Below are 57671 nucleotides of genomic sequence, written 5' to 3' on the forward strand. Positions count from 1 at the left end.
GACAAGCAGTCCGAGGCGTTGGCAGTGGGCATCGATTCGCTTGCCGACTTCGAGGTCGAGTGCAAGCGGATTGTTGCTTTTGCGATCGGCGACGCATTCGACGCAGGCCATCAGGCCGAGACCTCGCACCTCGCCGACCAGCGGCAGATCCTCGAGAGTCTTCAACTGGCTCTGAAAGTAAGGTGCGATTTCCTGGGCGTGTGCCAGCAAGCCCTGCTCCAGGAGGTCGAGATTGGTGAGGGCCACGGCGCAGCCGATCGGGTGGCTGCTATAGGTGAGGCCGTGGGCGAACATTGCGTCGGAGTGGTTCGATGACCGCAGCCGTTCCAAGAGCTTCGACGAGATCATCGCGCCGCCCAGAGGGAAATAGCCGGAGGTGACGCCCTTCGCGAAGGTGATGATGTCGGGCTCGATGTCGAAGACCTCCTTCGAGGCGAAAACATGACCCAGACGTCCGAAAGCGGTGACGACCTCGTCGGCGATGAACAGGATGTCGTTTTCCTGGCAGAGGGCACGCATGCGCTTCAGATAGGCTTGCGGTGGGACGATGACCCCGCCGGAGGCCATGATCGGTTCGGCGACGAAGGCGCCGATGTTTTCTGCACCGCGCGTCTCGATCACGTCGCGGAGTTCACCGATGAGAAAATCGCAGAACTCCGGCTCGGTCATGTCCGACGGGCGGCGAAACGGATTGGGGCATGTCAGCTTGACGACGAGGTCGCTGGCGCTGTCCATCCAGTCGTGGTCGCGGGGACGCCCGTTGAGGGATGCCGAAAGATAGGTCGATCCGTGATAAGCGCCTTGTCGCGCGATGATCAACTTCTTCTCAGCGCGGCCGGTGACGTTGTTCGAGAACTGCATGAAGCGCAGCGCCGTCTCGACAGCCGATGATCCGCCTGTCGTGTAGAAGACGTGCTCCAGGTCGCCGGGCGCGTGTCCGGCTAGCCGCTTCGAGAGCCGCACCGACGGTTCACTCATCGTGTACCAGGGTGAACTGTAGGAGAGAGCCATCGCCTGGTCGTAAAGCGTGCGCGCGATGGGCTCGCAGCGGTGGCCGACATTGGTGCACCACATGCCGGCCGGGCCATCGATCAGGCGTCGGCCTTCCATGTCAGTAACATAAATTCCGTCACCGTCCATGAGGCCGCTGCGGGCCTCGGCGCCGATCTGTCCGGAGGTCGGCCACGGCTGGATGAGATGGGCCTTCGCGTCGGTGACGAGGGCATCTTCGACGGTCGATATATCCATCGACAACTTGGGTTCGGCAGCCATTTCGCGGCTCCTCTCTTTTGCAGTCGCAACTCCATGAATTTCATGAGAGTAATAACACTATATTGAATGGCCGTTCAATCAGATTCGGAAATCTTTCGCTTGCAATCCTTCGGCATTTGCGTTCATCTTGGAAAACAGAAGGACGAGGGCCGTAAAGGCTCCAAGGGGAACAGGATGAGGCGATCGATAGCGTGCGATTGTCGCCGCTGGTCGGCCACGGGAGGGGTCTGATGGCCCTTGCCGCGAGCGCAGACCTTCGGCAGCGCCCCGGTGAGGTGGGCTCACGCGGGTCGTGGCGAAACAGCGAAGAGGCAACCGGCCTCGCGCTGGTGTCTCCCACCCTGATCTACGCCATCGCACTGCTCGGCGTTCCGATCCTGACCGTCGTTGCCTACAGTTTCTGGAGCCAGAACTATCTGGAAATCGATCGTACGCTGACACTGGGCAATTATCGTGCCGCGCTGACGGAGCCAATGTACCAGGATCTTCTGGTCCGTTCATTGATCATCTCGCTTGTGGTCAGCGTGGTGACTGTGGTGATCTCCTACCCCGTCGCGTGGTTCATCTCGTTTCACGGTGGCCGGCACAAGAACCTGCTGATCTTCCTGATCACGATCCCCTGCTGGACGAGTTACCTGCTCCGGGTGATGTCGTGGAAGATGATCCTCGGTTACCAGGGCGTGCTCAACACAGGCTTAATGTCCGCCGGTGTGATCGACCAGCCGATCGCCTCACTCCTCTATAATTCCAATGCCGTCGTCATCACGCTGGTCCACAGTTGGGCGGCGTTCGCCATCCTGCCGATCTTCGTCTCATTGGAAAAGATTGATCGCTCGCTGGTCGAGGCTGCACGGGATCTGGGCGACGGACCGGTGCGCAGCTTTCTGAGAGTGGTGCTGCCGCTCTCCTTGCCGGGAGTGATTTCGGCACTGCTGATCGTGATGATCCCGACAGTCGGCGATTACGTGACGCCGAAGCTCGTCGGCGGCAAGGATGGCGTGATGATCGCGACCGCCATCCAGGCGCAGTTCGGCAAGGGGGCGAACTGGCCGCTGGGTGCGGCACTCTCGGTCACGACGATGGCTGTGGTGACACTGATGGCCGCCGTCTGTGCATTGTCCCTCAAGTTCATCGTGGGGCGGATCCGATGAGGGTGGCGGGATCATCGCGCTGGCGGCTTTTGCCCGTCTTCGTCGCCATCTACATGGTGTTTCTCTACCTGCCGATCCTGCTGCTGCCGGTCTTCTCCTTCAACAATGCCGCTGCGACTCGCTTTCCGCTCGCAGGCTTCACGACCAAGTGGTACGCCTCGCTCTGGGGCAATCGCGAAATGCTGGACGCGGCGCTCAACAGCCTGATCATCGGCGTCTGCGTTTCGCTGCTGTCTACGGGTCTTGCCATCTGCGCTGCCCGTGCCGTCACGCGTTATCGCTTCCGGGGACGCCGTGCCGCGACCGGTTTGATCATGGCGCCGCTCTTCCTGCCGGAGATCATCGTGGCCGTTTCGCTGCTGATGATCATCCTGCAAATCGGGCTGGAGCTTTCGCTTGCCACCGTCATCCTCGGCCAGACGGTGTTCTGTCTTCCCTATTCCATGTCGGTGCTGACGGCGGGTTTCGATGGTTTCGACCGGTCGCTCGAAGAAGCCTCGCTCGATCTCGGCGAGACGGCATTCGGGACGTTTCGCAGGGTGACGCTGCCGGTCGTGGCGCCAGCGGTGCTGTCGAGCCTGCTGGTGTCGTTCACCATCTCGCTCGACGAGTTCCTGCTGGCTTTCTTCCTGTCGGGAACCGAGCCGACGCTTCCGGTCTACATCTGGGGGCAGTTGCGGTTTGCCGCCAAGCTGCCCGGCGTTCTGGCGCTCGGAAGCATCATGCTGCTGCTGTCGATCCTGCTCCTCGTGGCGGCGGAACTGTTGCGTCGTCGGGCGGAGCGCCAGGTTTCTTCCGGAGGAACATTGCATGCATGAGAAGCCGATGATCGCGATTTCCGGAGTGAACAAGTTCTACGGCATCTACAAGGCTCTGTCGGAGGTCTCGCTGGACATTGCAGCGGGGGAGTTTTTCTCGCTTCTCGGTCCCTCGGGTTGCGGGAAAACGACACTTCTCCGGTCCATAGCGGGCTTTGAAACACCCAGCAGCGGCGACATCCGGATCGACGGCGAAACGATGATCGGCGTGCCACCCAACCGGCGTCCGACCAATATGGTGTTCCAGAGCTATGCGATCTTTCCGCATCTCGACGTCGAGCAAAACGTCTCCTACGGGCTGAAGCGGCTGGGGCTGGAGAGCGCCGAGGAGAAGCGCCGAGTCGGCGCGGTGCTCGAGCAGGTGCGGCTGACGGGACTTGGCAAGCGCCGGGGTCACGAACTCTCGGGTGGGCAGCGGCAGCGCGTTGCGCTTGCGCGTGCGCTGGTACTGCGGCCAAAGGTGCTGCTGCTCGATGAGCCGCTGTCGGCACTCGACAAGAAGCTGCGGGAGGAGATGCAGACGGAACTTCGGTCGTTGCAGAAGGCGGTGGGCATCACGTTCGTGCTCGTTACCCATGACCAGTATGAGGCGCTAGCGCTTTCCGACCGGATCGCGGTGATGTTCGGCGGCAGGATCGCACAGGTGGCGACACCCAAGGAAATCTACCAGCATCCCCGCACCCGGCGGGTTGCCGATTTTCTGGGCGGTATCAATTTCCTTTCCGGGACAGTGGTCGATACGGCCGGCGGTTTGATTGCCGTCGACACTGAACGGTTCGGCCGTCTGAAACTTCCGGCAACACCCGGACTTATGTCCGCCGACGGCAAGATCACGCTTGGCATTCGGCCGGAACGGCTGCGGTTGCTGTGGGACGAGGAGCGGGCCGACCACGAACTTCAGGGCAGGGTGGTGGACCGTGCCTATTTCGGGGAGACGACCCATCTGTCGGTTCTGGTGGACGGTCTGGAGGCACCGCTCTCCATGATCGAGACGAACACCTACGGTGCCGACGATCTGCCGCTTGGGGCGCCGATCCGGCTTGCCTTCGATCCGGACGCCTTCGTGCCGCTGGCCGAGGACGAGCCGGAGGAGCGCATTCTCTAAGTCACCGGGTGGAGCGGCCGGCTTGAGCCCGAGCGATCCAGTCGTCGCCAATCTTGTATCGCTTGAGAGCGGCAAGCGGATCCTCGAAATCGAGACGCGCCAGATAGCGATAGATCTCCAGCGTCGCCGCATCCATCTCGCCGCGCTTGTGGAAGAACATCGCTGCCGCATAGCGAGCCCGTCCGGACCATTCCTCGCCGACCGGTGTGTTCACAAGCTCCCATTGCACTGCCGTTTCGGAGTCCATAGCCTGCTCTTCAGAACCGTCCGGGCGGGTTGGCGGATCGGCGATCCAGCTTGACGAACGGGCGCGGCACGACCTTCGCGCGCTTCATCATCTTGTGGTATTGAAGCTCCCGCAACGCATAGATCTCGACCCAGAGATCGTCGGCGATCCGTTCGCCGAAGGGACGTTCCAGGGTGGCGATCGCGATGTTGCGTTTTGCAAGCGGCGACCAGATAGCAGCGCTGACAAGGCCTGCTTCATTCTTCTGCCGATGATAGACGAGCGCGTGCTCGGCGGGAATGTTGCCTTCGATCTCGAGACCAACGAGAATGTAGCGCAGGCTATGCTTGCGGCGCGCCTCGAGAATGGCGTCACGGCCATTGAACCAGGGCTTTTCAAGATCGATCATCCAGTCGAGGCCGATCTCGTCCGGCAGGCGTTCCCGGTCCGCCCTCAACGCCGCTTCGGCGGTGACGAAATCGGCATTGGCGACGATGAAGCCAGCTTCGATCCTTGCGCGGTTCAGCGCGTCGTAGCCGATGGCCTGAACCCCGAGCAATTGACCGGCCTGCCAGAGCCGGTCCCACAGCGATAGCGCCGACGGTGCTGGGACGAAGAGTTCGTAGCCCAGATCGCCGGTAAAGCCTGTCCGCGAAATCACGACCGCGCCGCCATCATGCTCGAACAGAGCGAGTTGGAAAGGTCTCAGATGTTCGACGCCTGCAAATCCGGCCTCAGAAAGAACCGCGAAGCTTGTCGGTCCCTGAAGGGCCAGTCCGGCGATCTCGTCGGTCTCTTCGGCGATTTCGACGTTGAAGCCGATGGCGCTGTCGGCGAGCCAGGGAAGGTGACGTTCCTGACAGCAGAGGCGGAAATCCCGATCCGAAAGGCGGAACAGCGTGCCGTCATCGAGGACGTGGCCCTCATCGTCGCACCAGGCCGTGTAGTGGACGCGGCCGGGGCTCAGTTTGCGAACATCGCGGAGTGTCACGCGGTTGAGGAGAGATTCCGCGTCGGGCCCCTTGATACGGTATTTCACCATTGGCGAGATATCGAAGAGAGCGGCGGTGGAGCGGATGGCGAAGTATTCGAGATCGCTGTCGAAGATCGAATGCGGTGCCTTGTAGCCGGCCCAGTTGTACCAGTCGCTTGTCGTTGAAAGGACCGACAGTCGCGGATGGAAGGGTGTTTCCAGCCGCGGTGTCGAGATGTGGCGCTGGAGGCTCCGGCGGATGGCGGTAGCGTTGGTCATCGGCGGTCTCCAGCAAGGATCGTTCTGGCGGCAATAAGACCAGGCAGGCCGGAGATGCCGCCACCCGGATGGGCGCCCGCGCTCGCGAGATAAAGCCCCTTTAGCGGGGTGGCATAGCCGGAGGCGGCATTGACCGGTCGATTAACGAGTAGCTGATCCGCCTGCAGCTCGCCATGATGCCAGTGCCCGCCGGGCATGTGGTAAGTCGTCTCGATCTCCTTTGGTGTCATCAGGCGGGAGGCGCGAACGGAGGTCCGGATGCCGGGCGCATAGCGGTCAAGAACATCGAGTATGATGGCTTCGAACTTCGGCTTCCCGCTCTCCCAACCCTCTTTCAAGTCGTAAGGCGCGAACTGCACGAGAGCGGAGAGGGTGGCGGCGCCGGATGGTGCAAGGCTCGTGTCGTGCAGGCTCGGCAGCACGATCTCCATTGCCGGGTCGGCAGAAAATTCCCCATACTTGGCCGGATTGAAAGCCGTCTCCACGTGATCGATCGAGCGGGAAATGACGATCCGGCTTTTGAGTTGCCCGGTTCCAAGGCCGATAAACTCTGGCGGGTGGTCAAGGGCGAGATCAAGGCGGGCGACATTGCCCCTGGAGCGGATATTGCGGATGCTGCGGAGGAAACCGGTGCCGGTTTCGGCCGGATCGACAAGCTGGAGAAAGGTCGTCTTCGGATGGATCGCGGAGACGATCACGGGGGCCGTCAATTCCTCGCCATTTGCAAGGACGATGCCGCTGACCGTCCCGTGATCGGCGTGAATACGGGCGACAGCAGACCCGCATCGCAAGGTGACGCCGGCCTCGACGGCGGCGGATTCGAAGGCCGCCGCCAGCGCGCCCATGCCGCCCCCCGGGATGAATTGCGCGCCGGCGGCGCCCATCGCCTCACCGGTCAGCCGATAGTAAAGGCCCAGCAGTGAGGTCGGTGACCGCGGACCGAGATGAATGCCCAAAGTCGCGTCGAACGCAAGCAGACCTTTCAGGCGGTCGTCGGTGAGATACTCATCGGCGACATCTGCGACATTCATCAACAGCATGCGCAGGAAATCGCGGCCTTCCTCACGGCCCTTGCGGATAAGGCCGAAGCCGGCCGAGGCAAAGGCTGCCAGGTCACCGGCGGTGATGTTGCCGATTTGCGGTGGAGGCCGCCTCAGGAAGCGCTTCAGGATGTCCGCTTGGAAGAGCAGTTTTCTGCGAAGAGCAGCGAACGCCTGCTCCTCGTTGGGCGATACGCCGATCAACCGCTCGCCGTATCCTCCCTCAAGGATTGCGGCCGTCCCCTCCATCGACAGGACCGCCGTGGATGCGGGTCTGGCGTTTTCGATCGCGGATAAATCAAGCAGTGTTGCGACCTCCGGATCGAGCCGGTTGACGATGTGGGCGAGGCCGTCGGCCCGGAAACCGGGATGGAATTCGTCGCCACGGAGCGCGCCACCGACACGATCAGCCGCTTCCACCACGATGACCTTGCGACCGCTCTTTGCCAGCTTTGTCGCGGCTGTGAGCCCGTTGTGCCCGCCGCCGATCACAATCACATCAAATGACGTCATGGGCTTCACTCATGTGCTGGCGGTCGCGTTTGAGATCTCGCAAGATTTCCACCGCCGCGTTGCGGCCTGGCGCGCCCATGACCCCGCCGCCGGGATGGGTGGAGGAGCCGCAGAGGTAGAGCCCCTTCACCGGGCTTCGATACTGGGCGTAGCCGGGAACTGGGCGATTGAAGAGCAACTGGTCGAAGGTCAGTTCGCCCTGGAAGATATTGCCCTCGGTCAGGCCAACCTCCGCCTCGATCTCGCGCGGCGTGCGGACCTCCATGTGCAGGATGCGGTCCCGGAATCCGGGAGAATAGTCGGCTATCTGGCTGACGACGGTCTCGGCGAAGGCGTCGCGGTCGGCATCTGTCCAGTCCCGGCCCTCCACCTTGGGCGGACAGTACTGCACGAAGCAGCTCATGAAGTGCTTTCCGGGCGGTGCCATCGTCGGGTCGAGCGTTGTGGGGATCATCATGTCGACGAAAGGATCAGCGGACCAATGCCCCGCCTTCCAGTCGTCGTAGGCGCGCTCCATGCGTTCGACGGAATCGGTGAAATGCATGTCGCCGCGGATGCAGCTCGACCCTTTCGGCAGCGCGGGAAATTCCGGCAGGCTGTCGAGCGCGATGTTCAGCTTCCCCGAGGAGCCCCGCATCTTGAAGTGCTTCACGCGATGGATGAAGGTTTCCGGAAGATCCTTTTCCTCGACCATTCCGAGGAAAGTGCGCTTTACATCGGCATTGGAAACGATCGTGCGGCCACGGATTTCCTCGCCATTCACGAGCACCACGCCGGTTGCCTCGCCGCTGCGGGTCAGGACCTTGTCGACGTCGGCGCCCGTGCGGATCGTTCCGCCCGATGCCTGAAATGAGTTTGCCAGCGCCTTGGTTATGGCGCCCATACCGCCTCTGGCATAGCCCCATGCGCCGACGGAGCCGTCCACCTCGCCCATGTAATGATGCAGCAGGACATAGGCCGTGCCGGGCGACATCGGGCCGAGCGCCGTGCCGATGATGCCGGAGAGGGCGAGATAGGCCTTGATGACGTCGGTTTCAAAATACTCGTCGAGGAAGTCCGAAATGGACATCGTCCAGAAACGCAGCGTGCGGGCCATTTCAGCCGGCGAGAATTCGCCGAAGCGTTTGGCGATATATAGGAGCTCGCCGATGTCGCGTGGCTTGAAAGAGAAGGGGTCCGGCGCGGTGCGCATCAGGAGTGGCTGGATGAAGCGGCACTGGCGCGTGACGTCGCGCGCATAGCGGTCATAGGCTTCCGCGTCGCGTTTCGACCAGCGGGCGAATTCGCGGCGGTGACTGTCGTGATCGCGGTAGGAGGCCAGATGATCTCCGTCGCGGGTGAAGACAGCGCCGCCTTCATACGAAATCACCTGCAGACCGTGTTTCGGCAGCTCAAGATCACGCATGATCTCCGGCCGGAAGAGGGAGCACACATAGGAGCAGTTCGAATAGAGAAAGCCGGGGGTGAGCTCGCGGCTGGTCGCGGCGCCGCCGACCCAGTCGTTCTTTTCAAGAACGAGCACGTCGAGCCCGGCCCGCTGCAGATAGCAGGCCGCCACGAGGCCGTTGTGCCCTCCGCCAATCATCACCACGTCATGGGTCTTCATTTTACCCCTCGTTTGCAGTGCATGAGGGGAAAGTGGCACGAAATCAGGAATTTTGTCCAGACGTATTGAATGAACATTCAGCAAGTTTGTTGCAATCCTGCGATTATGCGCTAGGATTTCGAGGTGATCCGAACGAGGTCTGCATGGCGATCGAAGAAGTCCATGAGCCTGAGTATGACGAGCAGGCGATCCGCTTTCTGGAGGTACTGTGGGGTGAGGGTTATCTCTCGCCTGGCGGGCCGGAGGAGGTCGATCGTGTGCTTGCAGGCCTCGATCTCAGGGGCAAGTCCGGATTGGATATTGGCTGCGGGGCAGGCGGCATTACGCTTCACATTGCCCGCACATTCGAGCCGGCCCGCATGACCGGCTTCGATGTGGAATTGCCCGTCATCGAGCGAGCCCGGGGGGCGGCCGAAAAGGCCGGACTTTCGGGTCGGGTCGACTTCATCCAAGGCCTGCCAGGACCGCTGCCGTTCCCTAACGACAGCTTTGACTTCGTCTTTTCAAAAGACGCGTTGGTGCATGTGTCTGATAAGGAAGCGCTATTCGCGCAGATTTATCGGGTGCTGAAGGTAGGAGGCGTTTTCGCTGCCTCCGACTGGCTTATCGGTCACGATAACGAACCGTCGGATGACATGCGTGACTATATAGCGGCCGAAGGGCTGAGTTTCGGAATGGCTTCGGCACGACGCTACATCTTGGCGATGGAGCAGGCGGGTTTTGTCAATGTTACGGCGGAAAGCCGAAATGCCTGGTATCGCGAGGTTGCTCGCGGCGAACTTGAAAGATTGAAAGGGCCACTGCGCGCTGCCGCCGTCGCTGCGGTCGGCGAGGCCTATGTGGAGAAGAACATTCGTACGTGGACGGCGATGCAGAAGGTCCTTGACAGCGGAGAGCACTGTCCCACTCATCTTCGCGGTTACAAGGCAGATCGGCTGACATGATGATGCTGCGCGATCCCGAAGATGATGATTGGGCCAAAGGTATGAAAGACACCGCCGCCGCACGGCAGGATGGGGCAGAGACCGAAAAGCGCGGCCGCAAGGCCTCAAAGGAAACGCGACGCCAGCAACTGATCGAGGCGACGATCGACTCTCTCGCCAAGCGTGGTTACGCAGAGACGACGCTTGCCGACGTGGCCGATGGCGCGGGCTTGTCGCGCGGCATCGTCAATTTCCACTTCGAGAGCAAGGACAAGCTGCTGATTGCAACGCTGCAGCACATGGCCGACGAATATGCCTCCCATTGGATGGCTGCGCTGGAAAAGGCCGGATCCAGCGCCGCGGCGAAACTATGGACGCTCGTTGCCGCCGATTTCGACCGCAAGATTACGACCAAGCGCAAGCTTGCCGCCTGGTGCGCCTTCTGGGGTGAGGCGAAATCCCGTCCGACCTACCAGGCGCTCTGTGGTGCGCGGGATGCGCGGTACCAGCAGCTTTTCGAGGATCTCGTCTCGCAAATGAAGACGGAGGGTCGCTACAGTTATGAGCCGAAGGCGATGACGCTCGCACTGTGCGCCACGCTGGAGGGGCTTTGGTGGCGTCTGATGATGAGTGACGGGCTAGCGCGAGAGGGCGCGCATGCGGCTGCGATAGAATTTATCGTCGCCGCCTTTCCTGATCACATGACCCGCGAGGGTCCAATTTCAAAATAGGGAACAGCAAACCGGAACTGGAGAAAACCATGTCGACTACCTCTGCCTTTGGGAAATCTGTCCTCGCCGTTCTGACCGCGGGCTTTTTGGCTGCAACGGCTTTGCCGGGATCAGCCGCAGACAATATCGTCATATTCGACTGGTCCGGCTACGAGGACCCGGCATTCCATCCGGCCTATGCTGCAAAACATGGCGAGGAGCCCGAGTTCTCGTTCTTCGGCGATGAAGAAGAGGCGTTCCAGAAGCTTCGCTCCGGCTTCAAGGCCGATCTCGCGCACCCCTGCTCGCAGAGTGTTTCGAAGTGGCGTGACGCGGGTCTGCTTGAGCCGTTGGATACCGCAAAGCTGGAGAACTGGAACGACGTGCTCCCCGGCATCCAGTCGATGAAGGGCCTGATGACCGGGCCGGACGGCACAGCCTATTTCCTGCCCTTCGAATGGGGCAATACCCTGCTCACCTACCGGACCGACACGGTCAAGCCGGAGGAGGTCACGTCGCTGAAGGCCTTCGCCGATCCGAAGTTCAAGGACCGGGTATCGATCGGAGACAATGTCGATGATGCCTATGCGCTCGCCAGCCTGGCGATCGGGGTCAAGGACTGGACTACGCTGATCGACGAGCAGTTCCAGCAGGCCTCCGACTTCCTTCGCGAGGTGCACAAGAATGTGCGTCTTTATTGGACGGACAATACCGATCTCAGCCAGGCGATCGCCGGCGGCGAGGTCGATCTCGCCTGGGCCTGGAACGAGACCGCCACCACGCTGCTTGCGGATGGTGTGCCGGTAGAGATGAAACGCGATACGACCGAGGGGCTTTCCACCTGGGTGTGCGGCTATGTCCGGCTGAAAGGGGCCGAGGGCAGCGAGGAAAAGCAGTATGATTTCCTGAATGCGATCTCCGCCCCTGATGTCGCTGCCTACATCGTCGAGAGCTGGGGCTATGGTCATGCCAATGCCAAGGGCATGGCCGCGGTCGATGCGCAGATCCTCGCCGACAAGGGCTATGCCGATGTGGACAAGTTCGTCTCGAATACGCTGTTCCAGTCGCCGATGCCGATCGAGCTGCGGCAGAAGATGATCGCCGAGTTCGAAAAGATCAAAGCGGGCTATTGAACTTTTGAGGGTCGGCGGCTCCTAGAGGCCGCCGACGATATGCTCGATCGCGAATGCCGCGGAGAGCACGGCCTCGTCGTGGCCTTTGAGGCCGGACAGAAGGAAACCGACCGGCATGCCCGCGTCGCCTTGTCCGGAGGGTAGCGATACACCGCACCAGTCCAGGAAATTGCCGATCAGCGTGTTGCGCAACGTCTTGCCGTTGGTCGCGAAGAACAAGTCGTCGTTCTCCAGCAGCGGCTCGATCGGCGGTGCCACATGGGGAAGGGTCGGTGACGCGATCAGTTCGCCGGACGACAGCTTCGAGGCGAAGGAGCGCGTCAGACGCTCGCGGGCTTGTCGAATCTTCACGTAGTCGACGAGGCTGATCTTTTCGCCGAGACGTGCCCGTTGAACGACGCGCCGGTCCATCCGGCTGGCGTCCGGTCCGGCCAGGCGCTCATGATGCAACACATAGGCTTCGGCGGTGACAAGCGCCCCGTGTTGCGTCATGAGTTCGAAGATTTCAGAGATTTCCGGAAAAGCCTGTCGGCGAACCCTCACACCTGACTTCTCCAGCCGGCTGATAGCAGCCTCAAACGCCGCTACCACGCCCGGTTCGGCGCCATCTAAGAAGACCGTTTCCGGAACGACCAGTTTCAGATCGGCAATAGAGGTGGCCGGGATGGACGGCGCGGTCATCCTCCGCATCGCAGCATCGACCCAGATCGCATCCGAGACGGTACGGACAAGGGGGCCGAGGGAATCGAGGCTGGTTGCCAGAGGATAGACGCCGCTCATCGAGTAGCGGCTGCGGCTCGCCTTGTAGCCGACCAGCCCGTTGAAGGCGGCTGGAATGCGGACCGAGCCACCAGTGTCTGTGCCCATCGCAACGGGTACCAGTCCGGCCGCGACGGCGACTGCCGAGCCGGAAGAGGAGCCTCCCGGGAGTCTTGGAACGTCGGTCGAGCGCGGATTGCGCGGCGTCCCGTAATTCGGATTGATGCCGAGGCCCGAGAACGCGAATTCGCTCATGTTGGTTCGGCCGATGCAGACCATCCCGGCGGATTTCAACGCGGTCACGACGTCGGCGTCCGTACTCGCCGGCTGTTCGCTTTTAAGAACGACCGAGCCGGCGGTCGTCGAGAGACCCTTGAGATCAAAGAGGTCCTTCCACGCGATCGGCACGCCGTCCAGCAGGCCGTGCGAACGGCCCCCGCGGATGCGTTCGGAGGAGAGGCGGGCTTCCGTTCTCGCTCGGTCGGCGGTCATGGTCGTAAAGATCGCCTTGTCCGGATGGTTGGCCATTGCGTCCAATGTCTCCTCCGCGAGATCGACAGGGTCGAGTGCCCGCTGCTGAAGGAGGACGGCGAGCTGCGCCACCGATTTTCCGAGGTTTTCCGACATGCAAAATCCGTTAGTCTTTCAATATTTGAGGTGATCGAGCCCAAACCGGCCCGGCAAATGGCCATGAGGCCGGTTGCCTTTGATTTGTACGCTCTCAGTCGCCGTAACCGACGATGCCCTTGATCTCAAGAAAGTCGTGGATCGCCCAATCGGCGTACTCGCGACCGTTGCCGGACTGCTTGTAGCCGCCGAAGGGGGCGAAGGTGTCCCATTCGGGATAGTTGAGATAGACGGAGCCGGCCCGCATGCGCGCTGCGACGTTTCGGGCGTGGCCGATATCGGTCGATTGGACATAGGCCGCGAGACCGTAGACGGTGTCGTTTGCTATTTCGATCGCCTCCTCTTCGTCGCTGTAGGGTAGGATCGAGAGCACCGGCCCGAAGATTTCTTCGCGGGCGATGGTCATGTCGCGGGAAACGTTGCCGAAGATCGTGGGGCGGATGTAGTAGCCGCGATTGAGGTTCTCCGGGCGACCGAGGCCGCCGGTGACGAGCGTAGCGCCCTCCTTGATACCAGCTTCGATGAGGCGCTGGATCTTGTCGAACTGCAATTGGCTGACGACGGGTCCGAGCACGGTCTTCTCGTCGCGGGGATCGCCGGTGACGAAACCCTCAGCCTCGGATTTTGCGAAAGCTAGCGCCTCATCGTGCCGGTCGGCCGGTACCAGCATGCGGGTCGGCGCGTCGCACGACTGGCCGGAGTTGCCGAAGCAGCCCTGCACGCCCTGACGCACCGCGTGCTCCAAATCCGCGTCTGGGAGAATGATGTTGGGCGACTTGCCGCCCAATTCCTGCGCGACACGCTTGACCGTATCGGCCGCCGTCTTGGCGACGATAATGCCGGCGCGGGTCGAGCCGGTGAACGAGACCATGTCAACGTCGGGGTGGCCGGCCATCACCTGACCGACATCAGGGCCATTTCCGTTGACGAGATTGAACACACCCTTCGGAACGCCGGCCTCGTGCATGATCTCGGCCCAGACGATACCGGAGATCGGCGCTATTTCGGAAGGTTTCAGAACGACCGTGCAGCCGGCGGCGAGCGCCGGCGCGACCTTGCAGACGATCTGGTTGAGCGGCCAGTTCCACGGTGTAATCAGCGCGCAAACGCCGATCGGCTCCTTGACGATCATCGTCGAGCCGCGCTTTTCGGAGAACTCATAGGTTTCAAGCGAGGCGATGGTCGATTCCATGTGCGCGCGTCCGGCCCATGCTTGCGCGTCGCGGGCGAAAGACAGCGGTGCGCCCATCTCGCGGCTCACTGCCTGGGCGACATCCTCAAATCGCGCGTTGTAGACTTCCAGAATTTTGCGCAGCAGCGCCAGGCGATCGGCGACCGATGTCTGCGAGAAGGTGACAAAGGCCGTTTTCGCTGCGGCAACCGCCTTGTCGACATCAGCTTTCGAACCTAGAGATATCTGCGTGAAGGGTTCCTCGGTCGAGGGATCGATAACATCGAGGGTACTGGGCGCAACGGGGTCGACCCAAGCGCCGTCGATGTAGAATTTAAGATGATTTGACATAGTCGACCTCGATTTGATCATCGGACGGATATCGCCTGGCCGGTGCACGTCGCCACTGCGATGGCTGGAACTAAATCGTATCCGTACCGTGTTTGGAAGCCTGTAAAAACAGCGAGGTGTCGAGCGGCTCAGCGCGAGGTGAATATCGTTGTGCCGTCGCTGGTGATCCGCACGGCTGAAAGTACGTCCGTCATGAACGCGCCCGTATCGACATTGATGCGATTGGGTGCCACGTCCACGTGGGTGACCGGTGTGTGGCCGTGAATGACGGTGAAGCCAATGTCATCGTCGGGCCAAGTAAACTCCCCTGGACGCGACCACATCAGCACGCGATCCTTCTGTTCCTCAAGGCCTGTGGCCGGGTCTATGCCGGCGTGCACGAAGCAGTAGCCGTCCATGCGCACAAGGGACGGCAGACCGGCCAGAAAATCGAGGTGCGTGGCCGGGACGCGTTCCTGAATGTCCGCAGCCAGGTCTTTTTTGGGCTGACCAGTCATCTGCACGCCGTAGGATGTCAGGGTTTGCAGACCGCCCATCTCGAGCCAGGCATCGTTACGACAGCCGCCGGCTATGAACTCGAGAAACATCTCCTCATGATTGCCGGCAATACAGATCCGCCGAAAGTCACGTGGTGGCGGTTTCAGGAGATGGCTGATCACTTGCGCCGACGAGGGGCCACGATCGACATAATCCCCGAGATAGACCAGAAGCTTGATCCCGCTTCTGAACGCCGCATCATCGACGATTTTCCGCTCCAGATCGAGAAGCGCCTTCAGGCAGCCGTGAATGTCACCGATTACGTAGACAGTGCGCGGAATGCGGTTGAAGAAGTGCCTCGGCCTCCGCTGTTTCCCGGTCGGCGCCACCCGTCCGAAAACGCGCTCCAAAATACCTCTCATGATACCTGCCGTTCGCCGTCGCTGAAGTCACTAGTCGGAATCGGTCGGATGATTCTTACAGCATTGGGACATGGTACGTCACCCAGTCGTGCCAAAACGGGATAAATGCGTCATCCCGTAAAATTGAATCATTCTGCTTAAGTCGGTCGAAAAACCTCCCGTGTAGTGTCTGGTACAAGGCGGTCGAAGGCTTCGGTCTCGAACCAAGACGCATCGGGGTCATCGAACACCTTCGGATGCGTTCCCCGCCAGAAGAAAAGAAGAGATGAACGGGGATAAGGTCATGCTGAAGAAACTGCTTGCAACGGCTGTCGTCGCGGCGACGGCGTTTGTTCTTTCCGAGCCTGTTCAGGCGGCTGGCCCAGGTGGCCTGGCCCGCAATCTGCGGAACAATCCGACGGTCAGCTTCATCGTCGCGGGACGCCCGACGTTGGCTCCCTTCGCACATGTCAAGTTCTGCATGGAGAACCCCGGAGAATGCCGCGCGTCGGCCGGCGTGTCGACCATCGCTCTTACCGACCATCGCGAGAAGCAGTTGCGTCGTGTGAACGCATCGATCAACGCTTCTATCCGGCCGGTGAACGACAATGGCTTCGACGAATTCGGCGATGTCTGGAAGATCGCCGTCAACAGCGGTGATTGCGAGGATTTCGCCCTTACAAAGCGAAAGCGCCTGATTGCCATGGGCTGGTCGCCCCGGGCGTTGCGGATCGCGGTGGCGCGGACCGGATCCGGTGAGGGACACGCGGTGCTGGTCGTTAAGACAAGCGAGGGCGATCTCGTTCTCGACAATCGCACCAATGCCATCAAGCCCTGGAAGAAAACCGATCTTCGCTGGATCAAGATCCAGTCCGGCGACAATCCCCGCCTCTGGATGGCCATGTAAAAGCCGAGCAGCATCTTGCTTGCCCCCGTTCGGATGGATAAACCTCCGCGGGGGCACACGCATGCCTGCCAGACGGTCGATCCCGGCCCTGTTCGGCGGCAGCTTTGTTGAAAAGCCCGTCAGACAGTGGAGTGGCGGGTGCAATCAGTTCTCAGATGGTGCTTTGTCGCGATACCAGTGCTTGCCCTTCTTCCAAGGGGCTCGGTGTCGATCGAGGCGCAGGCTGTTTTCGCGGGTGTCACGGCTCTCTTGAGCCTGGCGGTGATCGGTTTCGCCCAGCGGCCGCTTTATGTGATGGCGACACTCCGAAATACCGTCGCTCTTTTCCTATTTCTTGCGCTTCTCATCGGCTTCCAGGCTTACCTTCCCTTTCCCGGTGCATTTGCAGACGCCGCGTGGGCGGCTGCCAACAGCGTCACCGGTGGCGAAGGCGCGGTCATTTCAGTCGCTCCGGCAGATACGATCGCCAGCCTGTTGCAGATATCGGCTCCTTTTTTGCTTTTCTGTACCGGTCTGTTGATTTTTCGGACCGATGACGACGCTGTCTGGGCAGTTGGAACGCTCGCGCGCGCCGGCGGTATACTGGCAGCGCTGGCGCTGCTGCAGTACATGTCGTTCCCCGACACACTCCTGCTGTGGCAGAAGCGGTTCTACCTCGATAGCTTCACCAGTACCTTCGTCAACCGCAATACTGCTGCGACCTTTCTGGGGTTGGTTATCCTGGTGCTTGCAGGTCTCATCGTCGATGCGGTGCTGCGGCGGCGCCATCGCCTGGCACTGTCGCTGATCATGGGGCAAAGGCTTGCTACACCGGAGCGCCGCAAGGCCTGGAAACTGCTGTTCGACGTCATCCTGCTCGGTCTCAGTACCGTCGGCTTGCTGCTGACGGTCTCGCGGGCGGGTACGTTGAGCGTCTTTCTCGCTCTGGTCCTGCTTCTCGTGCTTGCAGCCGCGGATCGCGAGGCAGGTGGTGAGGGACTGGGGGTGGGAAGGTTGCCGCAGAGGCGAGCGATACGATTTCTGCGCATCGCCGGGATCGTCCTTGGGACAACAGTCGTGCTCGTGGCATTTGCCGGTCAGGTTCTCTTGCGGGCGGATGTGGGCGGACTCTCCGATCCGCGGTTCTGTATCTATCCTTCTATTTTGACCGCGATCGGTCAGAATTGGCTTTCGGGCACCGGGTTTGGTGCCTTCCTCCAGTCTTTCGCGGCGTTTCGTCTACCGGAATGTGGGCTCTATGGCGTGTGGGAACGCGCTCACAGCGTGTATCTCGAGGCAATGTTGGGGCTGGGCGTTGCTGCTGTCCCCGTTCTGGCGACCGGATTGGTGCTTCTGTCACGGATTCTGGTGTCGGGTTTGAGAGCGCGTCGACGGCTTCGAATTTATCCGGTGATCGGCATTGCCATTCTGGCGATGACGATGGTGCACTCCGCGCTCGACTTTTCCCTTCAGTTGCCGGGAATGGCGCTTTTCTTCTCGGCCGCTATGGCTCCAATCGTGACGATCTGTCTGTCGCGGCAGATTTCGCACAATAAAGCTTAGTCCTGCACTTAAATTGGGCAAGTGCATTTCAATACATCAAGATGTTGCAAATCTTAATAAATTTATGACGATGCAGGATGTTGCGCTGCGGCAACAAGTGCTGCTAGATTGTTTTTCAGGGCGTTGTTTAGGTCTCCCGGAGGCTGGCCGCTGATCGGATCGCGTGTCATAGAATTTGTGAAAATTAGACTTTTATATCGGGCGGAAATATGTTGGTAAGCAAAGCGCACTTTTCCGTGGCTATCCTCGCGGCTGCACTCAGCGGCTGCACAGCGCTTCCCGCATCCGGCCCGGCGCCTCGTGCGATTGAGGGGCAGGCGGCTGTGAAGCTGTCGTCCGAGGGGAAGAAGGTCGGTATCGACTACGTTCTCATCGATATAAACAAGAGTATACTCAGCCACTTCAAGTCTGATGTCGCTACTTCGCTTCAGGGCGGTTTTGGCGGTGGAAGGGGTGGTCCTCCCGGTATTCCGCTTGGGACCGGAGATACGGTCGAAGTGTCGATTTTCGAGGCGCAGGCGGGCGGTCTTTTCATTCCTGCGGATGCGGGTAGCCGTCCTGGAAACTACATAACGCTGCCACCTCAGCAGATCGACAGTAGCGGTAATATCTCCGTGCCATACGCCGGTCGCATCGCCGCCGCCGGGCGTCCCAAGGAGCAGGTAGAACAGGAGATCGAGGATCTGCTGGCAAATCGAGCCATTGAACCGCAGGTCGTCATTACGGTTTCTTCGAGCCGTTCCAGCCAGGTCGCCGTTCTGGGTGATGTCAATAGCCCGCAAAAAGTGACCGTGACCTCTGCCGGGGAACGTGTTCTTGATGTGATCTCCACGGCGGGTGGTCTTTCGTCTCCGGGAGTGGAAACGAACATCACGTTGCACCGCCGCGGACGGACGGCTACGATTTCCTACGAAAAGCTGTCGAAGACGCCGGCAGAGAATATTTTCGTGGCGCCTGGCGATACCATCTTCGTCGACCGCGAGCGCCGCACATACCTTGCATTCGGTGCATCGGGCACCAATGGGCGGTATGACTTCGAGGAATCGTCGCTCACGCTGGCAGATGCGTTGGCGAAGGCAGGCGGTCTGCTCGACAGTCGGGCCGACCCCGCACAGGTTGCCCTTTATCGTTCGGTTGACCGCAAGACGCTCCAGGCACTTGGCATAGACACTTCGGCGTTCGAGGGAGACAGCATTCCGGTTATCTTCCGCGCCAATCTGCGAGACCCGTCTGCCTTCTTTGCGGCCCAGCAGTTTGCGATGCAGGATAAGGACATCCTGTATATCTCGAACTCGGACTCGGTTGAGCTGACAAAGTTCTTGAGTATCGTGAACAGCGTCTCCTCGACAGTTTCGGGTGTAAGCTCCGATGCGGTGACCACTCGCGATGCGGTACGCGAACTGACAGATTAATGGTTTGGTTTCGGCCCGGCAACTTGTCGCCGGGTCTCTCAAATTGCGGGACGCGGTACAAAGGTCTGCCCGCGGACATCCTTGTTGAAGAGAGGTCTACAATGTCCATTCACAAGACTGTACGGAACGCCGGCGCAGCCCTGTTGCTGGCTACGATTTCTTCGTCCTTTGCCGCGACGTTTGCTTTCGCGCAGGCTGGTGGTGCGTGTTTCCAGGGGCCGGCGAGAATGAACGATGAAGCCATCTCGGCATTTACGGGCAATCCCGCTGCGCTGCTTTCGGATAATCCGACGGGCGGCCTGCGGATGTCGAGCGAGGTGCGCGCGCTGGTCGGCTCGAGCGAGGCCACACTTGACCTGCTGTTGAGCACGGTTCCCCAAGCCAACGCCGATCAAAAAGCGGCGATGGGTACCGGCTTGGCCCGCGCGGCAAGGGCTTGTGCCCCTGTAAATCCGGAATATGCCGGTCTGATTCAGCAGAAGGTAGCGGAGCTGAACTCGCCGGAGTTGTTGACGGCATTCCTGGCGGCGAGCAACGAGGTCCAAACGGCTGCGTTGGGCGCAATCGGCGCAGTCGGCGGCGGCGGTGACATCGGTGGTGGCGGCGGCGGAGGAGGCGGTCTTGGTTCCGCCGGAATCGGCGGCGACACTACGGTCGGGCAGTCTGGTGCGCCTGGTTTTGTCGCCAGCGGCGGTGGCTTCTCCTCCGGAAACGACGGAACCAGCGTGAGCCCGACGAACTGATCGTCGTCATCATGCTCTGATTTAACACTTATAGTCGCGAGGTACCGGTTTGCTGTCTCCGGATAACATGTTCTCAAGGGGTGGGGGCAACGGTACGGGGGATGACAATATCGATTTCAAGATTGATTTCGACCGCCTGATGGCGGTCGTGAGACGGCAGTGGCGTGTGGTTGCCGCCGCTACCGCATTTTTCGTCGTGCTTGCTGTGATTTACGTGGCGACAGCAGTGCCTCGGTACACCGCTCTCACGACCGTTCTGATCGACCGTAGCCAGAGCGAGATCGTCAACCAATTGGCAGCCATCGGCTCTGCCATTGATGACGAACCTACCGTACTCAGCCAGCTCGAATTGTTGAAGTCGGAAACGATTGCCGCGTCCGTAGTGGAAAAGCGGAAGCTCGTTGACGACAAGCTGTTCATGAACCAAGCCGCGTCGCCGCTCGGCCGGATGGTCGATGGCATCAAGTTCATCGCCAACCCACTCAACTGGTTCAGCAGCGAAGACGTCAAGACTGCCGACGAGGTGGAGGCCGAACGGCTTGCCGCCATCAATCTGATCACCGGCAACACCGAAGTTCGCCGTGTCGGTAAAACCTACGTACTGGAAATTCGGTACACGTCTACGGACCCGAATTTGTCAGCTCGCGTCGCCAACGGCATTGCCGAGGCCTACCTGCTCGATAAGCTGAACTCCAAGTACGATGCGACGCGTCGCGCCAGCGACTGGTTGCTCGAGCGCATCGACGAGTTGAAGCAGAAGGCTCTCGAATCAGATCTGGCGGTCCAGCGTTTCAGGACGGAAAATGGTCTTGTGGCGGCGGGAGACACGCTGATCAGTGACCAGCAGCTGTCCGAACTGAACAGCCAACTGATCGTGGCGCGCGCCGAGACGGCGCGAACCAGGGCTCGTTATGACCGGATCCAGGAGATCATCAGTTCGGGCAAGACCGACGCGATCGTCAATGACGTGCTGGACAGTTCGATCTCGAACGAACTGCGGCGGAAATACCTGGATGCTTCCAAGCTAGAGGCAGATATCTCTCGGCGACTTGGCCCCAATCACGTCCAGGCGGTACGCTTGAGGAGCGAAATGAAGGAGTTCGAACGGCTGATGTTCGAGGAACTCGGTCGTATCGCGGAGAGCTACCAGAGCGATATGAACGTCGCTGAAGCGAGGGAGAAGGCGCTGCAGGAAAGCGTGGACGCGGCGCAAGGCGTGACCGCGCTTGCCGGCGAAACCCAGGTGCAACTGCGCGAGCTACAGCGGACGGCAGATACCTACAAAAACCTTTATCAGACCTTCCTCCAGCGTTACCAGGAGGCGATCCAGCAGCAGTCCTTCCCCGTGACGGAAGCGCGTGTGATTAGCAGCGCTGTCGCCCCCAAGGGACCGAGCGAGCCGAACAAGAAGCTCGTTCTGGCCTTCTCGATCTTTCTTGGTGGACTGGTCGGTGCCGGGATCGGTGCATTTAGGGAGTTTCGAGACCGTTTCTTCCGGACCGGAGACCAGGTGCGACGCGAACTCGGTGTCGAATTCCTGGGGACCGCGCCGCTTGCGCAGTCGATGGAAGCAAGAACGGCCGACAATCTGCAGGATCACCCGCGTCACATCCGGCACGTCAATTCGGTGACGAGCTACGTCTTGGAACATCCCCTTTCGATGTTCGCCGAAACCTTGCGCAGTGCCAAGATCGCCGTCGATCTGTCCGGCCCGAGCCAGAGCGAGACCGCGAAGGTGATCGGCGTCGTGTCGAGCCTGCCTGGCGAAGGCAAGTCCACGGTTGCTATCAATTTCGCCGAGCTTCTTGCGATGCAGGGCTCCCGGGTCCTGTTGATCGACGCCGACCTGCGCAATCCCGGGTCGACCCGCGCGATCGGGCGTCACGCGGAGGCGGGACTTCTCGAGGCGCTGATCGAGAAGCGGCCGATCAAGGACATGCTGATGTTCGACCTCAAGACGAAGATGGGCTTTTTGCCGTCGGTCGTGACGCGCCGCGTGCCGCATTCGTCGGAACTGCTTTCCTCTCCTGCCATGAAAACCGTTCTGGAGACGGCGAAAAGTACGTTCGACTATGTCGTGATCGACCTTCCGCCGCTGGCGCCGGTCGTCGATGCACGCGCAATCGCCTCGCGGATCGACAGTTTCCTCTATGTGATCGAATGGGGACGCACTTCTCGGAAGATGGTCAAGACGTGTCTGGAAAACGACTCCGAAATCTTCCGCCGTTGCGCCGGCGTGATCCTTAACAAGGTCGACGAGAAGAAGATGGATCTCTACCGGGACTACGGTTCGAGCGAATACTACTACTCTCGCTATTCATCCTATTACCGCGATGCGTCGTGACGGTGTCGTCGGATCTCGCCTGGCTCTCGTGGCGCTCGCCGTTGCAGCGGCCGCAACCATAGGCCTTGCCGCCCGGGAACTGGCGGCATCAGTGCGCTTCGCGTCGATTTCCTATCTTTCCGATCGGCTGCAGGATGGAGCACAGCTTGATGCGGCCGTGCTCTCGCGTTATGCGCAGGAGGCGATGGCGGTTTCGAACGAGGGCGTCTGCCGAAGCGACATTGTCGGTGACGGTCTGCGGGTGATCCTCGCCGATCTCGACCGGCAGAATTCCTTTGCTCGCTATGATGCATGGGCGGCCGCCATGGAGAACGCGGACCGTTACATTAAACATGCGATCGGCTGCTCGCCCAGCGATGGAAATCTCTGGCTGCGTCTGGCGATGGTTCGTTGGGCCATCGCCGAGCAGCCGCCTCTACTGTCGTTTCTGCTGCAGCAGTCGGTCCGCTATGCGCCGGCGAATGGCGAAGTCGTGAAGGCACGCTTCATTGTCTGGAGAAAGGCGAGCGAACAAACCCTGGATCTGGCCGCGGAAGCATTGAACGCGGATCTGCGGACGCTTTTGCTCTACGCTCCAGCATGGGAGGCAGCGCGAACACTGAAAGATCCCGGCGACCTTCTTAGCCCGCGTGTCTTTGCCGTGTTCGATCGATTGCCTGAAGAGCGAAAGAAAGTCCTGAAGGCCTCGGGCTTCAAACTCTAGGCCAGACGGTTTGCATCAGTCACGGTCGATGGACGGAAGTCACACTTGGCTTGCGTGCCTTCATGCGGGCGAGCGTGACGATGAAGCCAATGAAAAAATATACCAGCTCCGACTGATGCAGCGGATTGAGCAGCGATAGTGCCGCTATTGGCGCCAAAGCAAGAACGGCTGAATTTCCAACGCCGACGAAAATCACCAGCCAGAGGGCGATGCCTGCGAAGCCGGCAACGATCATCAGGTCGAGCGGCACGGAGAAGACGGAGTTCGTACCTTCTCCCAGACCGCGGATTTCAAGAGAGTTGCTGCCGAAATAGGCTTCCACGAACCCGAGCCCGTAACCCACCGGGTTCTTCTCGATCAGTTCGATGCTCGCCTGAAACGCGAGACCGCGTTCCTCCTCGAGTTTCACGTTCAGCTTCTCCTCGCTGAATTCATCCGAAAACACGGAGAGATAAAATACGGCTCCCACGGCCATGGGCACGAGCTTCATCCATAGCGGCAGGCGCGACTGGAACAGGAAGATGATGCCGGCCGCGACGAAAGTTGTCTTCGACCCGGAGAGCAGCATCACGAGCCCGTTCAGGAGGAAGAACCAGGCAAATTTCCACCGCGACGCGTCCTTCAAAAGAAGGATGTAGGAAAAGAGCAGGAAGTAGACGGCAAGCCAGTTCCGCTCCCGGAACGTACCATGAAGAGCCCCCTGGCCGAAGTTGATTTCCTGGTAAATGACGGGCAGCGACAGTGCCTGGGTGAGATACTGAAAGAGAAGGAAGCTGAACAGAAAGACGTATCCCAGCGGAATCAGCCTGTTTTCAAACCGCCACCCGAGCCAGCGGCCCACCAGATAGAAGCCGGGATAGAAGAAGGCGAACTTGCTGAGCTGTTCCACACTCTTGACCCGCGGATAGTCCTGCAGGAACGTCAGGATGACCGTTACGCCGAGAAACAGTGCGAAAACGAGCGCTTCCGCCGTGGAGAATCGTACCGATCGGTAGAGCAACATGAAACCGAGCGTGGCCAGCATCCAGAGGTGTCCGGGCTGGGCAATCGATACCTGAACCACCTGGAAGGGCAAAGCGAGAAGTCCCGCGCACAAAAGAAAGGCCGGAATATCCCAGACCGTTCGGGCGGGCGCTTTTGTCTCCACCGTATCGGGGCGACCGGACATGCGCGACGGGAGATCGTTGTAGTAGTAGGTCAACCGCAGTTTCCTTCCACCGAGGCAGCAGGAACCCCACTTGCGGGCTCGGGAAGGGCGACGATCCGGTCGATCAGGATACGTGATCCCTCCGGCCCGCCCAGCGGTTGGACGTAAATGCTGAAAGAATGGTCCGATGTGTGGGAAAATGGACCGCCCGGTACCTGAAACCATCGATATGATGCCGTCATGCCGGGCCCGTTCCTGATCGTCGTGAAGCAGTTCATCGGTGGCGCGGCACCCAGTCTTGCAACGCTTTCACCGTCGGTCGCGCCTTCGGTCCGAAGGGCGGCATAGAGCCACCATGTCCCGGTTTTTGGCAGTTTGTCAAACTTCAGCTGCGTGTTCCATCCTGTCGAGCTGCGGTCAAGGGCGATGGCGGCGCCGTCGGAGGCGAGCCGGTCCGCCACGATCGGGCTCTTGCTTCCGGCGAAGCGCTGGAAAGAGATGTCCTGAATATCCTTCCATGCCGTCGCGCCAGCGGCGATGTCCGGCTTCGGGGCCGCACTTCGCTCAATATCGAGGATGTCCTCCAAGGCGGCGATGCCGTCGCCCTGCATGTACTGTGTCACGCCGCTTTCGGTGACGGCGCGTCGAAACCGTTCACGACGCTGCTCCAGCGTCGATATGACATCGAAACCGATATCACTGCGGAGCACGGAATATTCCGCACGACGCAGCAGAATGACGTAGTCGACGGGCATGCGCGCCTCACGGACGCGCGCTTCGAACGGTGTGCCGCGAACGGCTGCCTCGGCCGTGTTGAACAGCGCCTCGGCGCGCCGCACGAACTCGGCGTCGAACATGGCCATGTCGACGGTCGTCTTTTCCGCAAGAACGTCGTCGGTGCGGGCGATCTTGTCGTGGTAGAAGCGGATGTACTCCATGACCGCCGAGCCGCCCGGCCCGTAATAGAGGTCGCAGAACTCGCGCACCAACGTCTCGACGTCCTGGTTCGGGTTCCAGAGAAGCCGGGAAATCATCCAGGCCCGGAGTGCCGCGAACTCGGCCCCTGGGGTGTTGAAGCTGCCTTCCCCCATATAGCCCTGCACGTTGCCGAGGGACGCGAGCCAGCGGATCGAGCGGCCGATGGGAAAAATGTTTGGTGTCGGCTGGATGAAGCCGGCGAAGTTCGTGATGTGGTCCCATACGAGCACGTTTTTCGCGATCGCATTCCAGCCGGCGATATCGCGGCCGAGGGCCTCGTTTGCCGGACCGTTCAGCGCATCCCGGTAATTGACGTGGATCGTCATCGGATAGACCAGGATATGGTCCGGAACGGTCATGCCTTCCGGCGGCGTGAAGCTCCAGTGATAGGCGTTGAAGGCGAGGCGGGCGCCGGGGAGTTCGGCGCGAACCTTCGCCGCCACGTCGATCATCATGTCGAGCCGTGGCGCGGAGGGGTGACCGCCGTGGTCGGCGGCGAAGGCGGCGCTTTCCGCATCCATGTCCCAGCCCCAGTCCATGTCGTGGGTGGAAAACCAGATGCTCCGATAGTCCGGCAGGTCGCGCAGGCGTTCGGCGACGACGCGCGCCATCTCCGCACGCATCTCGCCGTTCATCATCGCCAGTTGTCCGCCGGCGTACCAGTCCGGATGGGCGGCCTGGTAGGTGGCAGGTGGCAGAAGTTCGTAGAAGTTGGCGATGATCCCCTGGCTCGCCCAGCTGCGGTTCCAGCTGTCGATCGCCGGCGGTGAGGGCTGGAAGGACGGACCGTGTGACTCCCCGTTCATCAGGTTGCGCTGGCGCCAGGCCTTGTCCTGCGCCTCGATGCTCAGCACCTCGCGGAAGGTAAAGCGCGGCACCTGCCGCTCACGCTGGACGCCAAGCGAGATGTCCGGCTTTCGCGGCCAGTGGGTCACATCGGGTGCAAGCCAGCGGATGCCAAGCCGGCGGTCGAGAAACCAGTTGACCCCGTACATGGTGCCGCGCGGGGTTCGACCGGCGATTGCGATATGCGGGCCAAACGAGCGGATCAGAAAGCCGTCTTCGCCGAGGTTTGCGAAGTCCGCATCGGTGAAGGCGCGCTGCGAAAGCGCATTGCTGCGGCCAACGATGAGCAGCGGCTCCCGCGCCACGGCCTCGTCTGTGGACAGGTGGGCCGGCGCGGTGGCGCCTGCGACGCGGGCTGATAAATCAGAAAGGTCCACGGCCGCCTGCAGGGTCATGAGATCCTCCCGCGAACCGACGTGAACGCGCATGGCCATGGCGCCGGCGGCAGCCAGCCGGTGGCGGCCGTCGGACGGGATGGCGCGGGTGATCTGGCTCTGCAGCAGCGTGTCGTTTTCCGGTGTGCCTGCTGGCCTCGGAAGTCGTTCGGCAGCCAGTGCCAGGCGGACGGCCTCTGTGGCCGATGTGGCCGGCGCGTCGGTGGGCGTAACGGAAACGCCGGTGAAGGCGGCCGCACCGGGTGAGCAAGGCGCCTTGCGCAGATAGAGGATCATCTGGTCGGAATTGGCGGGCGCGGTAAAGACGACGTCACGCGTTCGCCACTCGGCCGGTCCGCCGCCGGCAACGAGCGCAGCCCGCTCGGTTCGCGGAGCGGGAGCGGCGGCGCAGTTGCCGTCACTGCGGCCGTCGAGGGTCACCACGGAAGGGCCGCGCCAGTCCGCCGACACGCCAGGTCCGCGGAAGCTCATCTGCACGTAGATGGTGCCGGGGTCTGTCGCTTCGCCGCGGATGTCCATCGACAGACGATAGTTGCGGCCGCCCGTCACCGCTATTCGTTCCTGAACCACCATGCCGGCGGGAACGAGGGCGGCGTTGCGGCCATCGACCTCCTGCACCCTGACCGAAGATCCCTGCCGCCACCATGGCGAAAGACCGCCCGAAAAGCTGCCATTGGCGACGAGATTTGCCTGATCCTGGGCGATCGCGGTGAAGGGGAGAAACGTCAGCGCCGCGGAGAGGCAGGCGGCGGCGAGTCGCGAAAATGGCTTCATCATCAACTCCTTGGGAGGGGTGAGGGTAGATGGTGAGTACGCTGACTGAACGGGCAGAGTGCGGTGCAATAAAGGCGGTGGCTGGGCAGGCGAAATCTTTTTTCGGTTGATCGTCCTTTTTTCCGAGGCTCGCGTCCCCCCTTTTCCGAACGCCCCTAGACTTGTCTGCCAACCAAAGGAGACAGCCATGCTTTCACTTTCGCTCGATATCACCAGCCGCCTTTCTTCCCCCTCGCTCACCATCGCCATCGCGTCCGGCGGCGGCTATGCCGGATCGCTTTATCGGGCGAGCCGGCCCGGCGGCCAATGGCATGCCGACGGCGTGCCGATCGCCGGCGCGTCCGGGCCCGAATGGACCATGACCATGGCACTTGAAGGAGCGGCCATCACCTACCGGCTCGGGCCGCAGACCAGCAATACGATCAAGATGTGGATGCCGACGGACCTGCCGGCGAGCTACCGCATCAATGGAGGCTGGTGGGACCCGAAGCGCAGCATCACGACGTCGAGCGGCCGGGTGAGCGCCATCGCCGACCAGTTTGGTGTGCGGCCGATGGTGCAGGCCACGGTGGCCAACCAGCCCGACTACACACCGGCCGCCTCGGATGGCGGACCGGCGATCGTCTGGCCGGAAACGGCGAACACGCGCTTTCTCGCGCCTTCAGCGCCCTTCGCACCCGCCTACTGGATCTTCGTGATGCGCTATCGCAACGGCACCGTCGCCACTTTCCCGAGCGATGCGGCGGTGCCGGATGGCGATTATCCGGCGATCATCTCCAGCGGCGCCTCACCCAATCGGGTGATGGGCGAACGCAGCACCGCCAACCTCTTCCAGACCTCGGTCTGGACCGGCACCGCCCGCAAGAACGCCGCGCCCACACCCTCGGCGACGCTGCTGCCGCTGCCCAAGAGCCTGGTGGAACTGCAGGGGGTCCCGGTGTCTGCACTTTGGTCGCTGGGACGCGGGGCGGGAGCGGTGTTGGATGATCCGCTCGCCGCGAGAAGTTGGAGAGGCACTATGTATGAGGTCGTAGCATTGGGCGCGACCCCAACTCAGCACGATCTTTACCTGCTTCAAGGGTACATGGCTTGGCGCAACGCCGTTCAAAGCCAATTGAGCGTCTCTCATTTCTACAAAAATCAAGCGCCACGACGGGAGCCGTGACTACGCCTTGGTTATGGTCGTCTTCGGCTGGCAACCATCGTCCGGATTTGGATAAGCTCCTTTTTGGAGACAATGGCCAGCGTTGCGATATAGGCCAAACCTCCGCTAGCAATCATAGCAGCTAGCTGCAGTATGGGGTCAACATTTCCGGACGTGAAATGACGCGCCAACCATACCGATGCCAGCAGTGCTGCTCCTGCTGTCGTTGGTCCAAGAAGCCTCTTTAGGTAAGTGATATGTTTAACGTCGACTATCATCAGACAAAGACGAACGCTTATTGGAAAAAGCATCAGGGTTTTAATTGCGATCGCTGCGACCATCACATGAACACCGTATGGATAAGTCAGCAATACAAGTGCGACGGTGCCTAGCTGTTGAGATGCTTGGTAGTAAAGCCACCAATCCGTTCTGCCATGGCTCCCTATTAGCGAGGCCTGAAGGATCCCAATTGAGCTAAGCAATCCAATCAGGCAGAAAATCTGGAGAATGGGTACTGCAGAAGCCCACTGATCTCCGAATGCAATTGGAATCAGTTGATCGCCCACTGCTGCGATTCCTAAAAATATGGGGAATGTGACAGCTGCGGATATAAATGTAACCAAGAGGAAGGCATCCTTTAATTTGTCACGTTCGCTCTGCAAAGAAGAGAGAAGTGCGAACGAAACAGAATTAAGCGCGCCTGCAATCAGGTCGTTGACTATCTGGAATATCCTCCGAGAAAAGCTGTATAGGCCTAATGCCGTTGTTCCTAGTAGAGCGCCCACGAGGATTTGCTCTGCATTCAAAACCTGAAGGAATCTGTTCAGCGACGAAAATATGCCCACGTTCCAAAGTTGACGTAAAGCATTTCTACTAACCCTAAGCCGCGGCCGCCAGCTAACGGAAATCAGGGCCACGATGGCTCCCACAATCGAAGACGCCACATATGACACGGCTAATGCCCAAATTCCCCAGCCAAGCGAAAGAAGTAGCAGGCAAGACAGAGCGGACGCAATTGATGCGATCGTTGTACGTAGCGCGAGCAGATTGAAGCGCATAGTACGCGCGAAAATTGCGTTTGGGACGACAGCTAAACTGTCAGCCACTACACGGCTTCCGCAAAGCATCAAAAGAAGCGGAAGCCGATCATCGTCGAACCATTGCCCCAAGGGCAAAGCTAGTGCGACCAACGCGGCATAGACGATTGCCGCCGTGGCGCCGCAAAGCCAAAACAAGGTGTCTAGGTGTAACTCGTCGATTTCTTCTCGCTGAATCAAAGCGTCCCCGAAACCTGCGGGCGTAAAGCCTCCCGAAAACAAGGCTATGCTTGCTGCTAGAGCCACCAGGCCGAATTCGGATGGGCTGAGAACACGAGAGCAAAGGCTGAATATGATAAGGCCCGCCAGCGCTGGCATCGCATAATTAAGGGCAGACCAAAGAACGCTTACCATGGCAGCTCGTGAGCGTCCGACTTTGCGATGTTCGAGTGTCACTTTACATCCGTCATTGAGTTGTCGATATTGCAGTGCAATAATACATGTTAGGGTCGCTTTACCTAGCCCCGTTTTTAAGGCCTGTGACAGGAGGTCCCTTATTCAAGCGTGCCGCTGGTGGCAATTTAATCGTTTGTGTCAGCTGAATAACCGGTGTATATCCAGCGGTGTTTTGGATGCAATCCATATCCAAAATAATATTTCCCGATCGTTTTTGGGGAATAGGTGTGATGCTAATTGAGAGAGCTTGGGTGACATGAAGGCCACTCTGGTATTATGTACTAAAAACGGTGGCGACAGGCTCAGAGAATGCCTTCGTAATATTAACTTGTTGGATGTAGTCGATCTACAGGTTGTTATCGTGGATAATGGCTCCGATGATGGAGTTTCTTACGAGCTCTCCAAGGAGTTCGAACGTGAGACGCGTTTTGACTGCGTCGTTTTGCAGACTTTTGAGCCCGGTAATTCCGCAGGTCGCAACAGGGCAGTGGAGCTAATCGAGGGCGACTTTTGTGTCTTCATCGATGATGACTGCTATGCCAGCCCGAGTCTGATCAACGAGTGGGCGTCAGTCTTCTCGTCGCATGATATCGGATACGGGTCGGGTAAAATACGCCGACACAACCCCCAACATTCCTGGCTAGGTTGTTATGAAGGAACCGAGATTCGTTGGGTCAATGCGGGCGACGTGGTACCGAGAGGGCTAATACAAGGCTCGAACATGGCGTTCCTGACAAAAGCCATCCGCTCCGTGGGGTTATTTGACGTCAGATTTGGAGCAGGTACGCCGCTTGCTGGTGAGGAGTGGGAACTGGCACTTCGAGTGTCATTTGCGGGATGGGCCGGTGGATATTTTCCGGGTCCCGAGGTTTCTCATGATCACCGTCGGGTCGATGCAGAAGCTGCCTCGCGCGGCCGTTATTACGACTACGGTGGCGGTGCCGTCTATGCAAAACATGCTCGCTCACCGAACCGGCTCAAGGTGATTAAGCGCTTTATTAGCGACGTATTCGCGTACAGATCGCCAGCCTCGACGCTCATGTTGTTGCGCGGGTTTCTGGAATTTTACCCGAAATATGAGTACCAGAAATGAAGCTCTACCTCTATCGCGGTGCTGAACCTAATTTCGGCGACGAACTTAACTCTTGGCTCCTGCCGAGGGTCTTCCCGAATTTTTTCTCTGACGACGAGCAAAATCTGTTCTTGGGAATTGGCTCTATATTGTTTGACCATCACCCGACAGACCCGACGAAAATTGTTTTCGGGTCAGGTTATGGCGGGTATACAAAGCCTCCGGTTCTCGACGAGAAATGGAAAGTCTATTGTGTGCGAGGTCCGCGCACCGCCGCTTGCTTGAACCTCGATAGCTCGAAGGTTGCAGCCGACACCGCCGTGTTGTTGAACACATACGGCAGAAAGTCTGTACCCAAGCGTTTCAAGTTTTCTTTCATGCCGCATTGGGAAAGTTTGCATCGAGGTCGATGGTCGGAAGCTTCAGAAGCGGCGGGTGTTCACTTTCTTGATCCTCGTAGAGACGTCGAAGAAATCCTACTTGAGATTCAGCAGAGTGAAGTTGTTATTGCTGAGGCTATGCACGGGGCAATTGTTTCGGATGCCTTGAGAGTGCCGTGGGTACCGATTCTGCCATTTCACAAATCCCATCATTTCAAGTGGTTTGATTGGGCGGAAGCATTGAACATCCAATTGCGTCCTGTTCAGCTGAGTCCCTCAAGCACGCACGAGGCATGGGTTCAGAAAACTGGTCGTGGTGGGAATCGGTTTAGACAGATGCTTGGACCAGCAATCTGGCTGAGTGATCGGTATTATTTCGCGAACGCTGTCAAATCGCTCGTCAACGCGACCTTGGCGCAGCCTTCGCTAAGTTCCGATGCCGCGATGGCAACCGCAGTAGAGAAGCTTTCAAGTGCCAGCGAAGTCATAAAGCGAGACTACTCACAGGCGTAAACGTGTGGCCGCTTGTTGCTTAGGAGTGTTTTCTGTTGCAAATCTCCCTCGTCACCTCCACCATGAACAGGTCCCGACAGATCCGGGAGCTTCTGGAATCGCTGGAAATACAGTCCGTTCAGGCGTCGCAGATCATCATTGTCGATCAGAGTGCTGACGATGACACGGAAAAGGCGGTGAAGGCGTTCGAGGGGCGTCTGCCTGTGCTTTACCTCCGCGATCCCCGCAAAGGGCTGTCCCGGGGGCGTAATCTCGGGCTTGCGCATATCACGGGCGAGATCGTCGCCTTTCCTGACGATGACTGCATCTATCCCCCCGATACGCTGGAGCGCGTGCGCGCGGCGTTCGAGGGCGATCCCGATCTCGGTGTTTATACCGGCATGAGCATCACGCCGGCCGGCGTTCCCTCGCAGGGACGCTGGGGGACGGAGCCGCATGTCATCGACCGGTTCAACATCTGGACCAGTCAGACCTCCTACACCACCTTCTATCGCGCGAGCACGCTCCGTGCCGCTGGTCTCTTCAACGAGGATCTCGGTGTCGGTTCCGGCACCATCTGGGGTGCGGGTGAAGAGACCGAACTGCTTTTGAGGGCGCTGCGCAAGGGCGCCAAAGGTCTTTATGATCCCGCGCTGCGCATCATGCATCCCGAGCCGCTGGCCGTCTTCGATCAGGCGGCATTCGATCGCGGCCGCCGCTACAATCGCGGCTTTGGCCGTGTCATGCGCATGGAAGGCTACCCCATCTGGTTCGTTGCCTATATGGCCGGACGCCCTCTGGTCGGCGCTGCCGCGTCGCTTGCCAAGGGGCATGTCGGGCAGGCGCGTTACCGGGCGAGCGCGTTTCGCGAGCGCCTGCGGGGGTGGGCCGACAGACTGAATTGACCGTTTCTGGCGTTTTGCCGCTGAAGGGGAAGGTAGGTCTTGCGATGAGCGCAAAGTCGGGTTCTCTGCTTTTCAGGGACGGCATGGCGACGCCGATGCTGTCGGGGATTTTCGTTCCTGCCCGCGACGGCTTCGATCATTCGATCAACGCCTTGCGCGCGCTGGCGGTGACGATCGTCGTCCTTTTCCACTTTCAGGTTGCCGGCTTTGATTTCGGCTTTATCGGTGTCGACGTCTTTTTCGTCATCTCGGGCTATCTGATGACGACGATCATACTCTCCGGTCTCAACCGGCGGAGCTTTACGCTCTGGAGCTTCTACAGGGCCCGCTTCACCCGCATCTATCCGGCGTTGGCGACCCTCTGCGCCGTCGTTCTGGTTGGCGGCTATTTTCTCATCCCGCCGTTCGATTACGAGCGCATCGGCAACCAGATCTTCGCCGCAGCGCTGTTCTACTCAAATGTCGTGTTCTGGCAGCAGGAGGGCTATTTCAACACCGGCTCAGAATACAAGATGCTGCTTCACACCTGGTCGCTATCGGTGGAGTGGCAGTTCTACATGATCTATCCGGTCGTGCTTCTGGCGGTCGAAAAGGTGGGTCTCCTGCGCCGGATCCGGACGCCGCTGCTCTGGGCGGGTTTCCTTCTGTCGCTGGGGCTCTGCATCTACGCATCAGGTTGGAAGCCGTCCGCTGCCTTCTTCCTCCTGCCGACGCGCGCTTGGGAGATGCTGCTCGGCGGCCTTCTCGCCGTGCATCGCGAGACGATCCTGCGCAATGCCTTTCTGGCGAAAGCTGCGCTCTACGGCGGGCTTGCGCTGCTGCTTTCGATGGTGGTGCTCCATCAGGGTGCGTGGCCGAACGCCTACGCGCTTTTGCCGACGCTCGGCGCCGCGCTGGTGATCGGCTCCGGTCATGTCAGCGGCGTCGCTGGCCGTTTCGTGCCTGTCCACTATCTCGGATTGTGGTCCTACTCCATCTATCTGTGGCACTGGCCGGTCGCGGTGATGATGCGGTTCGGCGAGGTGAGCCACGATCCGCTCTGGATCGTTGCGGGTCTGGGTCTGTCCGTGGTTCTGGGCTTTCTGTCGTACACGCTCGTCGAGGTGCCCGCGCAGAATTTCTTCCGCCGGGGCGGGGCGGTTCCGCAGACGGCCCTCGCCGCCGTCCTCGTCGCCTTCCCCATCCCCGCCGGCGTTGCCGTTGGTCGCAGCGGAGGTATGTCGGAAAGGGTCTCTCCGGAAATTGCGCTTGCTGACGGTGCCGCAAGGGAACTCAACCCTCGACGTGGCCAGTGCATGTCCGACTCCACCGACGGCAAGGTCCTGTCGGACTGCGTCCTCGGCGAAGGGCCGGTCAAGGCGTTTCTGATGGGCGACAGTCATGCGGATGCGGTTGCGACCGGGTTGGTCGAGGCGCTCGCGGGACACGGATCGGTTCGCGTGTTTGCGCTTTCCGGATGCCCTTCCATGGTGGGAGTCGGGACATTCCTGAGCGTCGAATGCGGTATCTTCAACCGGCTGGTCTTCCAGCGCCTGAAGACCGAGGATCCGTCAATCCCGCTCGTGATCGTCAACCGCGCCGACTACGGCCCGGAGACGCTGACGAACGATTTCATGGCCGCTCAGGTGGCAAGCTTCGACGAAGCGCTGCAGCCGCGGCTGGATTTCGGAACGCCGGTCGAGAATGGCCGTGGCACCTTCGCCTGCGGCGCCAGCCGTTACCGGAAAGTCTTCATGCTGCGGCCGGTTCCGGCGCCGGGAAGCTATCTGCCGCGGCATGTCGCCTATTCGCTGATGTGGACGGGCAAGGCGCCAGACGTGCAGTTCTCTCGGACCACATATGACTCGACGTTCCGCAAAGCCAACCGGTTGATCGACCGCCTGGCCGAGGATTGCGGCATCACCCCTATCGACAGTTTCGAAGCCTTCTGCCCGCCGGGCGGAAGTTGCGAGGCAGCACCGGGCGGCCATCCGCTGTTTTACGACGACAACCATCTCAACGAATTCGGCAACAAGCGTCTCGTCCCGGCCTTCCGGAGCGCGCTGCTCGGCAGTCCATCCTGATGTGCAGGTTCATTCTGACGGCAGGAAAGAGCAAAGGAATAATGCGTGCATTCTGGTGAAACCGATAGCAAGACCGTAACGATCTTTGCCGACCGCCGTTGGCCGGTAGAAACGGGAATCGGCAAGGTGCAGACCGAACTCGAGGCGCGGCTGCCGGCCGGCATGCGGATCGTTGATATCGGTGTCGGCGGACGCATCGGCTCGCCGTTATCGCCGCTTGCGATCAGTCGTGCGCTGATGGGGCGCGGTCGCAAGGGCGTTTTCTACAGCGCAGGTTTCGTGCCACCGGTGTTCTCGCGTCTACCGTCGGTCGTCATCGTCCACGACCTGACGCATCGCCGGTTCTATGGTGCTGCCAAGCGGGCCTACTATGATCTCGTCTACAAGCCGCTTTACCGGCGCTGCAGTGCCGTTATCTGCGTTTCGGAGTTCACGCGGCAGGAGTTTCTCGAGTGGTCGGGCATGCCGGCGGAGAAGGTCCATCTCGTCTACAACGGCTACGAATCCTGTTTCGATGAGGCAGGACCGGTCCACCAGCCGGGATATCCCTATGTTTTCTACGGTGGAAATCATCGATCCTACAAGAATCTCGACCGGCTTATAAAGGCATTCGCTGCCTCAACTTTGCCTTCCCGAGGCATCAAGCTTGTTCTGACCGGCAAGCGCAACGATGAACTTGCCACACTTGCCGATAATCTTTCCGTCGGCTCGGACGTTGTTTTTTCCGGAAGGTTGCCTTCGGAAGAGATTCCGTCATTCTACCGTGGTGCATTGGCTGTAGCCTATGTCTCACTGTTCGAAGGTTTCGGACTGCCGATCGTCGAGGCTTATGCCTGCGGCGTGCCGGTCCTAACATCGAACGTGTCAGCAATGCCGGAGGTCGCCGGGGAGGGCGCCCTACTGGTCAACCCTGAATCCGTGGAGGAGATAAAACAGGGTCTGGATCGGATCACATCCGACGCGGACCTGAGAATGCGATTGATAGCAGGCGGTCGACGAAGACGTGAGGACTTCGATTGGGATAGTTCGGCGCAGCGCCTCTGGCAACTCGTGAAGGATACGGCGGCATGAAGCAACCGTATCGCAACCTGAGGACAGAGCTATGGCCGAGAGACAAAGACTGCACGTCATTCTCGTCAACTTCCGCACGCCGGCGTTGACGATCCGAAGCGTCGGATCGCTTCGCAAGCGCGGCATTGCCGGCCCCGACAACATCACCGTAGTGGACAATCGCTCGGGTGACGATTCGGTCGAGAAAATGGCGGCGGCGATGCCGGATATCCGCATCAAGGTATCGCCTGTGAACGGCGGCTTCGGCGCGGGCGTCAATTTCGGCGCCGAAGGTATCGATGCTGACTACCTGCTTGTGCTCAATCCGGATACCTATTTCGATTCAGACACCGTGACGCCGGTGCTCGATCAGCTCGACGAAATGCATGATATCGGGCTTGCAGGCCTCGATCTTGTCAATCCTGACGGAAGCCGACAGTACGGCGCGCGTCGCTTCTATTCCATCCTCGACATTGCGATGCGGCGGCTTAAGGGCCTCGAGGGCATGATGCCGAAGCGCGTCGATCGCCACCTGATGGTGGAAGAGACGGACAAGGGCCGTCCGTTCGATGCCGAATGGGTGATGGGCACCGGCTTCATCATTCGACGCGATCTCTTTGCGCGCCTTGGCGGCATGGAAGAGAGCTATTTCCTCTACATGGAAGATGTCGATCTCTGCGCACGGATCTGGATGAGCGGTCGCCGAGTGGTCTATTTCCCGGGTTTTGCGCTCGTGCATGATCACCAACGACAGAGTGCTGCGAGCCCGCTGAGTTTTGCCGGCCGCGCGCATATCCGCAGCCTGTTGCTCTTCGCCCGACGCTTCTGCCTGCCGGTGTTCAAGTCGCCGGGGGTCTCTGCGATCGTCCGCAGTGGACGCGGCAAGCGCTGGTCATCGCCAATCGATACCGTCGCTTCCCAGAAGGCTATTTCTTAAACGGGTCTTGGCCTATAGATGGATGAATAGCATGCAGTTCGAAAGACTGGAGATACCTGAAGTCGTGCTCCTGACGCCGAAGAAATTCGGCGACGCACGGGGCTATTTCATGGAGACCTTCCGCAAGAGCCTGTTCGAGGAGATGGTGGGTCCGTTCGAGTTCGTGCAGGACAACCAGTCGCTCTCGGCGGATCCTGGAACGATCCGAGGCCTGCATTTCCAGCTTGAGCCCCGCGCACAAGGTAAGCTCGTGTCCTGCATCGCGGGAGCGATCCTCGACGTGGCGGTCGATATCCGCGTCGGCTCTCCCACATACGGCCGCCATGTGGGTGCGGAACTGTCGGCTGAAAACGGGCAGATGCTCTGGGTTCCGCCCGGCTTCGCGCATGGCTTCTGCACGCTGCAGCCGGACACCAAGGTCAGCTATAAGGTTACAGACTATTACAGTCCCGAGCATGATCGCGGCCTTGCCTTTGACGATCCCGAGCTTGCGATCGCCTGGCCGGTCGCGCCGGACAAGGCCGTCCTCTCGGTTAAGGACAAACAGCAACCGAAGCTGCGCGATCTGGAAACCGCATTCACATTTTCATTGGCAGCCGGCTGACGCGGGCGAAAGGACAGAAGACCATGCGTGTATTGGTAACCGGAGGAGCTGGGTTCATCGGCTCGGCTGTCGTTCGCTATCTGGTGCTGGAGAAGGGCTACGAGGTCCTGACCGTCGACAAGCTCACCTATGCCGGAACCCTGACTTCGCTGAAGGCGGTTGACAACCAGCAGAACCATCGTTTCCTGAAAGCGGATATCTGCGATCGTATGGCGATTGCGGAAGCTTTCGAAAGCTTCAAACCTCAGCGGGTGATGCATCTGGCGGCCGAAAGCCACGTCGACCGTTCGATTACCGGTGCGAGGGACTTCGTCGAGACGAATGTGATCGGTACCTTCAACATGCTGGAGTGCGCGCGGACCTTCTGGTCGGCGTTGCCGATGGACGAGCGTGAGGCCTTCCGGTTCCTGCACGTCTCCACGGATGAGGTCTATGGTTCGCTGGGTGAGGAGGGGCTTTTCACCGAGGAAACGCCCTACGATCCCAGTTCGCCGTATTCCGCTTCAAAGGCATCGTCCGACCACTTGGCCAAGGCGTGGGCGCGGACCTATGGGCTTCCGGTCGTTGTGTCGAATTGCTCGAACAACTACGGCCCCTACCACTTCCCGGAAAAGCTCATTCCCCTGATGATCCTGAATGCTCTGGACGGCAAGCCGCTGCCGGTCTACGGCAACGGAACAAATATTCGCGACTGGCTCTATGTCGAGGATCACGCGCGCGCACTGGATGTGATCGCCGAACGCGGTCGGATAGGCGAGACCTACAATGTCGGCGGCCGCAACGAGCGCCGCAATATTGATGTGGTGGAGCGGATCTGCGCCTTGATGGACAAGCTCCATCCCGCCGGCGCGCCCCATGCACGCCTCATCACCCATGTGACCGATCGTCCGGGTCATGATGCCCGCTATGCGATCGATGCGACAAAACTCGAAGAGGAACTGGGCTGGAAGGCACAGGAGAATTTCGACACGGGGATCGAGAAGACGGTTGCCTGGTATCTCGAAAACCGCTGGTGGTGGGAGCCTTTGCGCGCAGGCTATTCCGGTACTCGTCTCGGTTTGATCGAGCCAAAGAAGGCAACCGCATGACGCGTCTGCGATTTGTCGTTACCGGCCTGCAGGGGCAGGTGGTCACTTCCTTGATCGAGCGCGGTGGAGCGGCCGGCGACATCGAGATCGTCGCGATCGGCCGTCCGGATCTCGATCTTGCTCAGCCTGACGGAGTGGCTGCCGCCATCCAGGCGACACGACCGGATCTCGTCATTTCCGCTGCGGCGCATACCGCGGTGGACCAGGCGGAAACCGAGGAAGACCTCGCAACGCGGATCAATGGTATATCCGCTGGGGAGATCGCCAAGGCAGCGGCCAAACTCGGCGTCCCGCTCGTTCATGTGTCGACCGATTATGTGTTCGATGGTTCAAAGCCCGCGCCTTACCGCGAGGATGATCCGGTCGCCCCCCTTGGCGCTTACGGTCGTTCGAAGCTCGCCGGAGAAATGGCGATCCAGCAAGTTACCGACAATTATGCGATTCTTCGGACCGCCTGGGTCTACAGTCCGTTCGGCAAGAATTTCCTCAAGACGATGCTGAGGCTCGCCGAAAGCCGGGACACGCTGTCTGTGGTGGCTGACCAGGTTGGCAATCCGACGTCGGCACTTGATATCGCCGAAGGCATTCTCGCGGTTGGCAGAAACCTGATTTCGGACCGAAGCGCAGGCTTGCGGGGCGTGTTCCATATGACCGGGCAGGGCGAGGCCAGTTGGGCGGAGTTCGCTACTGAAATATTCACGGCTTCCAAAACCTTTAATGGGCCGTTTGCCCAGGTGAACCCCATTCCGTCCAGCGAGTATCCGACACCGGCGAAGCGGCCGGCCAATTCGCGGCTCGACTGCTCGCGGCTCCACGATGCTCACGGCGTCATGCTGCCGCAATGGCAGGTTTCCACGGCGAGCATCGTCCGGCGGCTGCTTCCCTGACCACCAATTACTTCCAGTTTGTTCGGATTTACGGAGAAGATCATGAAGGGCATCATTCTTGCGGGCGGAAGCGGAACGCGTCTCCATCCGATGACGTCGGTCCTGTCGAAGCAGCTCATTCCTGTCTACGACAAGCCGATGATCTTCTATCCCCTGTCGACGCTCATGCTGGCCGGCATCCGGGACATCCTGATCATTTCGACACCGCGTGACCTGCCGAGCTTTGAAGCACTGCTCGGCGATGGTTCGCGGCTCGGCATCTCCTTGTCCTATGCCGTTCAACCTTCGCCGGACGGGTTGGCGCAGGCCTTTATCATCGGTGCGGATTTCGTCGGCTCTTCGCCGTCCTGTCTCGTGCTTGGCGACAATATCTTCTACGGTCACGGGATTACCGACCTGGTGAAGAGTGCAGCCTCACGACCCGATGGCGCCACGGTCTTTGCTTATCACGTCAATGATCCGGAACGGTACGGCGTTGTCGAATTCGACGCCGGTATGAAGGCCTTGTCGATTGAGGAAAAGCCTGTTGCGCCAAAGTCCAACTGGGCGGTGACAGGGCTTTACTTCTACGATTCGGAGGTTGTGGAGATCGCCGCCAACTTGAAGCCCTCGCCACGCGGTGAACTCGAAATCACGGATGTAAACAAAGCCTACCTCGAACGAGGCAAACTCAACGTGGAGCTGATGGGTCGAGGATACGCCTGGCTAGATACTGGCACCCCGGACAGCCTGCGTGACGCAAGCGATTTCGTCGCTACGCTCGAACGTCGCCAAGGCTTCAAAATCTGCTGCCCCGAAGAAATTGCCTTCCGCTCCGGCTTCATCGACGAGGCGAAGATGGAGGCTCTTGCCACAGCTTATGGCAAGAGCGCTTATGGTGCCTATCTTCGCAAGGTCCTCAAGGATCCTTACTGAAGAGACAAGGCCCAAGCATCAGGGGTTCGCGGGCAGTTCATCGGGTTCGATGACCGGCGTCTCGCCGACTGGCGGAGCGGGTTCGACGAGTTCCTGATCACCAACGGTCGGCGGTTCCAGCACACTTCCGCACTCGTCCAGCGTCTCGGAGAGTTGCGTGGTATCCGTCTCGACCTTCTCCTCACTGTCGGGTGTAATCGTGCACGTATCTGCAGGCTGCCGAGTCTCAGTGGCTGTATCAGGCGTATCAGCGTTTTCCTGTGCCCACGTGGTGTGAACCGGAAAGGCGGCGAGGGCAACCGTTCCGGCCGTAGCGAGCAGTTTCCGGCTTCGCTCTGAAATCGTCATCGGTTTTCTCCTTTCTTGCGCATAGTGGGATTACTTCCACGCAGTCCCATGGCTCGGATGATCATCCTGCATTGGCGCGTGAGCGCGCGGCATCCAGAATTGCTCTCATCTCGGTGGCCATTGCTCCTTGGGTTGCAAAAGCGACCGACGGCACAACGCCCGGATCTTCCTCCCCGTTGCGGGGAACGGCATCGTCTTCCAGCCAGCGCAGGTCCGGTGGCGGCCGGTCCTTCATGATCATTGCCAGCAGCGAAATCAGAACCTCGCGCTGCGCATTCAACCTGCCTTCCAGCTCTTCAACCGCAGTCTTCATTTTGCTTCCTCCACCAAGGTGCTTACTGGACAACGGAAGGGAGGCGGCAAAGTTTCGTGGACTGTCACAATTGACTGGTCCGCATCGACCGCACGGGATCGTTTTGACGCAAGCGGCGTTCTGGAGGAGAGGACCGGGCGTTGCCGGTCAGATCATCTCGGGAGGCGTCAGATGGCGAAAGTGGCATTGGTGACAGGCGGTGCGTCGGGGATCGGCAAGGCATCGGCATTCGCGTTGTCGAAGGCGGGTTATGCCGTCGCGATTCTTGGGCGAACGGATTCCGAAAACCAGCGTGCGGTCGCCGAGATAAAGGCAGCCGGTGGGGACGCCATGGCGCTGCGAGCGGATATCTCGGATGAGGACCAGATGCGGCGCGCGCTTAACGATCTGGAAGAGCGGTTCGGAAGGCTGGACGTCGTGGTGGCCAGCGGCGGCATCAACGGTGTGTGGGCTCCGATTGACGATCTCAAGCCGGACGAATGGGACAAGACGATCGCCGTCAACCTGCGGGGAACCTTTCTGACCGTTCACCTCACCGTTCCGCTGCTCAAACGCCAAGGCGGATCAATCATCGTCATCTCTTCGATCAACGGTACACGCACCTTCACCTCTCCCGGCGCCACTGCCTATTCCGCGACCAAGGCGGCGCAGGTGGCAATGGTGCAGCAATTGGCCCTCGAGCTCGGCCGCCACCGGATTCGCATCAACGCGGTATGCCCCGGCGCAGTGGAGACGGACATCGACGACAACACGTCGAGGCGCCATGAGGATCAAACGGCAATCCCCGTCGAATGGCCGGAAGGCGATATTCCGTTAACTGATGGCGTTCCGGCGGAGGCAGAGGACGTCGGCGAAGTGGTTGCATTTCTCGCGTCCGATGCGTCCCGCCATGTGACTGGTTCCCCTATCTGGGTCGATGGCGGTCAGGGATTGTTGCGGTAATCCGGTTGCATACCGCCGCAAAGAAATCCCTAATTCCAGTTCTCCTTGATCGACTGCATCACGACGTTTGTCGAGGTGTTGGCGACGAATGGCAGGCTTGAAATCTTTTCGCCCAACACATGACGGTAACGGCGTATGTTGGGCGTTCGTACCTTGAGGAGATAATCGAAGCGGCCGGCGATCATGTGGCACTCCTCAACCTCGGGAATCTTCCTGACAGCCGCGTTGAATGCATTCAATGCTTCCTCACGCGTGTCCGAGAGTTTCACCTCGGCGAAAGCAACGTGGTCGAGGCCAAGCTTCTGAGGGTTCAGGATAGCCTTGAAGCCCTCGATATAGCCGGTGTCGATCAACCGCTTCATTCTGACCTGGCATGGCGTCTTGGACAGACCGACACGGGCCGCAAGTTCGGTCACCGAAATACGGCCTTCGTGCCGAAGGATTTCGAGGATTCGCAGATCAAACTGGTCAAGTTCACTGTCGTGCAGCGGTTCCATGGTCGTCTTTCCTTCATTTTGCCAATTTTCCATTCAATTCACCTTAATTTGCTGTCAAATCAAGTCGGAAACTTCCGCTGTTCCACGGTATGATTAGTCCGATCCGCCCGTACGGACGCTTCCTCCACTCAGGTGACGACATGACCGCTGACGCCGCTCGCTCTTCCGACACGATAACGCTCAACCAAGCGCCCTTTGCCGAATTCGCGCCGCCGGTCCGGCCGCAAAGCGAATTGCGGCGAACGATCACCATGGCCTACCGCAGGTCGGAGGCTGAGTGCATGGCGCCGCTTCTCGCTGCAGCAACCATCGATGCCGGGATGAAGGGTGAAATCGCCCAGACAGCCCGTCAGTTGATACAGGCGCTGAGAGCGAAACACAGAGGTTCGGGTGTCGAGGGGCTGGTGCACGAATACTCGCTGTCGAGTCAGGAGGGCGTGGCGCTGATGTGTCTCGCGGAAGCCTTGCTGCGCATTCCCGACAATGCCACGCGCGACGCGCTGATCCGCGACAAAATCTCCGAAGGCGACTGGAAGTCACATCTCGGCGGTGGACGCTCGCTCTTCGTGAATGCCGCCACTTGGGGGCTTGTCGTTACCGGCAAGCTCACCGCGACGGTCAATGACCGCAGCCTGTCGGCTGCTCTCACGCGCCTGATCGCCCGGTGCGGAGAACCTGTTATCCGCCGCGGCGTCGATATGGCGATGCGGATGATGGGCGAGCAGTTCGTCACGGGGGAAACGATCGATGAAGCCCTGCGGCGCTCTCGGGAGATGGAAGAAAAGGGCTTCCGCTATTCCTACGACATGCTGGGCGAGGCGGCGACCACGGCGGAAGATGCTGAACGGTACTACCGCGATTACGAGACGGCCATTCACGCCATTGGCAAGGCGTCAGGAGGACGCGGCATCTATGAAGGGCCAGGTATCTCCATCAAGCTTTCCGCGCTGCATCCACGCTACAGCCGCGCGCAGGTTGGTCGCGTCATGGGCGAGCTTTTGCCCAAGGTGAAGGCGCTGGCGGCGATCGCAAAGGGGTACGACATCGGCCTCAACATCGATGCCGAGGAGGCCGATCGGCTGGAGCTGTCGCTGGATCTGCTGGAGGATCTGAGCCTCGATGCAGATCTGAAGGGCTGGAACGGGCTTGGCTTTGTAGTGCAGGCTTACGGCAAGCGCTGCCCGTTCGTGCTCGACTACATCATAGACCTGGCTCGCCGATCCGATCGACGCATCATGGTTCGACTGGTGAAGGGCGCCTACTGGGACGCAGAGATCAAGCGGGCGCAGCTCGATGGGCTTGAGGATTTTCCTGTCTTCACGCGCAAAGTCCACACGGATGTGTCGTACATCGCCTGCGCCCGAAAGCTGCTTGCCGCGCGGGATGTCATCTTCCCGCAATTCGCCAGCCACAATGCCCAGACGCTGGCCGCGATTTATCATCTTGCCGGTCCCGAGTTCACAGTGGGCGACTACGAATTTCAGTGCCTGCATGGCATGGGTGAGCCCCTTTATGAAGAAGTGGTCGGCGCGGAGAAGCTCGCGCGGCCGTGCCGTATCTACGCACCTGTCGGTACGCACGAGACGTTGCTTGCCTATCTCGTGCGTCGCCTCCTCGAAAACGGTGCGAACTCCTCCTTCGTCAATCGTATCGCCGATCCCAAGGTCTCCGTGGACGAACTCGTCGCCGATCCCGTGGATGTCGTCCGCGCCCAGGCGCAGCCGGGAGCTAAGCATGACCTGATCGCGCTGCCGGCGGATATCTTCGGCAAGGGCAGGACGAATTCCGCCGGCCTCGACCTGTCGAATGAGGCGACGCTCGCCGCACTGTCGACGGCACTGATGGAGAGCGCTTCCATGATCTGGAAGGCCGAGCCGCTGCTGGCGACCGGTCACACCGGCGGGGAGGCGCGGAACGTTCTCAATCCGGCAGACCACAACGATATTGTCGGAGAGGTGCTTGAACCGTCTGAAGAAGATGCGCTTCGCGCCATGGATCTGGCCGCCGATGCCGCAAGCGAATGGAGCCTCGTAGCGCCCGCAGCACGCGCGGCAATGCTTGATCGAGCGGCCGACGCGATGCAGGATCGCATGCCGATCCTCCTGGGACTTATCGTGCGTGAAGCCGGCAAGTCTTTGCCCAATGCCATCGCGGAGGTTCGTGAGGCGATCGATTTCCTGCGTTACTATGCCGAACAGGCCCGGCGCACGCTGGGGCCGGCGCACCGGGCGCTTGGACCCGTCGTGTGCATCAGTCCCTGGAATTTCCCGCTGGCTATCTTTACCGGCCAGATCGCCGCAGCGCTCGTCGCCGGCAATCCGGTACTGGCGAAGCCGGCCGAGGAAACGCCGCTGATCGCTGCTGAGGCCGTGCGCCTCTTGCACGCGGCGGGGATCCCAGCGGGTGCCCTGCAGTTCCTGCCCGGAGACGGCCGCACCGGCGCGACGCTGGTCGGTTCGCCCAAGACGGCCGGAGTGATGTTCACGGGGTCGACTGAGGTGGCACGCCTGATCCAGAAGCAATTGTCGGTCCGGACGCTGGCGAATGGCCGGCCTATCCCGCTGATCGCCGAGACCGGCGGCCAGAATGCGATGGTCGTCGACTCCTCGGCCCTTGCCGAACAGGTTGTGGCTGACGTTATTGCCTCGGCTTTCGACAGTGCCGGACAGCGGTGTTCAGCGCTTCGCGTGCTTTGCCTCCAGGAAGATGTCGCCGACCGGATATTGGCGATGCTGAAGGGTGCATTGCACGAATTGCGCATCGGCCGGACGGACCGCCTTAGCGTGGATATTGGTCCGGTCATTACCGCGGAGGCGAAGGCAAACATCGAGCGGCATATCGACGGCATGCGCGCCAACGGCCGCAAGGTCGAACAGATCGCGATGCCTCGCGAAACCGATGCAGGAACCTTCGTTGCACCGACGATCATCGAACTTCAGTCGATGAAGGATCTTCAACGCGAAGTCTTCGGGCCGGTCCTGCATGTCATCCGTTACCGGCGTGCCGATCTCGAGCGGCTGATCGATGACATCAATGCCACCGGCTATGGATTGACGTTCGGTTTGCATACGCGGCTCGACGAGACCATCGCCCACGTGACGTCGCGCGTTAAGGCCGGCAACCTTTATGTCAACCGCAATATCATCGGCGCGGTTGTCGGCGTGCAGCCGTTCGGCGGCCGGGGGCTCTCGGGCACCGGCCCAAAGGCCGGCGGGCGGCTATACATTGGCCGACTTGTGGAAACTCCGCCCGTTCCGCCCCGCCACGGCTCGAACGCTATCGATCCGGCGCTGGTCGACTTCGCCCGCTGGCTCGAAGAGACAGGGCGTACAGGGGAGGCGGCAATCGCGCGGGACAAGGGGGGCGAGGCTGCCTTGGGGCTTGAGACGCAATTGCCGGGTCCCGTCGGCGAGGCCAATCTCTACAGCCTTCACCCGCGCGGGCGTATTCTTCTCGTGCCGCAGAGCGAGAAAGGGTTGATCGGTCAAATCGGTTCCGTGCTTGCAACGGGGAATTTCGCGGTCGTGGATGCGGGTTCTGGACTGCGGGACACTCTTGCCGGTCTGCCGGCGTCGGTGGTGGCGCGGTTGTCGTGGTCGTCGGACTGGGCGAAGGATGGTCCGTTCGCCGGCGCTCTCGTCGAAGGTGACGCCGAAAGGGTACTCGCCGTTCAGGCAAAGATCGCAGCCCTGGAAGGACCACTCGTGCTGACGCAGGCGGCTAGTGGCGATGCCGCAGGTCGTACGGATGCGTACTGCCTGAACTGGCTTCTCGAAGAAGTCTCCGTCTCCATCAACACTGCGGCGGCCGGCGGCAATGCCAGCTTGATGACGATCGGATAGCTTCGCGGCTCCAGAAGCCCACCCCAAAACAAATCCAGGCCGGCCCTCCGAAAAACAGGGTCGGCTTTTCCCATTTCTGCAGATTGCCGCCATATCCACTTATGGCCGGATGCCGTCACTCAGGTGGCGAAACCTGCTCCGGAACTCTCCGAGACGGGGGTGTTTGCAACCGCTCCGTGGTTTCTTCACAGGCGTCGGACCATACTAGAGTCCCGTTTTGGCACAGGCCTTCCTGCAGGAGAGGCCTTTATCCGGAGTTAACGGGCGAGCATCGCGCCGGGTGGCAAACCGGCTTAACCCGGAATTAACTGCCGGACCGTTTTGAGCACTCACGCGATTAGGAAATCCTTTAGTTTTGCCAATTATCGCTGGGTCGTCCCCGATTTGGGGAGCCCGCGGATGATGTCGCGTGGAACTGAAAAATGAGGACTGAAGCGCACATGACGTGCATGGTTAGACCTGCGCCAAGCGCGGGATCACTGGCTTTTTGCGGGCCGAGCATCCGTCCGGATGCGGGAATCGCGCATTTGCCCCGCTGCTCCATCCTCTGCTTCTCCCGTTCCCTCTCCGTCCGGGCGCTCCCGTGCGTCGCGGAGTTATCCAGGCTTTTCGGATTTCCCATCGGCCTTCCTTCGGGAAGGCCGTCACGGTGCCGTGCAATGCCGTCTTTGCCCCCCATGCCAGACGGCGTTTGATACCACGGTGCCGTGGGAGGAGCGCGCCTGCCCCCCGGTGCGCTCCTCCACCCTTCCGCTCGCCTTGACGATCGGCGGAATACTATCTTGATCTCGTCTCCCAAGCCTCAAAGGTCCGCAATTGCAGGCCGCATATGTCGCCGACTCAAGAGGAAATGGCGTTCGTCAAGTCACTCCCGTCTAATACCAAGGCAAGGGTGTACGCCCGAAATTTCCTTCTTTAAGAGTTGAAATTCCAATATCGCCGCCTGCTGTCGAGGATCAGCATTAAGGGCAGCCGGTGTGTGGAAGGGGACGGTGCCTCGATTTGATGCGCCGGTTTTGGAGGAAAAAGGGAGTTGCACATGGCGGACAAGTCTTCGTCCAATGCCTATTGGGCTGCCAACAAACGCATCATCTACATTTCGTTGGTGATCTGGGCAGTCGTTTCTTATGGCTTCGGCATACTTTTGCGTCCCATGCTGTCGGGCATTCCGGTCGGCGGGACCGATCTCGGATTCTGGTTTGCGCAGCAAGGATCGATCTTGGTCTTTATTGCGCTGATCTTCGTTTACGCGAACTACATGAACAAGATCGACCGCGAATACGGCGTCGACGAGGAGTGAGGCACGAACATGGATCAGTATACGCTTAATCTGCTGATTGTGGGCGCGTCGTTCGCGCTCTACATCGGCATCGCCATCTGGAGCCGGGCCGGTTCCACGGCAGAGTTCTATGCGGCAAACCGCGGTGTTCATCCTGTCCTGAACGGAATGGCCACCGCGGCCGACTGGATGTCGGCGGCATCGTTCATTTCCATGGCCGGCCTCATCGCCGCCGTGGGTTATGGCAACTCGACCTATCTGATGGGCTGGACAGGCGGCTACGTTCTCCTGGCTCTGCTCCTCGCCCCATATCTGCGCAAGTTCGGCAAGTTCACCGTTCCGCAGTTCATCGGCGACCGCTTCTACAGCCAGTCGGCCCGACTTGTCGCGGTTGTCTGCCTGATCATCATCTCGGTCACCTACGTTATCGGTCAGATGACCGGTGCCGGCGTGGCCTTCTCGCGCTTCCTCGAAGTCGAAGTCTCAACCGGCCTCTGGATCGCGGCAGCCGTGGTGTTCGCCTACGCCGTTCTCGGCGGCATGAAGGGCATCACCTATACCCAGGTTGCACAGTACGTCGTTCTCATCATCGCTTATACCATTCCGGCGATCTTCATCTCGCTGCAGCTCACCGGAAATCCGCTTCCGCCGCTGGGTCTGTTCTCGACCCATGCCGAAGCCGGTGTTCCGCTGCTGACGAAGCTCGACCAAGTGGTGACCGACCTCGGCTTCAATGCCTATACGTCGCAGGGCTCCATGCTCAACATGACGCTCTTCACGCTGTCGCTGATGATTGGTACCGCCGGTCTTCCGCACGTCATCATCCGCTTCTTCACGGTTCCGAAGGTGGCCGACGCCCGTTGGTCCGCCGGCTGGGCCCTGGTGTTTATCGCGCTTCTCTATCTGACCGCTCCGGCTGTCGGTGCGATGGCGCGCCTCAACATCATCGACACGATCTTCCCGAACGGCACCAGCCAGGACGCGGTTCTCTATGAAGAGCGTCCGGACTGGATGAAGAACTGGGAAGTCACCGGTCTCCTGAAGTTCGAGGACAAGAACGGCGACGGCCGCATCCAGTACTACAACGACAAGGCCGACTCGTTCGCCACGACGGCGACGGAGCGGGGCTGGGCTGGTAACGAACTTACCATCAACAATGACATCCTCGTTCTCGCCAATCCGGAAATCGCACAGCTTCCGGGCTGGGTCATCGCCCTGATCGCCGCCGGCGGTCTCGCAGCGGCTCTGTCGACCGCAGCAGGTCTTCTGCTCGCGATCTCCTCGGCCGTCAGCCACGACCTTATCAAGGACTGGCTGGTTCCGGGTATTTCTGAAAAGAACGAACTGATGGTCGCCCGCGTGGCCATGGCAGGCGCGATCCTGGTCGCTACCCTGCTAGGCCTCAATCCTCCGGGATTTGCGGCACAAACGGTGGCTCTCGCCTTCGGTCTGGCCGCAGCGACGATCTTCCCGGCACTGATGATGGGCATCTTCTCGAAGCGCATCAATTCGACCGGCGCCACCCTTGGTATGATCGTCGGTCTGGTCGTTACCTGCCTCTACCTCTTCACATATCTCGGCTGGTTCTTCATCGCCGGCACGAACATGCTGGAGAACGTACCGGCGAACTACCTGTTCGGTATCCCGCCGACCGCCTTCGGTCCGATCGGCGCGCTGCTGAACTTCGCCGTCGCCTACGTAGTCTCGATGATGACTGCGGAGCCGCCGCAGGAAGTCCAGGACCTCGTCGAATCGATCCGCGTTCCGCGCGGTGCAAGTGCGGCGATCGCTCACTGAGACGATCCAAATATCGGCAGGGGCGGCGAAAGCCGCCCTTGTCTTTTCCCTCCGGCGGGGACGGTCGCGCAGCGATCGCATGAGGGGCCAATGGGACTGAGCACAACCGACATCGTCCGTTTTCTCGAGACGGTCCATCCCTACGACACCATTCCGGGTGACGAGCTTGCTCTCGTCGCGAGCCGCTTTTCCAGTCTTCGTTTCAACGCCGGCGCCGATATCTATACGCTCGGCGAACCATTGCCGGGGCTCTTCCTGATCATGGAAGGCTCGGTCGAAGTGCGGGATGCGACCGGGACGGTCGTCTCGCAACTTTCGCCGCGCAATTCACTCGGCGAACGCGGTCTGCTGCGCGACGGCCTGGCGGTGACCAGCGCGACGGCACGGACGGACACCACGGCACTTCTTCTGCCGACGTCCGAGTTCAAGCGCCTGATGGCCGACCATCCGGCCTACCAGCGCTTCTTTACCCGCGGCCGGACAAACGATACGCGGCGCAGCGATCTGAATACACTGAAGGTGGCCGACCTGATGTCGAAGCCCCCGATCACATGCGCGCCTTCCGACACCGTCAAACTGGCAGCCGAAATCATGCGTGACCGCCGGGTTTCCAGCCTGGGTGTGATCGAGGACGGAGCGTTCGTCGGCATGCTTACCGTTCGCGACCTTGCGACGCGTGTGGTCGCTGAGGGGCTGGGCGTGTCGAAGACCACGGTGCGGAGCGTGATGACACGCGATGTCAGCGGACTTCCCCCCGATGCCCTCGGCTCGGATGTGTTGCATCTGATGCTCGAACACAAGGTCGGTCATCTACCCGTCCTCTCCGGGCAGCGGCTCGAAGGGATGGTGACGCAGACCGATCTGACACGGTTCCAGGCTGTGTCCTCTGCGCGGCTTGTGCACGATATCGCCACGGCTCAAACGGTCGAGGAGATGCGGGAAATCACCGGCCGCATCCCTCAATTGCTGGTGCAACTCGTCGGCGGCAACAGCGCACACGAGGTGGTGACCCGGCATATTACTGATATCGCCGACGCGGTAACGCGCCGGCTGATCGTGATGGCCGAGCGTGAGCTCGGGCCGCCACCGGTGCCCTATGTCTGGTTGGCCTGCGGCAGCCAGGGGCGTCAGGAGCAGACCGGCGTCAGTGACCAGGACAATTGCATCTTCATTTCCGACGAGGTGCGGGATACCGATCGTGAGTGGTACAGACAGCTCGCCCGCTTCGTCAGTCATAATCTCGATGCCTGCGGCTACTATTTCTGCCCCGGGGACATGATGGCGACGAACGAGCGCTGGTGCCAGCCGGTGCGGGTGTGGCGGGAATACTTCTCCGGCTGGATCAGCAGGCCCGATCCGATGGCGCAGATGCTGGCAAGCGTGATGTTTGACCTCCGTCCGATCAGCGGGACGCGGGCATTGTTCGACGAATTGCAGGGGGAAACGCTGGAACGTGCCAGCAAGAACGAGCTTTTCGTTGCGCACATGATCGCAAACTCTCTCAAGCATGCCCCGCCGCTTGGTCTCCTGCGAGGGTTTGCCACCGTGCGTAGCGGCGAGCATCGCAACCAGATCGACATGAAGCATAATGGTGTTGTTCCGGTCGTCGACCTCGGGCGTGTGTATGCGCTGCAGGGCAGGCTGGCGCCGGTGAACACTCGAGCACGATTGCTCGCGGCCGAAGAGGCAGGCGTGATCTCCGGCGCCGGTGCAAAGGATCTCGTTGCCGCCTATGATCTGATTGCCGAAATGCGGCTACGCAATCAGGCGGCCGAAATTCGCGCGGGACGCAAGCCAGACAACTTTCTCGCTCCCTATGATTTCGGCGACTTCGAAAGATCGCATCTGCGTGATGCCTTTGTCGTCGTGCGGACAATGCAATCGGCGCTCGGCCACGGACGCAGTGCCCCCGTTTGAGGTTTCATCATGTTCTATGAGTTTATCGCGGCGATCGTGTCCGCCTTCGCCGCGGGTGGTATTGCTTCCGGTGTGCTATGGATGAGCAAGGGGCGCTTGCCGAAATGGATCGTGCCGGCCTGTGCAGGCCTTGCCATGCTGACCTACACCGTCTGGAGCGAATACAGCTGGTATGGACGTATGATCGCAGGCTCGCCGCCAGAGGTGGTGATCGCATGGAGGAACGAGACCACGGCACCGTGGCGTCCATGGTCCTACTACAAGCCGGTGATCAACCGATTTACCGCGGTCGACAAGCGCACCATCCAGCGCAATGCCAATCTTCCCGATCAGGTTCTGGTGGATGTCATTCTGGCATCGCGTTGGCAGCGCGTGGCGCGCGTGAAGGTGCTGTTCGACTGCAAGGCGAACCGCCGCGCCGATCTTTTGACCTCGGATATCAAGGTCGAGGAAAACGGAGCGATCAGCGGGGCGACATGGACGGATCTGCCCGCCGATGATCCCGTGTTGCGCGCGGCCTGCAGCTGATGCTGTCAGGGCGTGGCTCCTGATCCTGATCAAACCGAGATGCCGCGTGTGCTGTATGCTGTTTCAAGGAAGCGAGGGAGGAGACCTTGGAGGAGGCGGTACTCAAGAAGCTGAGCCTGCGGGTGCGTATCCTGCTGTTCTTCGCCGCGCTGGCGGTGGGGTCGGTGGTGGCGCTCGCCGTGGGGCTGTGGTTCGGCTATCACCGCCAGGGTGCCCCCGAGATGCTGAACGCATTTGTTCAAGGAGGTGTGGCCGCCGCATTCGCCATGGTGGGGCTGATCACCTGGGTCTGGTATCTGTTCGACACGCATCTGGCGCGACCCATGCAGGGATTGGCGGGCGCCATTCTGGCCCGCACGCATGCCGATGTGGCCGAAGACCTTAACCCGGAGTCGGCGCGCTATCTTGGTGAACTCGCAACGGCTGCCTCTGCCGCCGCCGTGACCCTGACGCGAACAAGGAGTGCCTTGACGGAGTCGGTCGCCCGCGAAACCGCCCGCCTATCCGCCGACAAGGGCAAGCTGGAGGATCTGCTCGCCGATGTTCCTCCCGGCGTTCTGCTCTGCACCGGGCGGCATCATCTGGTGTTCTACAACAGCGCTGCCGTGCAACTTCTGTCGGACGAGAAGCGTCCCGTCTGCCTCGACAAGAGCCTGTTCGACTATCTCGATGACAGCACCATCCGCCAGGCGCATCACCGGCTCCTGGAAACCGGCCACCGGTCGGCGATGGAGCTTCTCTGCACGACGCCTTCCGGGCGGCGCAGGCTTGCCGCGCGTATACGGCTCGTGGGCGATGCGGGCGACGATCCGGGCGCCTATGTGATGACGCTGCGCGATGTATCGGCGGAATTGTCGTCCTATGCCCGCCGGGATGCGCTGCTTGCCGAAGTGTTCGAGCAGTTCCTGCCAACACTGAAGGCGAGCGCAAGCGATGCAGGATCGCCCGGTTTCGCGGATTTGCTGTCCAAGGCTGCGGACCTTGAAGATCGATATGCAATCTGTCGTTCCGATACATGGCCGATGACGCTGATCGACGCCGCGTTGATCAGCCGTGATCTTCGCTCCAGTCTGGGAGAGATGGCGCCTGAATTTGGCGGGCCGTGGGGTGCCTATGCCGTTCGCTGCAACAGCTTCGATATGGTGGCGCTGATCCGGCACGTAACGGAGCGCGTTGTGCGGGAATGCTCGGCACAGGATCTTTTCCTCACGCTCGTCCCCGAGGAAAAAGGCGCGCAACTTCGCTTGTCCTGGCGTGGCAGTCGGGTCTCGGACGAACGTTTGAAGGAATGGCTGGCGGAGCCTCTCGATGGGACCGGTGGCGGCCTGACGGGTCTCGCTGTCGTGGCCGGCCACGGTGCGTCTCTTTTCCGGGGCCAGGTGCCGCCCGACGAGTGCGTCGTCCTGCGCCTGCCGGAGGCAGAGCGACGCGAGGTCTCCCGGCACGGTGGCGACCGCTTTGTGGTCTATGACTTCGACCTCCTGTCACGCCTGCAATATGACCGTATCAGTGAGGCCCGTCTCGATGACCTGACCTATGTCGTGTTCGATACCGAAACCACCGGGCTGTTACCGGAGCAGGGTGACGAGATCGTGCAGATCGCCGCTGTGCGTGTCGTCAACGGCAAGCGCGTACAGGGCGAGGTGTTCGACACGCTGGTCAATCCGGGTCGGTCGATCCCTGCGGCGTCGACTGCCGTGCACGGGGTGTCGGACGCCATGGTCGTCAATGCGCCATCGGTGCGTGAGGTGATCGAGCGCTTTCACAAATTTGCCGAGGGGTCCGTGCTGGTGGCGCATAATGCGCCGTTCGACATGGAGTTCCTGCGGCGCCGCGAGCGCGAGATCGGCATTCACTTCGCCAATCCGATCCTGGACACAGTTCTGCTTTCGGCTGTCGTCTTCGGACAGAGCGAGACACACAGTCTCGACGCCCTGTCGCAGCGGCTGGGGATCACGATCGCCGACGAGGACCGGCACACCGCACTTGGCGATACGATCGCCACCGCGGACGCCTTCATCAAGCTCAAGTCGATGATGCAGGCAAAGGGTATCGAACGGTTCGGCGAGGTGCTGACCGAGGTTCGTCGCCATGGGCGTCTGCTTCGCGATCTCAACTGAAGCGGACAGCAGGAACAATAATCGCCGTGCCGCATTCACCGCCAAGGAAGGTGGGAGCGTGCATGGCCTATCGTGCGTTGTGGAAAGGCGAATTGTCCGTCGACGAGCTGAGCTGTGGGGTCGCGCTTTATGCAGCGACGTCTTCCGCTGACAGGGTTTCCTTTCACATCATCAACCGCAAAACCGGGAACAGGGTCAGCCGTCGCATGGTCGACAGCGAAACGGGACGCGAGGTTGAGCGCGACGAAATCGTCAAAGGCTACGAGACCTCTAACGGCAAGACCGTCATTCTCGAGGCCGAGGAGATCACATCGCTCGTGCCGAAGAGCGACAAGGCGCTCGATGTGCAGGGGTTTCTCGGCTTTGACGACATCGATCCGGTTTTCTTCGAGCGTCCCTATTTTCTCGTGGCTTCCGACGAGGAGTCGGCCGAGGCTTTCGAGCTTATCCGCCGTGGCATGGAAAAGAAGAAGGTTGGCGCCCTGGCGAGGACGGTCCTCTTTCGGCGCCTGCGAAACCTCTTCATCAGGCCGACGGCGGATGGCATGATCGCCACCACCCTGCAATATGACTACGAAGTGCGGAGCGCTGACGAGGCATTGAAATCCATCCCGGATGTCCGCATCTCCCGCGAGATGCTGGATCTCGCGCGGCATATCATCGGCACCAAGCAGGGTGCCTTCGATCCCGCCGAATTCGAGGACCGGTATGACGATGCGCTTGCCGAACTGGTGAAGGCGAAAATCGAAGGCCGCAAGCCGAAGAAGCTGCCGCGCCGGGCGGCGTCGAACGTCACGGATCTTATGGATGCGCTGCGCCAGAGCGCCGGCGAGGGTGGAAAAAGCAAGGGCCGAAAGAAGACCGCTGCAAGCGATAGCGGAAGCAGGAGAAAGGCTGGCTGATGTCTCTTGCTACCTACAATCGCAAGCGGGACTTCAAGGCGACGCCGGAACCACAGGGAAAAACGGGCCCGTCGAAGGGACGCAGCTTCGTGGTCCAGAAACATGCTGCGCGACGCCTGCATTATGATTTCCGTCTGGAAGTGGACGGCGTCCTTAAAAGCTGGGCGGTCACGAAGGGACCAAGCCTGGTTCCGGCGGAGAAGCGCCTTGCGGTCCATGTCGAAGACCACCCGCTCGACTATGGCGGCTTCGAAGGCACGATCCCCGCAGGTCATTACGGCGCCGGTGAAGTGATCGTCTGGGACCGCGGCACCTGGCAGCCCGAGGGGGACATTCGCAAGGCGCTGAAGAAAGGCCATATAGAATTCACCCTCGACGGAGAAAAGCTCAAGGGTCGCTGGCACCTGGTGCGTATGCAGACGCGGGAGGAGAGCCGGGAGAACTGGCTGCTGATCAAGTCTGATGACGAATTTGCCCGGCAGGAGGACGATCCGGATATTCTCGAGGAGTTGCCGCTATCAGTAGTCAGCGATCGCAGCATCGACGATTTGGCTGGCGGCAGGAAAACGCGAGAAATAGGCAAGGGCAAAGGACCCACAAAGGCCAAGGCGGCAGGCTCCAGGACGAAGGTAAAAGCGGCGCTTCCCGGCAGCACGCGCGGGTTGCTTCCTGATTTCATCGAACCTCAGCTCGCGAAACTCGTCAAATCCGCACCCACGGGTCCGGGCTGGCTGCACGAGATCAAGCTTGATGGCTATCGGCTGCAGGTCCGTATCGAGCGCGGCGACGTCCGTTTCCTGACGCGTGGCGGGCTCGACTGGACCGACCGCTTCGGCAGGGATCTCGTCTCCGCCTTCGCCGATCTGGACGTGGAGGAGGCGCTGATCGATGGGGAAGTCGTCGTCGAGAACGGCTCTGGCATCAGCGACTTCTCGCTGCTGCAGAAAGATCTGTCCGAGGGGAAGCTCGATCGCTTCGCTTTCTACGCGTTCGATCTCATTTATCTTGACGGCTTCGACCTGCGGAGGGTCGAGTTGACGAAGAGGAAGGAACGTCTTCGGGCTCTACTGGGGAAAGCAAAGGCCCCGCTGCGTTACAGCGAGGAGTTCGAGGAGAGCGGCAAGCTCGTCCTTCAGCACGCCTGCCGCCTCAGCCTCGAAGGGATCATCTCGAAACGTACAGGCGGAATCTATAAATCGGGCAGGGGCAACGACTGGGTAAAATCCAAGTGCAGCGCCCGTCAGGAACTGGTGATCGGTGGTTACGCGCCATCGTCGGTGGATCCTTCCGCCATCGGATCGCTGGTAATGGGCGTGTTCGAAAAGGACGGCAAACTCCGCCATGTCGGTCGTGTCGGAACAGGTTATTCCCAGGCTGTTGCGCGCGATCTTTTCGAACGCCTGCAGCCGCTCCGCCAAGACAAGAGCCCATTCGCCAACCGGCTGACGGGCCTCGAGCGCCGGGATGTGCAGTTCGTCTCGCCTGAATGCGTCGCCGAAGTGGAGTTTCGCGGCTGGACGGCGGACCAGCATCTGCGCCATGCTTCTTTCCGAGGCCTTCGAGAAGACAAGCCAGCGAAAGCCGTCGTGAGGGAGAAGCCCGTGTCGGAAAAAACCGAGATGCCGAAACGCACGGTTCCACTAACCCATCCCGAACGCATCTATTGGCCGGATGCGGGTGTCACAAAAGAAGGGCTGGCGAGTCACTACGAACTGGTCTGGCCTCGCATCGCTCCCTTTATCGTCGATCGCCCGCTTGCGTTGTTGCGTTGTCCGGAGGGTATAGAGGGGCAATCCTTCTTCCAGAAGCATTCCTGGCGTGGAATGCGGAAGGAGATTCTTCGGTTCAAGGATCCCAAGGACAAGAACGGCGAGGACTATGTCGGAATCCGCGATCTCGACGGTCTGATCGCCCTTGTTCAGGGCGCGGCGCTCGAGATCCATCCCTGGGGCTCGACCTTCAGTGCGATCGAAAGCCCCGACATGGTGATCATGGATCTCGATCCCGGTCCCGGCGTTGACTGGCAGGCGGTGATTGATGCCGCGATCGAGGTGCGCGAGCGTTTCGAACGCATCGGTCTGACAGGCTTTTTGAAGACCTCTGGCGGCAAAGGCTTGCATGTGGTTGCGCCGCTGGAGCGGAAAGCGCGCTGGGCGACCGTCAAGGCGGCGATGAAGGCGCTGGCCGACGCCATGGCGAAGGATGATCCGGAGCGTTACGTCTCGACAGTCAGCAAGGCGAAAAGGAACGGACGCATTCTGATCGACTACCTGCGCAATGGTCGCGGTTCGACGGCGGTCGCACCCTATTCCACGCGGGCGCGGCCGGGCGCGCCTGTGTCGACGCCGCTTGCATGGGACGAACTGACGCCCGATATCGGACCGGCGCATTTCACAGTCGATAACCTGCCGGCACGTCTGGACGCTCAGGAGAGCGACCCGTGGGCAGATTTCCGCGCTTCGGCCGCGCCAATCACGTCTGAGAGCAAAGCGAAGGCCGCAAAATCGGGTGGGTGATCAGCTTTTGGATTTGCCGCCCTTCTTTTCGCTTTCCAGGCTGCGTTTCAGAGCGCTCATGATGTCGATGACATTGTCCCCGCGCGGACGCGTATCCGGCTTCTTGGCCGGCTCCGACTTGGTTTTTCCGGACTTCTTGCGTGCGTTGATGATCGAACGGAGCTTTTTCTCCACCGGGTCCTTCACGAGGTCTGGCGACCATTCCTGACGATGGCTTTCGATCAGGTCGGTCATCATGCCAAGCATCTTTGGGGCGGGCTTTTTTCCAGAAGGCGCAGCGTCAACCTGGTCCACCGCACGAACTTCGTCGCCAT

47 protein-coding genes (2 of these 47 running past the window's edge) are annotated in these 57671 nt (G+C 60.3%); 32 read left to right on the plus strand and 15 right to left on the minus strand.

Features of this window, described 5'->3' with window-relative positions; genetic code table 11:
- Positions 1-1248, minus strand: the 5' portion of a protein-coding gene (locus J5J10_RS19620; RefSeq protein WP_249116995.1) for an aminotransferase. 141 nt of this gene lie to the left of the window's left edge; only the first 1248 of its 1389 coding nucleotides appear in the window; its start codon is at positions 1246-1248; its stop codon lies off the left edge, out of view.
- Positions 1249-1502: 254 nt separating this feature from the next.
- On the opposite strand from J5J10_RS19620, the gene J5J10_RS19625 reads away from it, so the two are divergent.
- From J5J10_RS19625 to J5J10_RS19635, 3 genes are read left to right on the plus strand one after another with little or no spacing between them, the layout of a single operon-like run.
- Positions 1503-2423 carry an ABC transporter permease gene (locus J5J10_RS19625; RefSeq protein ID WP_211931386.1) on the plus strand — a complete coding sequence of 307 codons (921 nt, stop codon included), beginning with the start codon at positions 1503-1505 and terminating at the stop codon, positions 2421-2423.
- Positions 2424-2476: 53 nt separating this feature from the next.
- On the plus strand, positions 2477-3241 hold the full coding sequence (locus J5J10_RS19630) for an ABC transporter permease (RefSeq protein ID WP_249116996.1): 765 nt from the start codon (positions 2477-2479) through the stop codon (positions 3239-3241).
- A 7-nt stretch (positions 3242-3248) separates the two neighbouring features.
- On the plus strand, positions 3249-4346 hold the full coding sequence (locus J5J10_RS19635) for an ABC transporter ATP-binding protein (protein WP_211931796.1): 1098 nt from the start codon (positions 3249-3251) through the stop codon (positions 4344-4346).
- A 1-nt stretch (position 4347) separates the two neighbouring features.
- Here J5J10_RS19635 and J5J10_RS19640 read toward each other — a convergent pair whose 3' ends face one another.
- The 4 genes from J5J10_RS19640 to J5J10_RS19655 are packed head-to-tail and all read right to left on the minus strand — an operon-like array spanning position 4348 to position 8983.
- Positions 4348-4593 carry a hypothetical protein gene (locus J5J10_RS19640; protein ID WP_211931388.1) on the minus strand — a complete coding sequence of 82 codons (246 nt, stop codon included), beginning with the start codon at positions 4591-4593 and terminating at the stop codon, positions 4348-4350.
- 10 nt (positions 4594-4603) lie between these two features.
- The gene (locus tag J5J10_RS19645; RefSeq protein WP_211931389.1) at positions 4604-5824 is read right to left on the minus strand and encodes an aminomethyltransferase family protein; all 1221 of its coding nucleotides are present in this window, start codon (positions 5822-5824) and stop codon (positions 4604-4606) included.
- Positions 5821-7377: an NAD(P)/FAD-dependent oxidoreductase gene (locus tag J5J10_RS19650; protein WP_211931390.1), complete on the minus strand. Its 1557-nt coding sequence runs from the start codon at positions 7375-7377 to the stop codon at positions 5821-5823. Before J5J10_RS19650 ends, J5J10_RS19645 begins: the two co-directional genes overlap by 4 nt.
- Complete coding sequence (locus J5J10_RS19655) at positions 7364-8983, minus strand: NAD(P)/FAD-dependent oxidoreductase (protein WP_211931391.1); 1620 nt, start codon at positions 8981-8983, stop codon at positions 7364-7366. The genes J5J10_RS19650 and J5J10_RS19655 overlap by 14 nt, the downstream gene beginning before the upstream one ends.
- A gap of 143 nt (positions 8984-9126) precedes the next feature.
- On the opposite strand from J5J10_RS19655, the gene J5J10_RS19660 reads away from it, so the two are divergent.
- The 3 genes from J5J10_RS19660 to J5J10_RS19670 are packed head-to-tail and all read left to right on the plus strand — an operon-like array spanning position 9127 to position 11749.
- Complete coding sequence (locus J5J10_RS19660) at positions 9127-9927, plus strand: class I SAM-dependent methyltransferase (protein WP_211931392.1); 801 nt, start codon at positions 9127-9129, stop codon at positions 9925-9927.
- 41 nt (positions 9928-9968) lie between these two features.
- Positions 9969-10637, plus strand: coding sequence for a TetR/AcrR family transcriptional regulator (locus tag J5J10_RS19665; RefSeq protein ID WP_211931797.1), 669 nt, complete (start codon positions 9969-9971; stop codon positions 10635-10637).
- Between the two features lie 29 nt (positions 10638-10666).
- Positions 10667-11749: an extracellular solute-binding protein gene (locus J5J10_RS19670; RefSeq protein WP_211931393.1), complete on the plus strand. Its 1083-nt coding sequence runs from the start codon at positions 10667-10669 to the stop codon at positions 11747-11749.
- Between the two features lie 21 nt (positions 11750-11770).
- On the opposite strand, the gene J5J10_RS19675 is transcribed toward J5J10_RS19670, so the two are convergent.
- The 3 genes from J5J10_RS19675 to J5J10_RS19685 form a co-directional block, all read right to left on the minus strand.
- Positions 11771-13135, minus strand: a complete 1365-nt coding sequence (locus J5J10_RS19675) for an amidase (protein WP_211931394.1) — start codon at positions 13133-13135, stop codon at positions 11771-11773.
- A gap of 94 nt (positions 13136-13229) precedes the next feature.
- Positions 13230-14657, minus strand: a complete 1428-nt coding sequence (locus tag J5J10_RS19680; protein WP_211931395.1) for an aldehyde dehydrogenase family protein — start codon at positions 14655-14657, stop codon at positions 13230-13232.
- 128 nt (positions 14658-14785) lie between these two features.
- Positions 14786-15556, minus strand: coding sequence for a metallophosphoesterase family protein (locus tag J5J10_RS19685; RefSeq protein WP_211931396.1), 771 nt, complete (start codon positions 15554-15556; stop codon positions 14786-14788).
- Positions 15557-15839: 283 nt separating this feature from the next.
- On the opposite strand from J5J10_RS19685, the gene J5J10_RS19690 reads away from it, so the two are divergent.
- The 6 genes from J5J10_RS19690 (at position 15840) to J5J10_RS19715 (ending at position 23186) form a co-directional block, all read left to right on the plus strand.
- Positions 15840-16442 carry a transglutaminase-like cysteine peptidase gene (locus tag J5J10_RS19690; RefSeq protein ID WP_246746030.1) on the plus strand — a complete coding sequence of 201 codons (603 nt, stop codon included), beginning with the start codon at positions 15840-15842 and terminating at the stop codon, positions 16440-16442.
- 138 nt (positions 16443-16580) lie between these two features.
- Positions 16581-17984: an O-antigen ligase family protein gene (locus J5J10_RS22720; protein WP_211931397.1), complete on the plus strand. Its 1404-nt coding sequence runs from the start codon at positions 16581-16583 to the stop codon at positions 17982-17984.
- A gap of 209 nt (positions 17985-18193) precedes the next feature.
- Positions 18194-19396 (plus strand): polysaccharide biosynthesis/export family protein, encoded by a 1203-nt coding sequence (locus tag J5J10_RS19700; RefSeq protein ID WP_208554161.1) that lies wholly within the window; start codon positions 18194-18196, stop codon positions 19394-19396.
- Between the two features lie 101 nt (positions 19397-19497).
- Positions 19498-20139, plus strand: coding sequence for a hypothetical protein (locus J5J10_RS19705; protein WP_211931398.1), 642 nt, complete (start codon positions 19498-19500; stop codon positions 20137-20139).
- A gap of 67 nt (positions 20140-20206) precedes the next feature.
- A complete protein-coding gene (locus tag J5J10_RS19710) occupies positions 20207-22483 on the plus strand; it encodes a polysaccharide biosynthesis tyrosine autokinase (protein WP_211931399.1) in 2277 nt (758 codons plus the stop codon).
- Positions 22473-23186: a hypothetical protein gene (locus J5J10_RS19715; RefSeq protein ID WP_211931400.1), complete on the plus strand. Its 714-nt coding sequence runs from the start codon at positions 22473-22475 to the stop codon at positions 23184-23186. The genes J5J10_RS19710 and J5J10_RS19715 overlap by 11 nt, the downstream gene beginning before the upstream one ends.
- A 19-nt stretch (positions 23187-23205) precedes the next feature.
- Here J5J10_RS19715 and J5J10_RS19720 read toward each other — a convergent pair whose 3' ends face one another.
- On the minus strand, positions 23206-24387 hold the full coding sequence (locus J5J10_RS19720) for a hypothetical protein (protein WP_211931401.1): 1182 nt from the start codon (positions 24385-24387) through the stop codon (positions 23206-23208).
- Positions 24384-27326 carry a DUF4838 domain-containing protein gene (locus J5J10_RS19725; protein ID WP_211931402.1) on the minus strand — a complete coding sequence of 981 codons (2943 nt, stop codon included), beginning with the start codon at positions 27324-27326 and terminating at the stop codon, positions 24384-24386. Before J5J10_RS19725 ends, J5J10_RS19720 begins: the two co-directional genes overlap by 4 nt.
- 187 nt (positions 27327-27513) lie before the next feature.
- Between J5J10_RS19725 and J5J10_RS19730 the strand changes: the two genes are divergently transcribed.
- On the plus strand, positions 27514-28491 hold the full coding sequence (locus tag J5J10_RS19730) for a hypothetical protein (protein WP_211931403.1): 978 nt from the start codon (positions 27514-27516) through the stop codon (positions 28489-28491).
- 11 nt (positions 28492-28502) lie between these two features.
- Here J5J10_RS19730 and J5J10_RS19735 read toward each other — a convergent pair whose 3' ends face one another.
- A complete protein-coding gene (locus tag J5J10_RS19735; RefSeq protein WP_211931404.1) occupies positions 28503-29921 on the minus strand; it encodes a lipopolysaccharide biosynthesis protein in 1419 nt (472 codons plus the stop codon).
- A 298-nt stretch (positions 29922-30219) separates the two neighbouring features.
- Here J5J10_RS19735 and J5J10_RS19740 point away from each other — a divergent pair, with 298 nt between their 5' ends.
- From J5J10_RS19740 to rfbA, 10 genes are read left to right on the plus strand one after another with little or no spacing between them, the layout of a single operon-like run.
- Positions 30220-31056 (plus strand): glycosyltransferase family 2 protein, encoded by an 837-nt coding sequence (locus tag J5J10_RS19740; protein WP_211931405.1) that lies wholly within the window; start codon positions 30220-30222, stop codon positions 31054-31056.
- Positions 31053-31928: a polysaccharide pyruvyl transferase family protein gene (locus tag J5J10_RS19745; RefSeq protein WP_211931406.1), complete on the plus strand. Its 876-nt coding sequence runs from the start codon at positions 31053-31055 to the stop codon at positions 31926-31928. Before J5J10_RS19740 ends, J5J10_RS19745 begins: the two co-directional genes overlap by 4 nt.
- A gap of 35 nt (positions 31929-31963) precedes the next feature.
- A complete protein-coding gene (locus J5J10_RS19750; RefSeq protein ID WP_211931407.1) occupies positions 31964-32812 on the plus strand; it encodes a glycosyltransferase family A protein in 849 nt (282 codons plus the stop codon).
- A gap of 44 nt (positions 32813-32856) precedes the next feature.
- Complete coding sequence (locus tag J5J10_RS19755) at positions 32857-34875, plus strand: acyltransferase family protein (RefSeq protein WP_211931408.1); 2019 nt, start codon at positions 32857-32859, stop codon at positions 34873-34875.
- Between the two features lie 45 nt (positions 34876-34920).
- Positions 34921-35946, plus strand: a complete 1026-nt coding sequence (locus tag J5J10_RS19760) for a glycosyltransferase family 1 protein (RefSeq protein WP_211931409.1) — start codon at positions 34921-34923, stop codon at positions 35944-35946.
- Between the two features lie 31 nt (positions 35947-35977).
- Complete coding sequence (locus J5J10_RS19765) at positions 35978-36862, plus strand: glycosyltransferase family 2 protein (RefSeq protein WP_211931410.1); 885 nt, start codon at positions 35978-35980, stop codon at positions 36860-36862.
- A 22-nt stretch (positions 36863-36884) separates the two neighbouring features.
- Positions 36885-37466: a dTDP-4-dehydrorhamnose 3,5-epimerase gene (gene rfbC / locus J5J10_RS19770; protein ID WP_211931411.1), complete on the plus strand. Its 582-nt coding sequence runs from the start codon at positions 36885-36887 to the stop codon at positions 37464-37466.
- A gap of 23 nt (positions 37467-37489) precedes the next feature.
- Positions 37490-38554, plus strand: coding sequence for a dTDP-glucose 4,6-dehydratase (gene rfbB, locus J5J10_RS19775; protein WP_211931412.1), 1065 nt, complete (start codon positions 37490-37492; stop codon positions 38552-38554).
- Positions 38551-39441 carry a dTDP-4-dehydrorhamnose reductase gene (gene rfbD / locus J5J10_RS19780; RefSeq protein WP_249116966.1) on the plus strand — a complete coding sequence of 297 codons (891 nt, stop codon included), beginning with the start codon at positions 38551-38553 and terminating at the stop codon, positions 39439-39441. The genes rfbB and rfbD overlap by 4 nt, the downstream gene beginning before the upstream one ends.
- Positions 39442-39483: 42 nt before the next feature.
- A complete protein-coding gene (rfbA, locus tag J5J10_RS19785) occupies positions 39484-40356 on the plus strand; it encodes a glucose-1-phosphate thymidylyltransferase RfbA (protein WP_208554145.1) in 873 nt (290 codons plus the stop codon).
- A gap of 18 nt (positions 40357-40374) precedes the next feature.
- On the opposite strand, the gene J5J10_RS19790 is transcribed toward rfbA, so the two are convergent.
- On the minus strand, positions 40375-40704 hold the full coding sequence (locus tag J5J10_RS19790) for a hypothetical protein (RefSeq protein ID WP_211931413.1): 330 nt from the start codon (positions 40702-40704) through the stop codon (positions 40375-40377).
- A 61-nt stretch (positions 40705-40765) separates the two neighbouring features.
- Complete coding sequence (locus tag J5J10_RS19795) at positions 40766-41017, minus strand: hypothetical protein (RefSeq protein ID WP_211931414.1); 252 nt, start codon at positions 41015-41017, stop codon at positions 40766-40768.
- Positions 41018-41188: 171 nt separating this feature from the next.
- Between J5J10_RS19795 and J5J10_RS19800 the strand changes: the two genes are divergently transcribed.
- A complete protein-coding gene (locus tag J5J10_RS19800) occupies positions 41189-41959 on the plus strand; it encodes an SDR family NAD(P)-dependent oxidoreductase (RefSeq protein ID WP_211931415.1) in 771 nt (256 codons plus the stop codon).
- Between the two features lie 29 nt (positions 41960-41988).
- Here J5J10_RS19800 and J5J10_RS19805 read toward each other — a convergent pair whose 3' ends face one another.
- A complete protein-coding gene (locus J5J10_RS19805) occupies positions 41989-42489 on the minus strand; it encodes an Lrp/AsnC family transcriptional regulator (protein ID WP_249116967.1) in 501 nt (166 codons plus the stop codon).
- A gap of 107 nt (positions 42490-42596) precedes the next feature.
- Between J5J10_RS19805 and putA the strand changes: the two genes are divergently transcribed.
- From putA to ligD, 8 genes are all read left to right on the plus strand, one after another.
- Positions 42597-46298, plus strand: coding sequence for a trifunctional transcriptional regulator/proline dehydrogenase/L-glutamate gamma-semialdehyde dehydrogenase (putA, locus tag J5J10_RS19810; protein ID WP_211931416.1), 3702 nt, complete (start codon positions 42597-42599; stop codon positions 46296-46298).
- A gap of 1039 nt (positions 46299-47337) precedes the next feature.
- Positions 47338-47598: a DUF4212 domain-containing protein gene (locus tag J5J10_RS19815; RefSeq protein ID WP_208554139.1), complete on the plus strand. Its 261-nt coding sequence runs from the start codon at positions 47338-47340 to the stop codon at positions 47596-47598.
- 9 nt (positions 47599-47607) lie between these two features.
- A complete protein-coding gene (locus J5J10_RS19820) occupies positions 47608-49374 on the plus strand; it encodes a sodium:solute symporter family protein (RefSeq protein ID WP_211931417.1) in 1767 nt (588 codons plus the stop codon).
- A gap of 90 nt (positions 49375-49464) precedes the next feature.
- Positions 49465-51291: a DUF294 nucleotidyltransferase-like domain-containing protein gene (locus tag J5J10_RS19825; protein WP_211931418.1), complete on the plus strand. Its 1827-nt coding sequence runs from the start codon at positions 49465-49467 to the stop codon at positions 51289-51291.
- A gap of 9 nt (positions 51292-51300) precedes the next feature.
- On the plus strand, positions 51301-51819 hold the full coding sequence (locus tag J5J10_RS19830; RefSeq protein WP_211931419.1) for a hypothetical protein: 519 nt from the start codon (positions 51301-51303) through the stop codon (positions 51817-51819).
- A gap of 86 nt (positions 51820-51905) precedes the next feature.
- The gene (locus tag J5J10_RS19835; RefSeq protein WP_249116968.1) at positions 51906-53939 is read left to right on the plus strand and encodes a 3'-5' exonuclease; all 2034 of its coding nucleotides are present in this window, start codon (positions 51906-51908) and stop codon (positions 53937-53939) included.
- Between the two features lie 62 nt (positions 53940-54001).
- Positions 54002-54841, plus strand: a complete 840-nt coding sequence (locus J5J10_RS19840; protein WP_211931420.1) for a Ku protein — start codon at positions 54002-54004, stop codon at positions 54839-54841.
- The gene (ligD, locus tag J5J10_RS19845; RefSeq protein WP_211931421.1) at positions 54841-57357 is read left to right on the plus strand and encodes a DNA ligase D; all 2517 of its coding nucleotides are present in this window, start codon (positions 54841-54843) and stop codon (positions 57355-57357) included. The genes J5J10_RS19840 and ligD overlap by 1 nt, the downstream gene beginning before the upstream one ends.
- Here the strand turns inward: ligD and J5J10_RS19850 are convergent, their stop codons facing one another.
- Positions 57358-57671 carry the 3' portion of a Ku protein gene (locus J5J10_RS19850; RefSeq protein WP_211931422.1) on the minus strand. The gene runs 505 nt beyond the window's last position, so only the last 314 of its 819 coding nucleotides appear in the window; its start codon lies off the right edge, out of view — the gene reads right to left on this strand; its stop codon occupies positions 57358-57360.

The organism is Ciceribacter sp. L1K23, assembly GCF_018122705.1.
GTDB lineage: Bacteria > Pseudomonadota > Alphaproteobacteria > Rhizobiales > Rhizobiaceae > Allorhizobium.

Coding starts and splice junctions, on each gene's coding strand:
- J5J10_RS19625 (WP_211931386.1), top strand. CDS start 1,503: ATGGCCCTTGCCGCGAGCGCAGACCTTCGGCAGCGCCCCGGTGAGGTG.
- J5J10_RS19630 (WP_249116996.1), top strand. CDS start 2,477: ATGGTGTTTCTCTACCTGCCGATCCTGCTGCTGCCGGTCTTCTCCTTC.
- J5J10_RS19635 (WP_211931796.1), top strand. CDS start 3,249: ATGATCGCGATTTCCGGAGTGAACAAGTTCTACGGCATCTACAAGGCT.
- J5J10_RS19640 (WP_211931388.1), bottom strand. CDS start 4,593: ATGGACTCCGAAACGGCAGTGCAATGGGAGCTTGTGAACACACCGGTC.
- J5J10_RS19645 (WP_211931389.1), bottom strand. CDS start 5,824: ATGACCAACGCTACCGCCATCCGCCGGAGCCTCCAGCGCCACATCTCG.
- J5J10_RS19650 (WP_211931390.1), bottom strand. CDS start 7,377: ATGACGTCATTTGATGTGATTGTGATCGGCGGCGGGCACAACGGGCTC.
- J5J10_RS19655 (WP_211931391.1), bottom strand. CDS start 8,983: ATGAAGACCCATGACGTGGTGATGATTGGCGGAGGGCACAACGGCCTC.
- J5J10_RS19660 (WP_211931392.1), top strand. CDS start 9,127: ATGGCGATCGAAGAAGTCCATGAGCCTGAGTATGACGAGCAGGCGATC.
- J5J10_RS19665 (WP_211931797.1), top strand. CDS start 9,969: ATGAAAGACACCGCCGCCGCACGGCAGGATGGGGCAGAGACCGAAAAG.
- J5J10_RS19670 (WP_211931393.1), top strand. CDS start 10,667: ATGTCGACTACCTCTGCCTTTGGGAAATCTGTCCTCGCCGTTCTGACC.
- J5J10_RS19675 (WP_211931394.1), bottom strand. CDS start 13,135: ATGTCGGAAAACCTCGGAAAATCGGTGGCGCAGCTCGCCGTCCTCCTT.
- J5J10_RS19680 (WP_211931395.1), bottom strand. CDS start 14,657: ATGTCAAATCATCTTAAATTCTACATCGACGGCGCTTGGGTCGACCCC.
- J5J10_RS19685 (WP_211931396.1), bottom strand. CDS start 15,556: ATGAGAGGTATTTTGGAGCGCGTTTTCGGACGGGTGGCGCCGACCGGG.
- J5J10_RS19690 (WP_246746030.1), top strand. CDS start 15,840: ATGCTGAAGAAACTGCTTGCAACGGCTGTCGTCGCGGCGACGGCGTTT.
- J5J10_RS19700 (WP_208554161.1), top strand. CDS start 18,194: ATGTTGGTAAGCAAAGCGCACTTTTCCGTGGCTATCCTCGCGGCTGCA.
- J5J10_RS19705 (WP_211931398.1), top strand. CDS start 19,498: ATGTCCATTCACAAGACTGTACGGAACGCCGGCGCAGCCCTGTTGCTG.
- J5J10_RS19710 (WP_211931399.1), top strand. CDS start 20,207: ATGTTCTCAAGGGGTGGGGGCAACGGTACGGGGGATGACAATATCGAT.
- J5J10_RS19715 (WP_211931400.1), top strand. CDS start 22,473: ATGCGTCGTGACGGTGTCGTCGGATCTCGCCTGGCTCTCGTGGCGCTC.
- J5J10_RS19725 (WP_211931402.1), bottom strand. CDS start 27,326: ATGAAGCCATTTTCGCGACTCGCCGCCGCCTGCCTCTCCGCGGCGCTG.
- J5J10_RS19730 (WP_211931403.1), top strand. CDS start 27,514: ATGCTTTCACTTTCGCTCGATATCACCAGCCGCCTTTCTTCCCCCTCG.
- J5J10_RS19735 (WP_211931404.1), bottom strand. CDS start 29,921: ATGGTAAGCGTTCTTTGGTCTGCCCTTAATTATGCGATGCCAGCGCTG.
- J5J10_RS19740 (WP_211931405.1), top strand. CDS start 30,220: ATGAAGGCCACTCTGGTATTATGTACTAAAAACGGTGGCGACAGGCTC.
- J5J10_RS19745 (WP_211931406.1), top strand. CDS start 31,053: ATGAAGCTCTACCTCTATCGCGGTGCTGAACCTAATTTCGGCGACGAA.
- J5J10_RS19755 (WP_211931408.1), top strand. CDS start 32,857: ATGAGCGCAAAGTCGGGTTCTCTGCTTTTCAGGGACGGCATGGCGACG.
- J5J10_RS19765 (WP_211931410.1), top strand. CDS start 35,978: ATGGCCGAGAGACAAAGACTGCACGTCATTCTCGTCAACTTCCGCACG.
- rfbC (WP_211931411.1), top strand. CDS start 36,885: ATGAATAGCATGCAGTTCGAAAGACTGGAGATACCTGAAGTCGTGCTC.
- rfbB (WP_211931412.1), top strand. CDS start 37,490: ATGCGTGTATTGGTAACCGGAGGAGCTGGGTTCATCGGCTCGGCTGTC.
- rfbD (WP_249116966.1), top strand. CDS start 38,551: ATGACGCGTCTGCGATTTGTCGTTACCGGCCTGCAGGGGCAGGTGGTC.
- rfbA (WP_208554145.1), top strand. CDS start 39,484: ATGAAGGGCATCATTCTTGCGGGCGGAAGCGGAACGCGTCTCCATCCG.
- J5J10_RS19790 (WP_211931413.1), bottom strand. CDS start 40,704: ATGACGATTTCAGAGCGAAGCCGGAAACTGCTCGCTACGGCCGGAACG.
- J5J10_RS19795 (WP_211931414.1), bottom strand. CDS start 41,017: ATGAAGACTGCGGTTGAAGAGCTGGAAGGCAGGTTGAATGCGCAGCGC.
- J5J10_RS19800 (WP_211931415.1), top strand. CDS start 41,189: ATGGCGAAAGTGGCATTGGTGACAGGCGGTGCGTCGGGGATCGGCAAG.
- J5J10_RS19805 (WP_249116967.1), bottom strand. CDS start 42,489: ATGGAAAATTGGCAAAATGAAGGAAAGACGACCATGGAACCGCTGCAC.
- putA (WP_211931416.1), top strand. CDS start 42,597: ATGACCGCTGACGCCGCTCGCTCTTCCGACACGATAACGCTCAACCAA.
- J5J10_RS19815 (WP_208554139.1), top strand. CDS start 47,338: ATGGCGGACAAGTCTTCGTCCAATGCCTATTGGGCTGCCAACAAACGC.
- J5J10_RS19820 (WP_211931417.1), top strand. CDS start 47,608: ATGGATCAGTATACGCTTAATCTGCTGATTGTGGGCGCGTCGTTCGCG.
- J5J10_RS19825 (WP_211931418.1), top strand. CDS start 49,465: ATGGGACTGAGCACAACCGACATCGTCCGTTTTCTCGAGACGGTCCAT.
- J5J10_RS19830 (WP_211931419.1), top strand. CDS start 51,301: ATGTTCTATGAGTTTATCGCGGCGATCGTGTCCGCCTTCGCCGCGGGT.
- J5J10_RS19840 (WP_211931420.1), top strand. CDS start 54,002: ATGGCCTATCGTGCGTTGTGGAAAGGCGAATTGTCCGTCGACGAGCTG.
- ligD (WP_211931421.1), top strand. CDS start 54,841: ATGTCTCTTGCTACCTACAATCGCAAGCGGGACTTCAAGGCGACGCCG.